The organism is Micromonospora sp. NPDC093244 (genome assembly GCF_040683695.1).
Lineage (GTDB): Bacteria > Actinomycetota > Actinomycetes > Mycobacteriales > Micromonosporaceae > Micromonospora.
This window is the reverse complement of sequence record NZ_JBFBEO010000009.1, coordinates 57,672-113,186: the sequence shown is the minus strand read 5'-3', so window position 1 is coordinate 113,186 and position 55,515 is coordinate 57,672. Positions and strand designations below refer to the sequence as shown.

The window sequence follows — 55,515 nt, the reverse complement described above, 5'->3', positions numbered from 1 at the left end:
CGCTCGAACTGCAGCGCGATCGCTACGACCGCGACAACATCGCCCTGATCCTGATCGGCATGCCCGGCCTGGAGAAGCAGTTCAACCGCTACCCCCAGTTCTACAGCCGGGTCGGCTTCGCCCACCAGTACCGGCCTCTGGGCCAGGAGGAACTGCTGTTCGTCCTGCAGCGTCACTGGCGCTCCCTCGGCAGGACCCTCGACCGAGAGATCGAGGTGCGTGAGCCGCCATTTCTCGGCGTCTCTGGCAGCCCCGTCGAGAACCAGATCCAGCCCTGGAACGGCGGGAGAGTGTCGATGTGGGCTGGCATCCTCGCTGCCGCGCCGCTGCCTCTACCTCCCGACTTCGACCCCGGCCCTGGCCTGAGCGCCTCGCTTGAGCAACGCTGGCCGCGCCGCAGCCGTCAGGCCGCCGGGAGGTCGCTGTTGGGCGACCGCTTGCCGTCGGACCTCGGCGCCTGAACACTTTCCCGCCTGATTGGCAATGTCAGGGTGAAGCGCGGACTTTGCTGAGGAGGGCCATGGCTTCGGATGCGGATTTGATAGGCCGGTCGCTGGATGGCGATGTCGACGCCTTCGTAGAGGTGGTCGAGCGTCATGAGGCCGCCGTCGGTTCGTACCTCGCTCGCCGGGCTGGGCGGGATGCCGCTGAGGACCTCCTGGGCGAGGTGTGGGTTGCGGCGTTCGAGTCGCGGCGATCGTACGACCGGGCCTACAACGATGCGCGGCCGTGGCTGTACGGGGTGGCACTGAATCGCTTGCGGCGCTACTGGCGGTCCCGGCCGGCCGAGGACCTGGTCGCGGACGTGCCGGACGTGGCTACTGGATGGGATCCGTGGTCGGCGGTGGACCTCGGCGTGGACGCCCGGGCGGTGCTCCGGTCGGCCCTGACGCGGCTCAAACCCGAAGAGCGGGAGGTCCTGAGGCTCGTCGCCTGGGAGGACCTGACCGCAGCCGACGCCGCGCGGGCACTCGGCATACCGGCCGGCACCGCGCGGCGGCTGCTGAGCCAGGCCAGGACGGCATTGCGCGACGCCCCGGGGGTGTCCGCGCTTCTGAAGGACCGCAACAGCGCGAAGGAGAGACACCGATGACCGACGAGCTCGATCTGGTCGGTGCCTTGGGCAGCGCGGAACCACTACGCCCGGAGGCGTATCAGCGGGCGCGGGCGGTGCTGCGAGCGGCTATGGCCGACCCCGGAACCGTGCGGCTGCTGGGCGCGATATCAGCGGAGGACACGACTATGAAGGCGACGTCAACCATGGAAACGACGACAACCACGCCGGACCACGAATCCAGCCCGGCGCTTCAGCGCCGCCGCGGGATCGGTATCGCGGGCCGATTGGGCATCGGCGCCGGGGTGGGGGTTGCCGCCGCGGCGGCAGTCGTCGCTGTGGTGCTCAACTCGTCGGCGACCGGGGGCATGGAGGCCAGCAAGGATGCGCCAGCCGCCACGTCGGGCTCGACCACCGTCGACGGGTCGGCCGAGCGCGCGCCGCTGATGACCCTGGCCGGGTCCATCAAGACGGTCACCCCGCCGGCGGGCGACGCGTGGCTGGTGAAGGCGACGCAGGTCCACGGCACCAAGACCATGCAGGTCGTCTACACGCTGTACACCGACGGTCACGCGATCTATTCGGGCAACAGTGTGAAGGACATCAAGCGTGCGATCGCCCGTCACCAGGACCAGATGACGGACGGCGGCTACGCTCCGCTCCTCAAGGCAGCCGTCGCCGCGGCGGACAGCAGCCCGGCCGACGGCCGGACCCAGATGCTCAAGGCAGCCAAGGACCCGCTGGTGGGCCTCGACGCCGCAGCGCAGAAGGCGGTGTGGGACAAGCAGCAGGCGGACGTCCAGGTGATCATCAAGCAGAAGGGCGGCAACGCCAAGCCGAAGCCGTACAGCGCCCAGGCCGTTCAGCGGCACTTCGACAACGCCCTGTGGACGTACAGCACCCAGGCGCTGTCCGCTGGCGACGGCAACACGCAGGTCCGGGCCGGTGTGCTGCGTCTGCTGTCCACCATCTCCGCGGTCAGCGTCGAGAACTCGACCACCCACGGCAAGGCCACGCTGACGATCACCGCCGGCCCCGAGGTGTTCGGCGGTCAGGGCAGCGAGGTGCTGACCATCGACGCCACGACCGGCATGCTGGTCAAGGACCTCTCCACCGTGCCGGGCCTCCCCCAGGCCTCCACGACGTACGAATCCTCCCGCGTGACGAAGGCCGACCTGTAGGCGGGAACTCCCACCCGCCAGCATTCCGGCAGACGGGCGTAACGCGCCCGGCGTTCGATGACGGTGCGGGCCGCCTCTGGGCGGCCCGCACCGTCGTTCTGTTGTTCGCACGGCCGCCCGCCCGCGGCACGACGCAGCAGCAGGCTGAGACAGCGGCCGACCCGAGCATGATCACCTCGATCATCAGGACGTCATCGCGGTGCGACGCCTGGGCGGGACCATTGCGCGGTGGGGCGGCCGTTGAGACGCCACGGGTGGCCGGTGACCCGTGGCCAGCCTTCAGGCGAGTTTTCCCAGTTCTCCTGCCGGCCGTACACCGTGAGGTCCAGGGCGTGGTAGGTCGTCATCAACGCCTCCACGCCCCGCCCGGTGGTCCAGTAGGTCTCGTAGACCTCGTCGCCGTCGCGCAGGTAGCACGAGATGAACCCGAAGTCACGACCGTCGGCCAGAGCCGGGTCGGAGTCTTTCGCCGAATACCAGGGGAACCGGTAGCCCATGAACTCCGCGAACGGGGCACTGTCGTCGTAGGGCCCCTGGCAGAACACGGCGTAGGTGACGTCCCGAGCGTGCAGGTAGTCCAGCATCTGCATGTGACAGGTCGAGAAGGTGCACCCCTCACACTGATGCTCGTGGGGCTTGCCGTCGTGCCACATGTGGAAGTAGGCGATGAGCATCCGGCGGCCCTCGAACACCTCCACCAGCGGGGTGTTCCCGCCAGGGCCCCGTACCGTCACCGTCGGCATCAAGGTCATCGGCAGCTGACGACGAGCGGCTGCGATCGCGTCTCCTTCGCGGGTATGGGCCTTCTCCCTGTCCAGCAGTTCGTCGCGCTCGCGCAGCCAGGTCTCCCGGTCGACGATCGGGGGCGCGGCGGCGCTGGACGCGGGGGTTGCCGTCATGGCTATCTCCTTCGTGGAGTGGGGATCGGTCACAGGTACAGACGACCGAGTCGGCGATCGTCATCGGCGACCGATGACGGATGGGTCCGCGGTCGTCAGTACGGTTGTGACAACCACTCAGCCCCGGGGAAATCACATGTCCGACTCGCCCGATGAGCAGGCGGTCTGGCTGCAGCGCGCCTTCGACGAGCACCGGCGTGAGCTACACGTCCACTGCTACCGCCTCGCCGGGAACGTCACCGACGCGGACGACCTGGTGCAGGAGACGTTCCTGCGTGCCTGGCGGGCTCGCGACCGCTTCGAGGGTCGGGCGTCGGTGCGCACCTGGTTCTACCGGATCGCCACGAACGTCTTCCTCGACAGCCGCAAGGCGGCCGGTCACCGGACCGTACCGTACGGTGATCCGCTGGAGTGGTCCACCGAGCTCGGTCCCTATCCCGACGCCCTGCTGGCCGACGATCCGCAGACCGGTCTCGCCGCGCGGGAGACCGTCGAGCTGGCCGTGATCGCAGCGCTCATGTACCTGCCGCCGCGGCAGCGGGCGGCCTTCGTGTTGCGCGACGTCTACGGCTGGACGCCGCAGGAGATCGCCGCCGCGCTCGACACCGCCGTAGCGGCCGTCAACAGCCTTCTCCAGCGGGCCCGCGACACCCTCCGGCGACGCGCTCCGTCGGACCCGAAGGACTGGCGCCGGCCGCAACTCACCAGTGAGGACGAAGAGATCCTGCGCCGCTACGCCAACGCGAAGGACCCGGAGACGATCCGGGCACTGCTCGCCGAGGACGTACGGATCACGATGCCGCCCGAGCCGCCGGTCGTCGGGATCGACGCGGCCGCGGAGTTCCTCGGCCGACCGCTCGACTGGCGTACGTTCCCCACCTCGGCCAACGGGCGCCCGGCACTGATCAACTATCTCCGCCGGCCCGGCAGCCCGCACTACGAGGCGCTGGTCGTCGACGTACTCCGGATCGAGAGCGGGAAGATCGTAGAGAGCAATGCCTTCATCGGTGCCCGCCACGTCGTCGCCTTCAGCATGCCCGCCACGCTCGAGCCCTAGACGTGCGTCGGCTCGTCTGGTCGGACGCCGATCCGTTCCACGACCCTCCGATTTCCCTGGCTCTCTACCTAGGTGCGCAACTGGTGCGGGCCTCCGAAGACCTGACCTGGGTGCCGGCGGGTGCGCTGCACAGACGCTTCCTCGGCTGGCTTCGGTGAGCATCCTGCGGCCCGGCGACGAGAAGTTCCACTACAGCGACGGCTCCCACACGTGGATCCCGCCGACCTCGCATCGAGCCTGATCCGACCGGCTCGTCGACAGTTCACAGCGAGGAGGTCGCTGGTTCGATACCAGCGTCGCCCACTCTGAGTTCGCACGTCAGAGGCCGCTTCCCGGGTTCGGGATGTGGCCTCTGACGTGCGTGCACCAACTGACACAGCAACCGTGGCCGTTGGGTCCGTGTGTGGCGCTGTCGGGAGGGTGCAGCGGGCGAGCTCAGACCCGGGTGATTCGCACCGCGTCGGCGACCACGAGTCCGGTGCCGCTGGTCCAGCGACTCACGCCGACCTTGTTGCCCGTGCCCGCTGCCAGGGTGAACACGCCGATCGAGACCCACCTACCGCCGTTGACCTGCTGATTGACGGAGACGGATTTGGTGCCTGTTGTGGTCTCCACAAGGTATGGCGTCTGGTTGTTGTAGCCCGCGTCGGCGGGGTACCAGACTGAGATCTCGTAGGCTCCGGTCGCCGGGATGGTCGACCGGTACCAGGCGACGTCGCTGGACGACACCGGGCTGGTGAACCGATAGTCGGTGCCGAACCGTTGGCTGGAGTAGGCCGACGTGCCCCATTCAGCGCTCGCGGTGAATCCGCCCGAGGTGCTGTTGTCGATGGTCGTGGTCCACTGCTGCGGTGGGGTCTGCGTGACCCTCACGTCGAGGTAGTTGCGGTCGATCTTCATCGTGACGCCACCCCACGTTTCGGTTACCTCCCCGGCGTACTGGTGTAGGCGCTGCTGGTTCGCGTAGTAGGCATCGGCGCAGTAACTTCCGGCGTCCGTGTCAGCCACCCCGTTCCACCAGGCGATCCAGATCTGGTCGAGTCGCGTGTAGCTCGGGTTGTCGTATGCGTCGCAGACGTCCTTGATGCCTGACGAACCGCTGGAGTACATGCCGGCGAGGTAGCCCCGTATGTGCAACTGCTCGGTCCAACCGGACAGGAACGACAGCACGGCGGCCCGGCACGACGCGTTCGACGGGTACTGCTCGATGTCGTTGTATATGGTGCTCGCAGTGCCGATGCCCAGTGCCTGGGCGGCATTCGCGGCGCTGTTGGCCGCGGAGACGCCCTGCGACCGGGCGGTGGTGGGATCGGCGGACATCTTCGGCGTACGCGTGCCGCACGGTGCCTGGTAACCCAGTTCGATGGGGATCAGCCGCCATCCGTTGCTGGTCTGGTTGGCCACCCAACTTGCCGTGAGGTTCGGCTGGGAACAGGAGCGGCTCGCCCCGCTGATGTAGATGCCGACCGCGCCGTAGGGGGAACTGGCCCGCCACGCGTTCATCGTGGCCTGTGACGGAGCGGCACAGGTGTCGAATCCCCGGCCGGTGAAGGTGCCGGGTTGCGGGCCGGTGGCCAGCGGCGTCACTGCGGTTGGTGCTTGTGGGGGTGTCGCGGCCACAGCAATCGACTCGGCGGGCGCCACGATCACCGCGGCAACGGTAAGACTCGCCAGCCACCCGGCAGTGACTCTCACGTCGCCTCCATCTGAAGAAATTCTTGCCTCGGAACGGGCAGTGCGAAAGATTTCTACCACGAATCGACGAGCAGCAATAGAGGGCTGCCGTCGACCCGGCGCCGAGGTCAGCTGAGGGCCAGGCCCACGCGGTCTCGGCCAGGCTGGTGGCGTACGCGCCGCCCCTGCTCGTCCCAGCCCGTCTCATCTCGGAGCGGGCTGGACCTGCCGGTCGCGCGTCAGTCCGCGTTGAACCGCCACCGCGTCGCGGTCTGTCCGTCGGCGCCGTAGCCGAAGGCCTGCGCGGGGAGGATCTCGTAGAAGGCGTACTCGGTCTGGGTGAGCCAACCTGCTGCTGCCTTGGTGGGTCCTCGCCGCCAAGGAAGCAGGCCTGCCGGTGCAGCAGCACGTTCCGATGCCGTCCGGCTGCGGCGCGATACGGACCTCACTCGGGCTGGGCGCGACAGGCCGACAGCTTTCATATACGTACGTCAATCTCTCGTATATGGTCCTCCAGGTATGTGTCAGCCTCTCAACCCCCTCTGGAGAGGACATGATGACTACTCGCCCCTGGCTCGGTACGGCCACGGCCGTCCTGCTCGTTGCCACCATGACCAGCACCGTGCCGAGCGGCGCCCACGCCGCGCCGGCCAACAACGTCACCACCGCCGTACAGCAGAAGCTGCTCGCGGAGGCCGCAGCCGCGGCGGACCAGGCGTTGCGGACCGCCGACGTGGCGGACACCCGGGTGACTGTCACCCGCAAGGACGGCCGGGCCTGGGCCTTCGGCACCGCCGTGCTCGTCGCCCCGCAGGGAGAGGATCTCCACCCGTCGGGTTGGCTCTTCGTCGCCCGGCAGCAGCGTGGCGGCTGGCAGGTCGCCTTCGAGGGCGAAGCGACCTTCACCGAACTGACTGCGGCCGCGCCCGCCTCCGTCGTCGCCGAGCAGGAGCGGGACACCTTCACCGCCCCGAAGACGATGGCCGCCAACGGGGACTTCCGCACCGGCATGCGCCTGCCGTTCACCGTTGGCCAGTCCTGGATCCTCCGGGGCGGCCCGCACGGCTGGTCCGGCTCCCCGCGACCATTCAGTTCCATCGACCTCTACGGCGGTGACGAGCGGGTGCTGGCCGTGCGCGCCGGCACCGCGTACACGATGTGCAAGGGCTGGATCCGGGTGGTCCACGACCGGGGGTACGCCACGGACTACTACCACCTCTGGAACAACATCAACGTCGACGGTGCCTCCGTCTCGGCGGGCACCTTCCTCGGTAACACCGGCACCGACATCACCTGCGGCGGGAGCGCCAGCAGCCGGCACGTGCACCTGGGGCTGCGGCAGAACAGCGCGTACGTCGCGGTCGCCACCCACAACCTCGGCAAGTGGGTGCCGCGAGAGGGCAGCGCGGCCTACGAGGGCTACGCGCTGCACGGCTCGAAGCGCGTGAACGTCAAGGGCACGCTCTACAACTACGGCGCGCTGGGCTTCACCGAGGGCATCGTCGACAGCAACGGCGGCACGTCGGTCAGCCGGCGCTCCGGGCCGGGCACCGGGTACAGCGTCGTCGGCTCGATCGCGGACGGCGCCACGGCGGCGGTGGCCTGCTCGGCGAACGGCACCACCCAGAGCGGCCGCTGGGGCACCACCACCCTGTGGAACCAGCTCACCGACGGCACCTGGATCCCCGACGCGTACCACTACACCGGAGCGGCCAGCCCGGTCAACGGCTGGTGCTGACGCCCTTCAAGGGGTACGTCCGCCAGATGACCTCGGACCTGGTCGACGGCGCGCTTCGGCAGGGCGGGCTGACGGCAGAAGGGACGGCACAGGTTCAGCGACGTCAGGCGGAAAGGATGCCCGACCCGGTGCCGTCAGCGTGCCGCGGTCAACTCCACGTGAAGCCGGCGAACTGTCGCTTGAACTGTTTCAGAGTCAAGCCGTGGCCCTCTGGTGGTTCGAGTGACAGGGAGTAAGTGGCCTGCCCGACCTCCCACCAGACCGTCCAAGAACCCGTTGTGCCGTAACTGGTGATGACCCCCTGGCCTGAACGGACCGGGACCGTGGCGATAGTGGCCGACCGCTGTGCGCTGGTTGTCGGCTGCGCGTTGAGGACCAGCATTGTGCCGCCAGGGCCGTTGTAGCGCTGGGACCAGCCTGCGTCACGCACCGTCAGGTGTCCGCCGGCAGGACTCCACCGCTTGTCCGCAAGGACGTCCGGCACATCTCGTTCGTAGTACGTCGGATGCGGCTGCGGGGTGGTGGCGTCGCGCAGAACTCTGTCACCCAGGGGTTCTTGCAACGACACGAAAGCCCGCGCGGCGTCACCGGTTACGGCGCATCCTCCTTCTTCGTCTGCTCGTTCGGTGCTCGTGGCCACCGAAATGACCACCTGGGTGCCATCCTGGTGGGTGATCGTCGCCTGCGGTCGAAGTTCGGGCTCCCCGTCGCAGATCACCCTTTCCATGCTGGTGGCCACGGTGATCGAGGTGTCATTGCGAGCGACGATCGCTGCGACCCATGGCAGCGCAACGGGTCCTCCCCGTGTCGAGCCTCGGGTTCCACTCTGTGGTGCCGACGCGGGGGATGTCGCCTCTTGCGGAGGCTCGGCTGCGGCGTCTCGGCGACCTGTTCCGCAGGCACCGCACAGCAGCGTGACGAGCACTGCTGCGGTGATACGCACAACCTTGCGCGAGCTGTTCAGCACGGCCGGAGCCTGCCACGATGTTCAAGCTCCCGCTGCCCCTCACCGCATCTTGAACGCGACATCCCCGATGCCTACCTACAGTCGTTTGAAGCCGCGATGGCGGGAGTCACCATCTTCCTATGGGGAGGGGGACGCCTCATTCAGAAGCTTCTCCGTGAGGTCCATCAACCGCTCGGCGTCGCGGGGGTCGAGGGTCGGAAAACTGGGCGGAAGTAGCTTCCCCCGGTCTATGGCGGTCACCGGCGCGGCCGGCGGCGCATCCAGGAACTGGTGAATGGGCGCCACTGCGTCTGCGACAGGTCGGGCCGTCACCGCTGCCACCGCCAGCAGCCCTCGAACCACCAGCGGGAGGGGGCTTCGGTCTCCACTCCTGGTGAATCCGGGATGGTAGAGCACGTACCGGGCGCGGCTGCCGGACCGCTGGCCGAAGCCCACGCCGAGCAGGTCGATTGCTCGGCCGGCCTGCAGCTGTGCGGCGATGGCCGAGTAGCCCGACGCCAGCTGCAGGTCGGCCCAGTGCAGCCGGCCTTTGGTGACCCCGACACCAGCGACGTTCACGATCACCGGCGCGGTAGCCCGATCCAGGGCCGGACGCAGGCCGAAGCTGAGCAGATATCGACTGAGGTAGTAGAGCGCGAACGTGCGCTCCAGACCCTCGGCCGTCACGATGCGCCGCGGTGCCACAGCATTGGCGAACAGCGCCAGCGCGTCCACGACCTCGTACTCGGTAAGGATGTGCTCGATGACCTGCCGCGTCTCGGCCATGCTGGACAGGTCGACGCGAAGGAAAGCGATCGAGCCCCCGGCCAGGGCCTCGCCGCGTTCACGGCTGCAGCCGAGCACCAGGACGCGATCGCCGCGCTCGGCCCGCCCCAGGGCCAACGCACGTCCCATCCCGTTCGTGCCGCCGCTGACAATCACGACGCCCATCTCGTCCCCCTTATCGTTGCTCATCGGCGTGCACATTCTGGGCAGCCCGCCGACGGAGGCGAAAGAAGGCATTTTCATGTCCACAAGTAACATTGGTGTGAGTGCATCACTGCACGACCATCGCCTGCCGGTGCCCGTTCCGGTCGGCGAGTACGAGCGTTGTCCGGTCACCGACGTGCTGCGCCGGGTGAGTGACAAATGGACCCTGTTGCTGGTCACGATGCTCGGCCGGCATCCGTACCGGTTCAACGAGTTGCATCGGGCCGTGGAGGGCATCAGCCCGCGCATGCTCACCCGAACCCTGCGGACGCTGGAGAGTGACGGCCTCGTCGAACGTGAAGTGTTTCCGACGCTGCCGCCGAGCGTCGAGTACCGGCTGACGCCGCTCGGCGTCAGCCTTCTAGAACCGCTCTCCGCGTTGGCCGACTGGGCGGTCGTCCACCACGCCGAGATCGCTGCGGTACGTCAGCGGGTGGAACGCTCGGTCGCGCGTACCTGATGGCGGCCACGCGGCCTGCGTCCGCGAGCAGTTCGCCGACCGGATGATTGATGGCTGGCGGGCGGTCTTCGGCGCTGTGGACGCTCCCGATCAGGCATCGGACGAGCGACGCGAGTTCGATCGGGTACGCGCGACCGGTCCGCCACCCGCGCGGAACTGCCGCCGGTTGAGTTCCGGGATCACCGCAGCGCGCTGAAGAAGGCGCGCAGGTCGGCAGCGAGCAGGTCGGGCTCCTCCTGGGCGAAGAAGTGGCCGCCGACCCTGGGCTCGTGCCAGTGGGTGAGGTTGGCGTAGGTGCGTTCGGCGAACGACCGGGGCAGGCCGGCGTCCTCCACGCTGACCGTGATGCCGGCGGGTACGGCGACCATCGGCAGATGTGGGGCCAGACGGTCGTCACGGTAGGGCCGGAAGGACGTGCCGATGCAGTTGGTGACCCAGTACAGCATCACGGTGGTCAGCAGTTCGTCGAAGCCGAACCGGCGGGAGATGTCGCCGCCACAGTCGCTCCAGCGCTGGTACTTCTCGATGATCCATGCGGCCAGTCCGGACGGCGAGTCGCTCAGCGCGGCCGCAAGGGTGTCGGGCCGTGTTTCCTGGAGGATTCCGTAGCCCCAGTCATCTTGGGCCTTCGCGTCCAGCATGGCGATGAACGCCTCCTCGGCTGGGCTGAGATCGCCCCTGCGGTCCGCTGGCGGGAACTTGATGTGCTGCGAGAAGACCCCGATGACCCGATCTGCGTGGCGGGCGCCGAGCCACGTCGACACGCCGGACCCGATATCGCCACCGTAGGCGCCGAAGCGGTCGTAGCCCAGACGGGTCATCAGCTCAGCCCACACGTCCGCGACAGCCGCCTCGGTCGTCGGGCCCTCGGCGAGGGGTCCGGAGAAGACAAAGCCGGGCAGGCTCGGTATGACGAGGTCGAAATCTGCGAGCCGGGACACCAGGGGCAGCATCTCCGTGTACGTGCTGGGCCAGCCATGGGTCAGGACCAGCGCCGTGGCGTCGGGCGATGCCGAGCGGACATGAACGAAGTGGACAGGCGTGCCTCGGATCGTGGTGACGAACTGAGGGTACCGATTGAGGGCACGCTCGACCGCACGCCAGTCGAATCCATCGAGCCAGTACCGCACCAGACCGGCCAGGTACCCAGGGTCGGTGCCGGCGGCCCACGGCTCTCCTGGGGCGGCTGGCGCGAGCCTTGTCCGCGAAAGCCGGGCCCGCAGGTCGTCCAGGACGGCTTCGGGCACATCGATGTGGAAGGGCGTCACCGGATCATGATTCCATCGCAGGGAGTCACTCGGCAGCCGCCCGAATGGGCAGAGGCCCGGACGACGCCACGGCCGCGCCCGGGATCGGGGGAGCAGCAGGGTGAGCCGCCATTGCCCGCGTCGGACCCACAGCCTTGAATGCGGGGACTCCGATTAGGTTCCCGCGCCGCGCCCGTCTGTACCTGTGAGATCGACCTACTGGAGGCTGGCATGACGCGGAAACTGACCTTTGGCATGAACGTGACCCTGGACGGCTACATCGCCGCGCCCGGCGGCCACCTTGACTGGAGTGGAGGTGAGGGGCCGGACTCGTCGTCGGGCGACGAGCTGTTCCAGTGGTGGTCCGACCGGGTGGGGGCGACAGACCTGGCGCTGTATGGGCGCAAGCTGTGGGAGGCGATGAGTTCCCACTGGCCGACCGCCGACGAGCAGCCCGGCGCCACGCCTGCGCAGATCGAGTTCGCCCGCCGCTGGCGGGACATGCCGAAGGTGGTGTTCTCCTCGACGATCAGCACGGTCGACTGGAACACCCGCCTGGTCACCGGCGACGCGGTCGCCGAGATCACTCGGCTCAAGGCCGAGGACGGCGGCCCGATGGACATCGTCGGCGCGACGCTCGCCGGGGCGGCCATGCGGGCCGGGCTGATCGACGAGTACGTGCTGGTCACCTACCCGGTTCTGGTGGGCGGTGGCACGCCGTTCTTCACCGCGCTGGACAGCTGGGTGCACCTGAACCTTCTGGAGACGCGGGCATTTCCCGGCGGTGTCGTGCTGACCCGATACGAGACGAGGTGATGAGCACGCGTCAGCTGCTCGATTCGTGAGACCAGATCGAAATCCTTCCTGACGAGGAACGACGGCGTAGTCGATGATGACGATGTTCTTCGGGCGTGACGGCGCCCCGCCGGCAAACGCCGGCGGGGCGGGGCGGTGGCCTTCGTCTTGCCGACGAGGGACCTGTGTGATCACAGTGTCGGGGGCAGATCCAGCCATGGTTTGTCGCTGGCGTCGAATCCGGTGAGCTCGGCGATCTTCCCGTTGACGATGCGCAGGACCGCGATGGCGAACAGCCGGTGCTCCGAGTCGTCGGGGGTGCGGAGGTACAGCACGGCGGCAGGCGTGCGGTTGACCGTCGTCGTGATACCGCGCCAGTCGTCGTAGCCGGGCTGGAAAAGCCCATTGGCGACCCAGCCGTCCACCGCGTCCTTGGCCGTGATGACCGAGGTGCCCGCCTCGGGAAGCATCGCGAAGCGCAGGTCGTCGCGGAGCAGGGACATCAGCCCGTCGAGATCGTTGCGCTCATGGGCCTCGATATACGACTTCACCACGGCGCGCTCGTCGTTCGACAGCTCGTGCGCGGCGGGGCTCCGCCAGTCGAGGCGGCGGTTCGGCAGCTGCTCGCGCATCGTCACGCGCGCACGCTGCAGGGCGCTGGTCACCGATGCGACGGTCAGATCGAGGGCTTCGGCGGCCTTCGACGCCGGCCAGCCCTGGACGTCGCGCAGGATGAACACCGCCCGCTGCCGCGGCGGCAGGTGCTGGACGGCGACGATGAACGCCAGCTCGACCGTCTCCCGCGCCACCGCCGATTCCTGCGGGTCCTCCGGGAGCATCCGGTCCGGGTAGGGCTGCAGGTACCGCACTTCCGAGCCCGTGCCCGGCCGCTCGGCAGTCACGGGTGTGCGGTCGTTGCGCTTCGCGAGGAAGTCCAGGCAGGCGTTCGTCGCGATCCGGTACAGCCAGGTCCGCAGGGCCGCGTGGCCCCTGAACGACTCCCGCTTGTTCCACGCCCGCAGGAACGTCTCCTGCGTCATGTCCTGGGCGTCCTCGTAGTTCGCGAGTATCCGGTAGCAGTGCACCTGCAGCTCACGCCGGTGCCGCTCCGTGATTCGTGCGAACCGCGCCGTGTCGCCCGAGCGGACCGCCGCGATGAACGTGGCCTCGTTGGCGCCCAGCGGTCTAACGTCGGTCATGGTCATCAATCCTTCCAGTGGTGCGAGAGAGCTACCAGAACCGACGACGTGGCGGACGATTTCTGATCGGTGCTACGAGACGCGGCAGAGCTAGACGGCGCTTCATCTCCCGGCTCCAGCATCTGTTCCGTTCGTTGCGATGACAGTGCGGTTTCGCAGCATGCGGGGGCGGCTCAGTCGAAGTCGATTCGCATCAGCCTGCTGGCGGCCCAGTCCTCCAATCGGGTCGGCCTGATGGTGCCAGGGTCGTGGGGCTGGTTGAGGTCGTCGACGATGGCCGCGATGACTGTGGCCCGTTCGGTGGGATCGGTGACCGTTGTCGCGTGCGCCGGCAGGTCTGCTCTGACGCCGTTCTTGAGGTGGAAGGTGAAAGCGGGGTTCGCTCGTAGGTTCGCGTACCAGCCGGTCGCGCCTCCGCCCGCTCCGCTGCACAGATAGGTCGCGCCGTTGGCGCGATAGAAGAAGATTTCGATACGGCGGGGTCGTCCGGTACGCCGGCCGGTGGTGGTGATGTCCACGATTCGTTCGCGGGTTCCGGCCGCGGGTGTGATCTCGATGGCGCGCCTGACCTCGTGCGGCAGGTGCGCAAGTGGATCGGGTGGGCCGCTCTCACCACGCTGGTCTGCGAAGTTCATGCGGTCTCCTTCTGTAGAGCGGGGCCGAGGAGCAGTCCGCCGTCGATGACATACTCGGCGCCGGTGACGAAGGCCGCGTGCGGTGAGATGAGGAACAACAGCAGCGCAGTGATGTCGGCGGGCTGCCCCAGTCGCGGGACGGCGAACGGTTCGGGCGAGTAGAAGTCGGCGATCGGGGCGGCGCTGCCGGCCGCCGGCTCGGTGATGAACGGGGTGGCGACAACGCCGGGGTGAATGGCGTTGACGCGGATGTTGTCGCGGCCCAACTCAAGGGCGGCGGTCTGCGTGAGCCCTCGGACCGCCCACTTGCTCGCCACATAGGGCGCGTAGAAGGCGGTACCGCCCATGCCCATGGTGGAGGCGATGTTGACGATTGCTCCTCCTCCCGCGCGACGAAGCGCCGGTGCGGCCGCCTTGATGCCGAGGAAGGTGCCGGTGAGATTGATGTCGAGGATGCGATCCCACGTACCCCGTCCGGTGGCCTCGATGAGGGCCGGCGGGTTCTGCACCCCGGCGTTGTTGACCAGGACAGTGAGCGCACCGAAGGCCTTTTCGGTCTCCGCGATGGCGGCGGCCCACGACTCCTCCTGGGAGACGTCGAGGCGGACGAAACGCGCCAGGTCTCCCAGTTCGGCGGCGAGGTCGGCGCCGCGCTCGGCATCGATGTCGCCGATGACGACGTTGGCGCCTTCGGCGTGCAGGGCGCGAACGTGGCTGGCTCCCTGCCCGCCGGTGCCGCCGGTCACGAGAACTGTCTGATTGGCGAAGCGGGACATCTGATCCTCCGAGTACGTACGAGGGGCGGCAACCCGTGTAACCGGGTGGTGAGTCGCGCGACTCACCACAGCGAAGTTACGCCGCGGGGAGTGGTGAGTCAACCCACTCACCTCGCTATGATGGGCGCATGACCCCAACGCCGTCGGCTTATCACCAGCGCGTGGCGGAGGAGAAGCGCGCGCTCATCGTGCAGGCCGCTACCGAGCTCTTCCTCGAGTTGGGCTACGACCGGGCATCACTGGCGCGTGTTGCCGACAGTGCTGGGGTGTCAAAGGCAACGCTGTTCAAGCAGTTTCCGACAAAGGCGGCGTTGTTCGACGCCATCGTCATCGACTCCTGGGCCGAGAACGACGTCGCCGACGTGCCGCCCGCCGGCGACCTGACGGCCGGCCTGACGGTTCTGGGGCGGCGGTACGCGACGCTGGTGGGCCAGCCGGAGATGAGGGACCTGTTCCGCATCGTCATCGCCGAACTGCCACGCTTTCCCGAACTGGCCAAAGCGCATTTCTCGCAGGGCAAACTGCCGTACTTCGAGTCCGTCCGGATCTACCTCCTGGCCGAGCGCGACGCGGGAGCGGCGGACATCGCCGACCCGGAGCTGGCCGCTACGCAGTTCCTCGGGATGATCTCCAACTATCTGTTCTGGCCGAGCCTTCTGCTCCCGGACTGGACGGTGACACCTGAGCGCACAACCACGGTTGTGGAAGAGGCCGTCCGAACCATGGTTGCCCGGTATGGCGTCGATGCTCACCACCGGGACCGCGAGGCGCAGGGCCGCTGAGAGGTCCTGGCCGCAGACCTCAGGCGTTTCCGCACGGTGCGGAGCTGGGGCGTGACGGCCGACGGTGACGCCGGGCCGGTGCGGGGTGGGCGGGGTGGACCCGCCGGAAAGGCCGCACTGGCGTGCTCGACGAGCGCCGGAGAGGGCGCGGTTCGCCCACGAGAACGCTGTCGCGTACGGACGCGGGCCGGTCGCCATGGCGATCATCGACGTCTCTCGCTACGATCCGATATCGGAACATCACTGAGCGTCAATGTGGGCTGCCTGCGAGCCCTGGACGCTGCCAATCCGGCCCCGCCACGCACATGGTGCCGTCATCGAGGATCACGCCGTCTCGACGAAGGGAACCCGGATGACGGAGAGCCCGCAGACCACCGAGAGTCGAACAGTTCCGCCCGCGCGGCCGTACCCGTTCAGTGTGCCCGACCGCCTCGTCGTCGATCCGACCTATGGCGACCTGCGCGAGAACGAGCCGATGACCCGGGTGAAGCTTCCCTACGGCGAGGAGGCGTGGCTCGCCACCCGGTACGACGACGTCCGTACGGTCCTCGGCGACGTGCGGTTCGGCCGCGCCCCGGCCGTCCAGCGCGACGAGCCCAGGCTCACCCCGCGCCAGCAGTACAGCGGCATGCTGACCATGGACCCGCCCGATCACACGCGGCTGCGCCGGCTGGTGGCGAAGGCGTTCACGGCACGTCGGGTAGAGGCGCTGCGCCCGCGCACCCAGGAGATCGCCGACTCGCTGGTCGACGACATGGTCCGGCTCGGTCCTCCGGCCGACCTGGTGGAGCACGTCGCCACGCCGCTGCCGATCCAGGTGATCTGCGAGCTGCTCGGGGTCCCGTACGCCGACCGCGACCGTTTCCACATCTGGTCCGAGGCGATCGTCTCGACCACCTCCCTGCCCCTGGAGACGATCCAGGAGTACCTGAACAATCTCTGGGGCTACATCGGTGATCTGGTCGCCGAGCGCCGCCGCGAACCGGGGATCGACGACCTGCTCGGGGCGTTGGTGCGGGCCCGCGACGAGAATCAGGATCGGCTCACCGAGACCGAGCTGGTGGAACTGGCCGGAGGGCTGCTCGCGGCCGGCCACGAGACCACGGTGACCCAGATCCCCAACTTCGTCTACGTCCTGCTGCACAACCCGGACCAGCTGGCTCGGCTGCGGGCCGAGCCGTCGCTGGTGCCGGCCGCGGTCGAGGAACTGCTGCGGTACGTGCCGCTCGGCGTCGGCTCCTCCTTCGCCAGGTACGCCAAGGAGGACGTCGAGGTCGGCGGGGTGCTGGTCCGGGCAGGTGAGCCGGTTCTCGGCTCACTGTCGTCGGCGAATCGGGACGGTACCGTCTTCGCCGACCCGGACCGGCTAGATTTCGACCGCGAGCAGAACCCGCACCTGGGCTTCGGGCACGGCGTCCACCACTGCGTCGGCGCGCAGCTGGCCCGCATGGAGTTGCAGGTCGCCGTCGCCACCATCGTGACCCGCCTGCCCGGACTGCGGCTCGCCGTACCGGAAGCCGAGCTGCGGTGGAAGCGCGGCATGTTGGTGCGGGGCCTTCTCGGCATGCCGGTGGCCTGGTGAGTGCCGCGTGGCGGATCGGGGTGGACACGCACCGCTGCATCGGCACGAGCATCTGCGCCGGTACCGCGCCCGAGCACTTCCGCCTGGTCGACGGCCTGTCCACGCCGCTGGCCGACCTCGTCGCCCCGGACGACGTCATCCTCGACGCCGCCGACTCGTGCCCGGTGGAGGCGATCACGGTCCACGACACCACCGATGACAGGCTGATCGCGCCGCAGGAGTGACCGGAGATCGAGCCCTGTCGTCTGACCGGAGGCCGATACCGTTCGCGGTGCCCGCCAGCGGCTCCGAAGGCACCATGAGGGTCAGCGGCGCACCCGGTAGCGCAGGTGGAGCACCCGGTTGCCCTGGATCACCACGTCCGGATCCTCCAGCAGGTGCTGCGCGTCGACCGACCCGAAGTAGCGCTTGCCGGACCCGAACACGACGGGTACGACGTCCATGCGTACCTCGTCGACCAGGCCCGCGGCGAGCACCTGGCCACCGACGTCGCCGGCGGCGACCTCGACCACGCGGTCACCCGCGAGGTCCTGCGCCGTGGCCACTGCCGCCTCGACGCCGTCGACGAAGTGGAACGGCGCCTCCGGGTCCCAGCCCTCGGGCGCCGGCCGGTGCGTCACGACGACCACGTGGTCGATTCCGCTCGGAGGCTTGCCGTCCCAGCCGTCCGTCAGGTCGAAGACCTGGCGGCCCACTACTGTCACCCCGATCTGGTCCCAGTACGGCCGGATGTAGTCGAAGGACCTCTGCGACACCTTCAGCGCGCCGCTGGGGTCCAACGGGACATCGCCGCTGGACAACCAGTCGAACAGCGGCCCGGGCTGGTCATGCTCGTCTGCCACGAAGCCGTCCACCGACACCGAGCTGTACAAGACCACCGTGCCCACAAGGCTCTCCTCTGCGTCGGGATGCCCACAAATTAGCGTCTCGTGAGCTGCCGCTCTTGTAGGAAATCAGTCCAACGGCAGTGGCCAGCCGTCCAGCGCGTTGCCGGGATGTTCGCGCAGGAACCGCCGCCGGACGTCGAGGTACCGGGTTGGCGTGAGCCCGGTGAACGCCCGGAACTCGTGGCCGAAGTGGGCCTGGTCGAAGTAGCCCGCGCCACAGGCGAGATCGCCCCAGTCGATCGGTCCGGCCGGGTCGATCGTCAACACGGTGGCGGCGAAGCGCCAGGTACGGGCCAGCCGCTTCGGCGTGACGCCGATGATCTCCTTGAACCGCTGTGCCAGATGGGTGTTGCTGACACCGGCTGCCATCCTCAGGTCGCCGATCGCCACCGCACCGCCTGTCGCTTCGATGAGGCTGCTCGTATGGCGGACCAGCCCCAGGCCGGCGGTCTCGCGCAGCCGCCGCATCAGCTCCTCCTCGAGCAGCGTCAGCATCTCGTGCGATCCGCCCGCCGTGGCCAGCCGGTCCCGCAGTTCGGCAACGGCGGCCCGGCCCCAGACCTGCTCCACCGTCACCGGCCGGTCACACAGCTCAGCCGCGGGCATCGGCAGGAACGGCGCGAGCCCCCACGGCTTGAAGTGCACGCCGACGGACCGGGTCCGGCGAGGGTAGCCGAACTCCAACGCGCGGGTGGGCGTGGTGACCACGCAGCCGTCGGCGTACTCGGTCGTCTCGATGTCGGTTCCGGCGCGGATGCGGAACGGCGCCCCGAGGTTGACGATGAGCAACGCCCCAGGCATCGGCGGCAGCATCAGCCGGGCATACGGCGGCGCGCCCTCCAGGTAGTAGATGTCGTCGATCAGCCCGTCCAGCGGCGGTCGCGACACTCTGGACACGTACTCCACGACCACAGCATCGCCGACGCCCCGCCTGCATCGCGCGCCGAGACGTCCAAACCTGACCGCGTTTCCACTGACGTCTGGTGGACAGGAAAATCGACTACCGAGTCACTGGTCCCACCCGCGAAGCGGCGACCGACTCATCCTCTGTGGTGTCCGATCTGTGCTCCCGGCACCCGATCTCCCTATTCTCGGGGGAGCGCCATGACCGCTCGGCTGCAGGAGGTAAGCGTGAAACTTCTTCTCACGTCCGCTGGCGTCATGAACCAGAGCATCCGCGATGCGCTTGTCGACCTGCTGGGCAAGCCGATCGCCGACTCCAGCGCCCTCTGCATCCCTACGGCTTCCCACCCGATGGGCGGGCCAGCCTCGGCCTGGCGCTTCATCACCGGGCAGACACCGCTGCCCATGTGCGACCTGGGCTGGAAGTCGCTTGGCGTCCTCGAGCTGACAGCGCTGCCCAGCATTGGCGAGGAGCGGTGGGTCCCCTGGGTCCGGGAGGCTGACGTCCTGCTCGTGGCCGGCGGCGATACGACGTACCTGTGCCACTGGATGCGGCAGTCCGGGCTGGCGGATCTCCTACCGTCTCTGCGGGACACCGTCTGGGTGGGGTTGAGTGCCGGGAGCATGGTGCTGACCCCCCGGATCGGTGCGGACTTCGTCGAGTGGCAGTCCGCGCCCGACGACCGCACGCTCGGCGTCGTCGACTTCTCGATCTTCCCGCACCTGGGTCTCGAGCCGGACAACACCATGGCTTGCGCCGAGAAGTGGGCGGCCGAGATCACCGGTCCGGCGTACGCCATCGACGACCAGACGGCCATCAAGGTGATCGACGGCACCGTCGAAGTCGTTTCCGAGGGGCACTGGAGACTGTTCCCCGCGTAGTCGCGACCAACAGTGATCGGCGTGGCGAAGCGCCCACTCCAGAAGCGACGAGGGGCTTGTCGGACGGTAGGCCGTCGGCCCTTCTGAAGGTCAGCGATGGCTGACCACGTTTACCACCTTGCCGTCCGGGTCGCGGACGAAGAAGCGCCGGACGCCCCACTGCTCGTCGGTAATGGGGTGCACGATCTCTGCGCCCGTCGCGCGTACCGCCTCGTAGGCGGCGTCGACGTCATCGACCTCCACGCTGAGGTCCGGGTTCACGGAGGCCGCCGCATCTTTGGTGATGAGGATGATCTGGGCGGTGGGGTCGGACGGTGAGACGAGGTTGACCACCCAGCCCAGGTTCATCTGCTCACGGAAGCCCAGAAGCTGGTAGAAGCCGCTGCTCGCGGCCGGGTCGGTGGTCGTGATGTCGGGTACGGCGCGGCGAATCGTCATTCCGGATTCTGGCATGTCGAGTACTGCTCAGTTGCGGAGCAGGTGCTTGTCGGGTGCCTCGGCGATCTGCCGGGCCACGCGTACGAAGGCCGCCACCGCGGGCGAGCGCGACTCGGAGGGCCAGGCCACCTTCAGCGTCACCGGTTCGAGCTCCGGCACCGGACGGAAGGCGGTACCCGGCCGGGCGTACCGCCGAGCCACCCACTCCGGCAGGAACCACACGGCGGTGCCCACCTCGACCAGATTGAAGATCTGCGCGAGGTCCAGCGGCCGCTGATTGCCTACCATGCGGGCCCGTTCGGCCGGTGACCCGTCGGGGAGCTGCCGGCCGGCCAGGTCGGCCAGCCGGATGGTTGTCCGCGCGGCAAGCGGGTCGGCAGCCGGTAGCGCCACCATGCTCGGCCCGGTCAGCAGTAGCTCGCTGTCCAGCCCGTCCTCGTCGCCGAGAGCCGGTATCAGCGCCACGTCGGCACGCCCGTCGCGCAGCGCCGGCACCTGCTCGCCGCGCGCGCCGAGCAGCAGCTCGACAGGCATGACGTCGTACGCCTCAAGGATCAACGGCAGCAGGCCGCCGTCGTAGTCGGCCTTGAGCGCCAGCCGCAGGGCCGGCGTCTCCTGCCCGGCCCGGCGGGCCCGGCGTTGGGCGGCGCCGATCGCATCCAGTGCCACCTTGGCGTCGGCCAGCAGGGTCTCGCCGGCCGGGGTCAGTGCCACCTGCCGTGTGGTACGGATCAGAAGCTGCACGCCGAGCTGCCGCTCCAGATCACGGATGGCGCGCGACAGCGGCGGCTGGGCCATGCCGAGCCGCTCGGCGGCCCGGCCGAAGTGCCGCTCCTCGGCGACCGCCACGAAGTAGCGGAGCTGCCGCGTCTCCAGATCACTCATACCGCCACGGTATCAATCCAGAGGGAGATGGTCTTTCCGCTCCGCCGCCGATCCGCGTTGACTGGAGTCGTCAGTTACCCCACCGAACAGGGATGAAAGCCATGATTGTGGTAACCGCTCCGACCGGCCACATCGGCGGCCAGCTGGTCCAGGATCTGCTCGAGGTGGGCGCGCCCGTGCGGGTGGTGGCACGTGACCCCGCGCGGCTGGCGCCGGGCGTCGCCGAGCGGGTCGAGATCGTTCGAGGTTCGCACGGCGATCCGACCGTCGTGGCCGAGGCGTTCGCCGGCGCCGCTGCCGTCTTCTGGCTGGTGCCGGCCGACCCGCTGTCGACAAGCCTGGACGAGGCCTACTCCGGCTTCACCCGCCCGGTGCTCGACGCGCTGGCCGCCGTGCCGCGCGTGGTCGGCATCTCGGCGCTGGGCCGTGGCACGCCGGTGGCCGGGCGGGCCGGGCACGTCACCGCGACGCTCGCCATGGACGACCTGATCGCGGCGACGGGCGTGCCGTACCGGGCGCTGACCATGCCGTCCTTCATGGACAACGTGCTGTGGCAGCTCACCCCGATCACCCAGCAGGGCGTCCTGTACGGGCCCGCCGTGCCGGACCTGTCCGCGCCCACCGTCGCCACCAGGGACATCGCCGCGGTGGCCGCCCGCCTGCTGCGCGACGACACATGGACCGGCTTCCAGGAGGTGCCAGTCCTGGGCCCCGAGGACCTCACCCACAACGAGATGGCCGCCGTCATCGCCGACGTGCTCGGCCGTCCCGTCCGCTACCAGCAGGTTCCCGGCGAGGCCTTCAAGGAGAACATGCTGCGGACCGGCGTCTCCGAGGGCATCGCACAGGGCAGGCTGGACATGGCCGTGGCCAAGAACGAGGGCCTGGACAACGGCGTCGCCCGCACCCCCGAGTGGAGCACAACCACCACCTTCCGCCAGTGGTGCCTCGACGTGCTCAAGCCCGCCGCCGACGCATGAGATGACGTCATCCGGCTGTCTGACATCAGGCAGCCGGATGGCTGCGTGAGGGGCTCGGACACCGGTCGCTAGCGGTTGCCCCGGCGCGCGGCGCCGCCATACAGACGCTCGACGGTTACCGTCGTGCCCTCAAGAGTGAGCCACAGGGTCAGGCCGTGGGCGATGCTCACGTCGCCGGTCAGTATCTCGCTGCGACGCGAGTAGTTGGCGGCCTCGTCGGCCAGGACGTCGTGGACGACGACATCGCCCGCTGGCAGCGGCGCCGGAAGTTCCACCGGGCGGCTGAGCCCCCGCCGGGCATTGGCCTGTGGGGCGCCGCGCGCCGCCGCGCTCCACCGCACACGTACCCGCTGGACGACGATCACGCTCACACCATGGCCCACGGCCACACGTCCCGCCAGCCCATATCTGTTCATGCCACGGCTACGGATGCGTCACGGCGGCGGGTGTGGACACGGCTGATCAGCGGCGGCGGCGGCGGGCCATCCACTGCCAGATGTGTGTGCCGTTGTGACTCGGGTCGTTGCGGGCCACGTAGATCCAGGACCAGTGACCGGGGAACTGGTAGCCGTTCCAGACGACATGGTCGTACAGGGTGATCAGTGATCCCGGGATGAGGTCGTGGGCGTGGATCGTGTTGGTCTCCGGTGGCACGGTGTCGTCGTCACGCGAGGTGACCAGCCACGTCGGGGTCTGGATGCTCGCCAGCTCCGCGTCGGTGATCAGCGGCGGGCCCTCGCCGTTGAGCGGCTCGACGACGCCGCAGATCGGCACCGACGCGGCGAACAGGTCGGGATAGGCGACTGTCATCTCCAGCGACATGTAGCCGCCGTTGCTGCAACCGACCACGTAGATCCGATCCGGGTCGACACGCTTGCGGCGTACGAGGTCCTGGACGATCTCGCGGATCAGCGGGGCGAACCGGGGGCCGTCCTCCATCCAGTAGGAGGTGCTCTGCGGAGCGACGACGTACGCGCCGGAGAAGATTCGTTGAGCCTCCGGGGTGGCGAAGCCCAGTGCCCCGCGGTTGGCGCGCAGCGTGGTCTCGTTGTCGTAGTAGTCGTCGGGCAGTGAGGCGCCCTCGCCGCCGCCGTGCAGCCAGAGGATCAACGGTCGCCGACCGTGCCGGGGCGATGGCTTGGGGGAGTACAACCGGTACTTCAGGCCCGAGCCCGAGACGTGGTGGCTGAAGACGTCCACCTCGGGGTTCGACAGCCGCCCCTGCACGAAGCGCGTGATGGTGAGCGGCTGGCCGTGTCGGCGGACGAGTGGGGTGTTCTGCGTGATGGTGTAGACGAGGTCCAGCCGGACGTTGCGGCCCCTGCTCACGATGTAGCCGAGGGTGCCACCGCCGAGTTGACCTTCGGCGGAGCTGAGCTCCAGCACGATGTTTCCGTGCCGGTCGAGCCGGGCCGCGGTCACCGTGCGGTCCAGGTCGTACTCGCTGAAGATCAGGTCGCCGGGAGCGATCGGGATCGGGCTGGTGGCCTTGGCATGCACGGTAAACGTGCCGGGGGTGAGCCCGGCGGGGTCGATCGGGCCGAGTCGGCTGGTGTCGAGGGTGACCGAGGTGACCTGTTCACCGCCGTCGAGCGTTCTCGCGTCGAGAGTGAAGCTCACGCTGGTGCTGTGGTGGCCACCGGCCTGGGCGGCGGTGCCGGGCAGCGCCAGGCCCATGGCGGCACCGGCGCCACCGGCCAGGACGGCGCGGCGAGTGACAGACGCGGACATGCGGGCCCCCGATGTTTGCGATGTAGACGCTCGTCGATCAGTTCCAAGCTAGTGCCGCAGAGATCCGCTGGCAACCGGTGGCTGCAGCCGTCGCGGTGGAGACTCGACAGTCCCTCCCTCGGCTGCTGCTGACCCTGCGGCAGGTCGAGATCGAGCAGGTACCAGCGGAGGTCGTCTTCCGCCCGGGGCGATCACCTGTCGATCGCCCCGGGTTCCGTTCGGCGGTCGGCCCGCCCGTGCCTACATCGCCGTGGCGGGACTGAGCTCGACGACGCTGCCCGTGGCGCGGGACTGCTCGGCCGCCCAGACGATCCGGTGTGAGGAGATGCTCTCCTCGGGCCCGGAGGTGACAAGTGAGCGGTCCCCGGTGGAGACCGCCGCGATGAACGCCTCGATGAGTGCCCCGTCGGCGCCGCCGTGTCCGTCGGCGGCCGAGGCGTCGCCGTCGGGATCCAGGTCGATGGTTTCGACGGTGTCGGTGAGGAAGTCGTGGACGCGCAGGGTGCGGCCGTCGCCCTCGATGCTGCCGAGCGTGCCGAAGATCCGGGTCTTGCGGAAGTCGAGCGCCGTGAAGGCCGTCATGGTGAACGCGACGGTGGTGCCGCCCTCATATTCGAGGTTGACCACCTGGTGGTCGACGACGTCGTTGCGGCCCGCGTAGACGCAGACGCCGTACGGGCCGTCCTCAAGGGCTTTTCGGACGCCGTCCGCGCTCACGTCGTCGGTGAGTACGCCCAGCGGCCACGCCTCGTGGACGGGGTCACCGAGGAAACGTTCGTAGATCCGGACCGCGGAGTAGGCACACGATCGTTCGACCGGGCAGTCGACGCAGCGCGTGGTCGCCCCGGCCGGGCGGTTCTCCGGCCGGAAGTGGGCGAGGCCGCCGAAGGAGGAGACCCGCCGGACCGGTCGGTCGATGAGATGGCCGAGCCAGTCGATGTCGTGACACGACTTGGCCAGCAGCATCGAGGAGGACTCGGCCTCCACCGCCCAGTTGCCACGTACGTAGCTGTGGGCGTGGTGCCACCAGCCGACGGGCTCCAGGTGGTCGATGCTGACGATGGTGCCGATCCGTCCGGCGTCGAGCAGCCCCTTGAGGATCCGCGAGTAGGGCGTGTAGCGGAGCACGTGGCAGACGGCGAGGAGAACGTCGTTGTCGACTGCCGCATTGACGATCCGCTCCGCCTCGTCGGGCAGCGGCGCCATCGGCTTCTCCAGCAGGATCGCGTAGCCGAGTCCGGCGAAGGCCACCACCGGCTCGACATGCGCGCGATCGGGGGTCGCGACGATCACCGCGTCGGCGAGCCGGGGGTGTGCGGCGAGGTCTTCCCACGAGGCGAACCGGTGCTCCGCGGGTACGTCGAACTCGTCGGCCAGCGTGGTGCGGCGGGCGGGGTCGGGATCGGCGACAGCTGCGATCGTGGCTTCTGTGGTGCCGGCGGCGAGCCGCGCGTACGCAGCGCCTCGCGCTCCGGCACCGACGATCGCCAGAGTGATGGACATCAGGTGTCTCCTATTTGATGGCGCCGGAAAGGATGCCTTTGACGAAGTGGCGCTGGAAGAAGAGGTAGAGGATGACCACGGGCACAATGACGATGATCGTTCCGGCACTGAGCAGCGGGATGTTGCGGCCGTAGGCCTGGATGAACTTGCCGAGCCCGGACGGTGCCGTGCGCATGGCCGGGTCCTGGATGAGGATCAGCGCGAGCAGGAACTGGTTCCACGCCCACATGAAGTAGAGAAGGCCGAGAGTGGTGAGCGCCGGCCGTGCGGTGGGCAGCAGGATCCGGCGCAGGATCTGCCCGTCGGACGCGCCGTCCATCTCGGCGGCCTCGGTGAGTTCCGGTGGCAGCGACTCGAAGTGGCTGCGCATCCAGAACACCCCGAACGGCATGAACGCCCCGATGAGCGGCAGGATGACCGCCCAGTAGGTGTTGAGCAGACCTATCGACTTCAGGTCGTAGTAGAGCGGGATGACTATCGACTCGTACGGCAGGGCCAAACCCAGCATGAGCAGCGCGAAGATCGGGCCGCGGACGGCGAGCCGCATCGTCGCCAGCCCGTATCCGGCGAGTGTCGCGAGCACCACCGCGAGGGGTACGACGCCGAGCGCGATGATCAGACTGGACCGCATGAGGTCGGCGAATCCGCCGGTCGACCAGGCGTCGACGTAGTTGTGCCACTGCGGATCCGACGGCCACGCGAGCCCTGGGCTCAGATTGTCCTGTGGTTGCAGTGATGCGGCCAGGATCGCGTAGAAGGGGACGAGCACCGAGGCCGCGGCGGCCAGCAGCGACAACCGGGTCAGCGACCGGATCATGGCTTCTCCCGGGTGAGGCGGTTCAGGGCGAACATGATCGCGCAGGTCAACAGGGACAGGACGACGGCGAGCGCGCAGGCGGTGCCGACCTGCCCGGCGGTGAAGGTCAGCCGATAGATGGCGACGCCGGGCACCATCGTCGACTCGCCGGGGCCGCCGGCGGTCATCACGTAGACGACGTCGAAGCTGGCCAGGGCGGCGATCACGGTGACGGTCGCCGCCACCGACAGCTCCCGGCGCAGCCCTGGGACGGTGACGTGCCAGAACTCGTGGATCGCGCCGGCGCCGTCGAGCCGGGCGGCTTCGTACAGGGACGGGTCGATCTTGCCGATGCCGGAGTACAGCAGCAGGAAACAGAGCCCCGTCGAGACCCAGGTGCCGACGACCCCGACCGCCGGATAGGCCCAGGTGAAGTCACCCAGCCAGGCCCGGGTCAGGTCGGACAGGCCGACCGCGCTCAGCAGCGCGTTGAACGGTCCCTCGTCGTCGAAGAACAGCTTCCACACGCTGCCGACCGCGACGAGCGGAAGGATCTGCGGCAGGAAGATCACGGTCCGGATGAAGGGCATGCCCTTCCAGGGAACGTTCGCGACGAGCGACGCCAGCACCAGGCCGAGACCGATAGGGATGACCGAGTAGAAGATGATCAGCCCGAAGGCGTGGATCAGGGAGAGCCGCAGCGCCGGGTCGGCGAGGATCTCCCGGTAGTTGTCGAGCCCAGCCCAGGTGGCGACGCCGATTCCGTTCCAGTCCCAGAACGAGATCCACAGGCTACGCGCCCAGGGTGCGATCACGAAGGCCGCGTAGAAGAGCAGCGCCGGCGCGGTGTAGAGCAGCGGTACGAGTCGTGCCCGCGACCGCCGGGCCCGCACCGGCGTCGCGGGTGCGACGACGGTACGGTCCCGGACGGTCACGCGGTTCGCGAGGCTGTCAGCCATGCGTCTTGGCCCAGTCCGCCTGGACGGCCCGGACGAACGCGGCAGGGTCGCTCTTGCCGGCGATCAGCTTCTGGGTCTCGGCGACCAGGGTGTCGTTCATGGTCGCGGTGGCGTTGTTGTTGAACCCGATGAGCCCGTCATCGGCGTTGACCTTGTTCCACGCGGCGACCAGTTCGGCGGAGATCGTGCCCGGCTCGGCGGTCACGGTCGAGGCGTCCGAGGGCAGGAAGCCCTGGGCGAAGGAGGCCTTGGCGGCCTCCGGGCCCCGCAGGAAGTCCAGGAAGGCGGCAGCGGCCTGCGCGTTCCTCGACTTGCGCGAGATCCCGTACGCGACCGAGGTGCCGATCGCGGTGGCCTTCGGGCCGGGGAAGGGCACGAAGCCGGCGTCGCCCTTCAGTGCGTCGCCGATCTTCTTGGAGTCCCAGGATCCGTCGACGAAGAAGACGCCGTCGCCCTTGGTGAACTTGTCCACCGCGCCCTGGAGGTCGATGCCGTTGGCGTCCTTGGAGTAGTAGCCCTTCGTACCCCAGTCGGTGATGCTCTGGGCGCCCTTGGCGTTCCCGGTGGTGTCGAAGGTGGCTCCGCCCTCGCCGAAGACCCACTTGGCGTACGCCGCCGGGCCGTCCGTGGACTGCCCGATGAGCTGGATCGGGAAGGCGGCGTGGCCCTCCTTGTTGCCGAGCTGGAGCGGGGTCTCACCGCCGGCCTTGGCCTTGGCCAGGGCGGCCTCCAGATCCTCGAGCGTGGCCGGAGCCGCGGCGATGCCGAGCTTCTTCAACTTGGCCTTGTTGTAGTAGAGCCCGACCTGGGAGAAGGACGCCGGTGCCGCGTACAGGTCGCCGGAGCCGAGGGTGGTGCCGTCCTTGGCGACCCGCCACTGGTTGAGTTGTCCGGCCGGGTACGCCGACTCCCAGCCGTACGCCTTGGCATAGGGCTGGAGGTTGAGGATCAGCTGGTCCTTGACCGTGGTGCCCACCGCGTTGAGCAGCACGATGTCGGGCGAGGTGTCGCTGGACAGCGCGAGGTTGAGCGACTTGTTGTAGTCGTCGTACGTGGTGTCGACGTAATTGATCTTGACGTTGGGGTGCTTCGTCTGGAACGCCGGGATGATGTCCTTCATGGCGGCCCCCGACTCGGGGGTGGCGATCAGGTTGAGTTCCACGGGTCCGCTCGGAACGCCGGTCTGGACGGGCGCGTTCGCGTCGGCGGCCGGTTCGTCGCCGGAGGAACTGCCGGGTGCGCACGCGCCGAGCGCGAGGAGCACGGCTGCCGCACTGAGCGCACTCTTCACGGATGTCATGGATTTCATAAGGTCTCCCAGGGCAGGAGTAGTTTCGAAGGAAACTTGCGTTCGCTATAGTGGGCCGTCTACGAACGCACGTCAAGGGGCAGCGAATGACCGTAGGTGATGCTCTTCCGGGCGGGGACCAGAGCGCCCTACGGCACCTGAACACGCGTCGTGTGCTGCGGCTCCTCTACGAGGGACCCTCGCTGACCATCAGCGGTGTCGTCCGGGAGACCGGGCTGTCCCGCCCCACCGTGCAGGGCATCCTGACCTCACTTGTCGAGTCTCGACTCCTGGCCCTGGACGGATTCGACAACGCCCCGACCGGAGGGCGGCCCGCGCAGCGGTACCGCTTCGCCGCGAACGCGGGCATCCTGGCCGGCCTCGACATCGGGGCGCACGCGGTATCGGTGCGCATAACCGACCTTGCCGGCGCGCAAGTGGCGGCCGCTCGGGCCGCCATCGACCCGGATCTGGACCCGGCCGGTCGCATCGATGCCGCGGTCAACCTGCTGCGACGCACGATGCCGGCCGACTCGCCGCGGTTGTGGGCGGCCTGTGCCGGTTCCCCGGGCATCATCGCCGACGGCGTCGTGCGACTGAGCGTTGCCATCCCGGGCTGGACCGGCACGGCACTGGCCAAGGAGCTCACGGCCCGTTTGGACTGCCCGGTGAGCGCGGTCAAGGACGCCAACCTCGCGGTCCTCGCCGAGCACCGGGTCGGTGCCGCGCAGGGCGTCGACCACGTCCTGTACGTGCATGCCGGGCACCGTCTCGGTGTCGGTGTCCTGGTGGACGGCAGGCCGTTCGGCGGTGGCCGAGGAGCTGCCGGCGAGATCGGTCGGCACCCGGGTCTGGGTTGGGAGGCGGCACCCCGAAAGCTGCTCTCCGACGCCGGGGTTGCTCCCGGCATGAATTCCCGCGAGTGGGTTTTCGCGCAGGCCAGGCGGGGGGACAGGCGCGCGGTCGAGGCCGTCGACGACTATGCCCGGGCGCTCGCCGAAGGAGTCGGTGCCATGGTTCTCGCCATGGATCCGCGGTTGGTCGTGGTGGGAGGTGGCATCGCCCGTGCCGGCGAGACGGTCATGGAGCCGGTGCGGCGCCACCTCGCCGAGATCCTGTACGAGTTGCCAGGCCTGGCGATCTCCGCGCTCGGCGACGACGCGGTGGCGATCGGGGCGGTCGAGACCGCCCGGGACGCGGTCCGCGCGGAGCTCTTCACGGACGGCTCTTGACGGCGGCGAGGCTCACCCGCATATTCGAAAGAACCTTTCTTTCGATATCGAGGAGTGCCGCGTGGCGCATCGCCTTCGAAGAGTTCTTGCCGCAGTCAGCTCGATGATCCTCGGTGTCACCCTCGCCGGCGTCGTCACCGCCCCGTCGGCCCAGGCAGCAGACACCCCGCCCAGCCCGCTCGCCAAGCCGGGCTACACGCTCGACTTCGCCGAAGAGTTCGACGTCAGCACCCTCGACACGAACCGCTGGCTGCCCTACTACCTGCCGCACTGGACCTCCCCGGCCAACCGGGAGTTGGGTGCCAAGGCGCGCTACACCATCGCCGACGGCGTGCTCACCCAACGGCTCGACGCCGACACCCCGGCGTGGAATCCGCAGTACGACGGCACGGTCAAGATCTCCTCGATCCAGACCTACAACAAGGACTACTGGCACAAGTTCAACGGCTCGATGCCGTTGAACCACCACGAGCCCGACTTCAACGGCTACACGTTCCAGTACGGCTACGTCGAGCTGCGCGCCAAGAAGTCGAACGTCGGCGGCGGTGGCCACCAGGCACTCTGGCTGGTCGGCACGGGGGACACGTCAAGCGCCTCGCGCAACCCCGAGGTCGACATGGTCGAGACGTTCTTCTCCGAGCCGAACAACTGGCGGATCGCCGCCCACGGCTGGGGCGACCCGAACTTCCTGTCCAGCTCGTACGCGTCAATCGCACCCGTTCCCAGCGGGTCGCCGACCACCGAGTTCCACACGTACGGCATGGAGTGGTCTCCCACCGACATCAAGTTCTACTACGACGGTCAGCTCTACCGGACCATCAACGACGCCCCCAACATGCCGATGGGGCTGATCATGGGCATCTACACCGACGCCGGCTCCGGTCAGCACAACAACGTCTGGCCCAAGACGTGGAGCGTCGACTACCTGCGCGTCTACAAGAAGGACGGCGGCTACCCGTTGTCCTATCAGCGGCTGAAGAACCGGCAGACCGGCCAGTACGCCAAGGACGACGGCAGCGGCACCGCGAGGTACGTCGCCGCTTCCGGCACCGACCAGTCCGCCCAGTGGGCAGTCGAGAACGTCGACGGTTACGTCCGGTTCAAGAACCGTGCCACAGGCAACTACCTGCACGTGGAGAACCAGACAGGCAACGTGCAGACCGGTGCGGTGCCCGGCACCTACTGGTCGGCGCAGTGGGCCCAGGAGTCCGTCGACGGTCGCCTCCGCCTGAAGAACCGCTGGAAGGGCACCTACGCCCATACCGAGAACATGACAGGCAACATCCAGTACGGCGCTGCTCCCGCCAACTGGTGGACCAGCCAGTGGGTTCTCGAACCCGTCTCCTGACGAACCGCGACCAGCCTGTTTCGTGAGCGGAGCGACGCGGTTCCCGCCGCTGTTGTCGAAGGGCGGGTGCCGCGTCGCTCCGGCACGCCTGGCGACCGAGTACTGGGACACGTTGGCGATCATCGATGTCTAGCCGCATTGTCGTACGTATGACAGGTGTCTCCTCGTCCCCGCTGTTCCGCCTCATGGTGGCCGCCGTCGCCCTGTCGACGGTGGCGCTCGGCACTGCTCTGAGCGCCGCACCGGCGGCCGACGCCGGCACCGCGACGCCCGCCGCGTACCCCGGGGTCGCCCCGGCGGCCGGGGTGGCCGCGGAGCCGGCCACGGCCGCGCGGGCGATGCCGATCACTGCGGCCAGCACGCCGAACACCTCGCCGTTCCCGCCGGGCGCGCCCACGAACCTGACCGCCGCCGAGGTGCGGACCACGTCGGTAACCCTCACCTGGACGGCCGCCACGCCGGGCTGCTGCGCCATCGCCGGCTACGACATCTCGTACTCCCAGGATTTCGGCGACCTGGGCTTCAGCACCAGCGTCGGGGACGTCACCACCACCACGATCACCAACTACATCGGGCCGGGCCAGCAGTACATGTTCCGGGTGTCCGCCCGGGACAGCCTCGGACACCGCTCGAACGTCAGCAACGCGTTGACAGTAGTCACCCCGGTGACGGACACCGGCCCGGACACCACCCCGCCGAGCGCGCCGCAGAACCTGACCCTCGGCGAGGTGACCGCCTCGACCGCCACGCTGTCCTGGTCCCCGTCGACCGACGACGTCGGCGTGCTGGGGTACAACATCTACGAGTTCGACGGCTGGTTCACGTCGAGGCTTGCCGCCACCGTGCCGGAGACGACGTACACGGTGTCGCTACCCCTGTCGAATCCGCTGCGGAACCGGTTCTACGTCCGCGCCAAGGACGCGGCAGGCAACGTGTCCATCGCGTCCAACACGGTCACCCTGACCACGACGCCCACCCCGCCGCCGTCGACCTGCCTGGTGACCTACCGCAACCAGTCCGAGTGGCCCGGCGGTTTCGTGGCCGCCGTGACCGTTCAGAACACCGGAACGGCACCTGTCGACGGCTGGACCGTCACCTTCGGCTTTCCCGGAGACCAGCAGGTCACCTCGGGGTGGAACGCCACGGTCGGCCAGACCGGCGCCGCCGTGACCGCCCGCAACGTCGACTGGAACAGGGTTCTCGCACCGGACGGCTCCGCGACCTTCGGCATCCAGGGCCGGTGGAGCGCCAGCGACACGCCGCCCACCGGCTTCTCGCTCAACGGCGCCGCATGCACCGTGGGCTGAACGTGGCCCGTCAGCCGTGAAAGGAGGACCCGTGAGCGCCAGGGCACTGATCGGGGCTGTCGCGGCAGGCGTGCTCGCCGTCTCCACCACACTCGTGGGCACGCCGGCGCCCGCGTCGGCTGCGAACACTCTCACCATGCGGGGCGCGGACGTCTCCTCGTTGCAGCGGAGCCTGGACCTGGGCGCGAGGTACTACGACTCCGGCGGTGTCGCCCGCGACCCTCTGGACATCCTGAAATCCGTAGGTGTCAACTACGTCCGCCTGCGCGTCTTCAACAACCCGGCCAGCGGCTACAACAACAAGGACAGAGTGTTGACCCAGGCCACGGCGGCCAGGGCCAAGGGCCTCAAGGTGCTCGTCGACTTCCACTACTCCGACACATGGGCGGACCCGGGCAAGCAGTACAAGCCCGCCGCGTGGGCCGGCCACAGCCTCAGCCAGCTGCGCACCGACGTGTACGCCTTCACCTACGACGTTTGCTCCAGCCTCAGCAGGCAGGGCACCCCGCCGGACAGTGTGCAGATCGGCAACGAGATCAACGTCGGGATGCTGTGGAACGAGGGCAGGGTCGTCAACAGCGACTTCGCCCCGCTGGCCGGCCTGCTGAAGCAGGGCTACAACGCCACAAAGGCATGCGGCAGCGGCATCCCCGTGATGATCCACACCGCGAACGCCGACAGCAACGCCAACGCCCGCTGGTTCTACGACGGCATCCGCGCCCAGGGCGTGCAGTGGGACATGACAGCACTGTCCTACTACTGCGTGTGGCACGGCAGCCTGGCGAACCTCTACGACAACATCGTCGACCTGCGCGGCCGCTACGGAAAGCCGGTGGTGATCGTGGAGACCGCGTACCCCTTCACCCGGAACAACGCGGACAGCGAGCCGAATGCCATCGGCGACGCGACCTGCGACGGCATCAGCGCGACCTGGTCCGGGCAGGCCCAGGAGTTCGACTGGGTCCAGAACACCGCCCGCAACGCGGGTGCCGTCGGTGTCTTCTACTGGGAACCGACCTGGTACGCCGTCCGAGGCAACGGCTGGGACCCGGCCAACATCAACGGCACCGGAAACCAGTGGGACAACATGGCCGTCTTCGACTGGTCCGGGCGGGTGAACCCGGGCGTGCGCTGGACGCCCTGACCCTCTGCTGTCCCTTTCGAGAGTCAGATCAGGGCTGCGGCGAGAGCGCGGAACGCGTCGGCCGGGAACGTCGTTGCGTCGCCACCGTTGAGTACCTGGATCGCCACCTCGTCCGCGCCGGCCTGGTAGTGCTTCTCCAGCCCGGCCGCGACCTGCTCCACTGTGCCCCACGGGATCAGGGCGTCGACGAGGCGGTCGCTGCCGCCGTCGGCGAAGTCGTCGTCGGTCCAGCCGAATCGACGCAGGTTGTTCGTGTAGTTCGGCAGTGCGAGGTAACCGCTCGTGTACTGCCGCGCGGTGGCACGGGCGGTGGTGGCGTCCGCGTCGAGGACCACCGCGACCTCGGGGGCGAGCAGCCGGTCCGGCCCGATCGCCGTCCGGGCCTCGGCGGTGTGCTCGGCGGGGACGAAGTACGGGTGTGCCCCTGCCGAACGGTCGCGGGAGAGCCCGAGCATTCGGGGGCCGAGGGCGGCCAGGACGCGCCGCTCGGCAGGGAGCCCGGCGGCGTCCAGGCCGTCGAGGTACTCCACCATTCTCGAGTACGGCTTGCGGTAGTCGGTGCCGCTGCCCTCCACCACCACCGCGTGGCTGGCGCCGAGACCGAGCAGGAACCGGCCGGGATGTGCCCGCTCCGCGTCCTGGGCGAACGCCGCCACCTCAGGGGGCGACGAGTGCCAGATACTCACGATCCCCGACGCGACACCGATGCGCGTGGTCCCGTCGAGGAGTTCCCGGAAGCGTGGGGCGACGTTCTCTCCGAAACCGCCGGCCGCCCCCACATACCCTCCGTTCGACGGTCGGCGGGGATCACGACGCGGTGTACCGTCGCCGCATGACGGTGCTGCAGGAGTTTGTCGCCGCTCTTTCCAGCGGCCGGATCCAGGTCGTCGACCTCACCGCTCCGCTGTCGGACCAGACCCCGATCCTGGGTCTGCCCGAGCAGTTCGGCCAGACGTGGCCGTTCCAGCTCAGCGAGATCAGCAGGTACGACGACCGTGGTCCCGCCTGGTACTGGAACAACTTCTCCACGGGCGAGCACACCGGCACCCACTTCGATGCCCCGGTGCACTGGGTCAGCGGCCAGCAGGGCGCGGACGTGTCGCAGGTCCCGGTGAGCCAGTTGATCGCCCCGGCGGTGGTGATCGACCACACCGCGGACGCCGCCGACAACCCCGACTTCCTCCTCGAGGTCGAGCACGTCAAGGCGTGGGAGGCGGAAAACGGCGTCCTGCCCGCCGGCGGCTGGCTGCTCTACCGCACCGGCTGGGACGCGTACGGCGACGACCCGGAGCGGTACGCCAACGCCGGTCGTACCCCGGGCATCTCCGTGGAGTGCGCCCGCTGGCTGGCCGAGGAGTCCCCGATCCAGGGTGTCGGGGTGGAGACGGTCGGCACCGACGCGGGTGCCGCGCATTCGTTCGACCCGCCGTTCCCGTGCCACTCGTTCCTGCTCGGCCAGGAGAAGTACGGCCTGACCCAGCTCCGTAACCTGGCGCAGTTGCCGCCGACCGGCGCGGTGGTGATCGCCGGGCCGCTGCCGATCGTCTCCGGGTCCGGCAGCCCGTGCCGCGTTCTCGCGCTTGTCGAACGGTAGGTCCTGAGCGCAGATGCTGGTAGCCGAGGTGGTCGGACGGGTGCTGCACGGACACGGCGTACGGCACGTCTTCGGTGTGGTCGGCAGCGGCAACTTCCACGTCACGAACGCTCTCGTGACGGCCGGCGCCCGGTTCGTGGCGGCGGCCCACGAGGGTGGCGCGGCGAGCATGGCCGACGGTTACGCCCGTACCTCCGGGAGGGTGGGCGTGCTGTCGGTGCACCAGGGTCCGGGTGTCACCAACGCGCTGACCGGCCTCACCGAGGCCGCGAAGAGCCGTACCCCGATGGTGGTCCTGGCTCCGGAGGCGACAGCGCCGCGCTCGAACTTCTTCATCGACCTGCCGGCACTCGCCGCCGCGGTCGGGGCCCACTTCCATCGGGTCCGCGCGACGCACGCGGCCGAGGACGCGGCGGCGGCCTACCGGGCGGCGGCCCGGGGCGCGACCGTGGTGCTGGGCCTGCCGTTGGAGGTGCAGCACAGCGTGACCGAGCCGTGGTCCGGCCCGGTGCCCGCGATCGCGCCGACCTCGGCCACCGTCCCGCCTGTCGAGCCGTTGCTGGCCGCGCTCCGCGCCGCACGGCGACCTGTCTTCATCGCGGGGCGGGGCGCCCGGGGCTCACGGGAACCGCTGACCCGCCTCGCGGACGCGTGCGGCGCGCTGCTCGCGGTCTCGGCCGCGGCGAAGGGGCTGTTCGCCGGGGATCCGTGGAACCTCGACGTGGCAGGCGGTTTCGCCACCCCGCTCGCCGCCGAGCTGATCGGCACGGCGGACCTGGTCGTCGCGTGGGGGAGCACGCTGAACATGTGGACCACCCGGCACGGCGAACTGATCCCGCCCTCGGCCGTCGTCGTGCAGGTGGACCACGACCCGACCGCGTTCGGGGTGAACCGCCAGGTCGACCTGACAGTGGCCGGCGGGGTGACGGCGGTCGCCGAGGCGGTGCTCGGTCGGCTGGGCTCCACCGGGCCGGTGGACGGCGGCTGGCGTACGCCGGAGCTGGCCCGACGGATCCGCGACCACGGCCGGTGGCGGACGGTCCCGTACCAGGACGAGGGCGGTGGCGCACCGGCGACCATCGACCCGCGGACACTCTCGGCGGCCCTGGACGACCTGCTGCCTCCCGAGCGGACGGTGGTCGTGGACTCCGGCAACTTCATGGGCTACCCGTCGATGTGGCTCGACGTGCCGGACGTGGCCGGCTTCTGTTTCACCCAGGCGTTCCAGTCGATCGGGCTCGGACTGGCCAGCGCGCTCGGCGCGGCGGTCGCCCGACCGGACCGGCTCACCGTCGCGACGGTCGGCGACGGTGGCTTCGTCATGTCCGCGACCGAACTGGTCACCGCCGTCCGGCTGGCGCTGCCCCTCCTCGTGGTGATCTACGACGATTCGGCGTACGGCGCCGAGGTGCACCACTTCGGCCCGGACGGGCACCCGCTGGACACGGTCACCTTCCCCGAGACGGACCTGGCCGCGATCGCCAGTGGCTACGGCTGCGGCGGAGTGACCGTCCGGACCGTCGACGATCTCGGGTCGGTACGCCGATGGCTCGCCGGTCCCCGTACCCGGCCGTTGGTGGTCGACGCCAAGGTCAGCGCGGCGCGCGGATCCTGGTGGCTGGAGGAGGCGTTCCGTGGCCACTGAGCCACCGCCGCCCGTCTGTCACCTCAGGAGCGTGGTGGGCACCGCGAGGTCCGCCGAGGCGTAGAGGTCCGCGACGGGGCCGGCTTCGTCGGTGGCGCAGGTGGCGGCGATCGCGTCGATGAGGTCGTCGTAGTCGGGGCCGGTCCTGCCCTGGTAGGAGGCCTCCATGCGGCCCCACTCGTCCCACGGCAGCGTCTCGACCCGGTTCAGCGCGGCGAGATCCCTGATGGCGTTTCCCCGGATCTCCGCGGGCCCCCAGTTGTCGGTGCCGTGCACGCCGAAGCGCGCGGCATCGATCCGGCCGGTACGGAAGGCCGTCCACGCCTCCCCACCGGTGAGGAACTCGCCAGCGGCGAGGTTCTCGGGCGTCGCCACGACGGAGAGACCCAGGATCTCGGAGTCGATCCGCACCCACCGACCGTCGTGCCGGTACTCGGTGATCCAGTGGTCCACGCCGTACCCGGGTTGGAAGTACGTGGCGAAGCCGCAGCGGGCTCGGGCCGCGATTCCGCGGTGGCGCAGCAGGGCGCAGCTGAGCACGGCGAAGTGACGGCAGGTGCCGATGAGTCGCCGGTCGGGGTCGCGTGGCACGGTCAGCGGGGCCGGGTCGAGGGCGAGGAGGGCGTCGATCATGCCGTCGACCGGACGGAGCTGGTTCTCGGCGAACCGCTCGTCGGCGATGCCGAGGCCGGTGGCGTCTCGGGGCTGGATGACGAGGCCGCGCACGAGGCGGCAGATCTCGACGGGCCCGCTCGGGAGGTCCGCCAGCGCCGGCTCATGGGCTGGGTCGATCCTCGTCAGCGGACCCGCCGTGGCGTAGTCGATCGTCCCCGTCATGCCGCGCAGAGTAGGCGTCGCGACCCGGAGCCGCTGCCCCCGGGCCCTGCGGGACACACGTTGTCCAATGACCATGGTCGATCTCTTGACACTCCTGATGCGGTCGCTAACACTTGTCCGCAACACGAATGTAACGAGATGGTTCGATGTCCCTGAGCCGTGCGAGGCTTCCACGCTGTTAGCGCTAACGCCGACGTGCGTGCGCGCGAGAAGGAGGCAGGCCAGTGCGGAAATCTCTCGCCCGGATCTGCGCGGTGGCGGTCGCCGCGTGCCTGCTGTTCACCACCTGGTCGGCGGCGACGCCGAAGCAGGCGTCCGCACTCGACCCGACGGTCGGCTACCTGATGGCGCACTTCACCGGCGAGTCGTCGACCGACCAGCAGATCTACCTCGCGCACAGCGCCGACGGCCTCCGCTGGACGGACCTGAACAACGGCGGGCTCGTCCTGCGGTCCACGGTCGGCACCCGCGGCGTCCGCGACCCCGCCCTGGTCCGCTCGCCCGGTGGCGACAGGTACTGGATCATCGCCACCGACCTGTGCATCGGCTGCGGCCAGGACTGGTCGGCCGCGATCAACAACGGCAGCCGCAACCTCGTCGTGTGGGAGTCCACCGACCTGGTCACCTGGTCGGCGCCGTGGCTGCTGAACGTCGCCGGCGCGATCCCGGACGGCCGCAACGCCTGGGCGCCGGAGGCGATCTGGAACCCGGCGACAGGTGACTACGTCCTGTACTGGGCGACGAACGTCCCGCTCAACGGGGCCACCAAGCACCGCGTCTACTACGCGCGCACGGCGGACTTCCGCAGCATCACCACACCCCAGGTGTACCTCGACAGGCCCGGCAGCCAGGAGATCATCGACACGCAGATCGTCGAGGTGCCCGCCGGCGTCGGTGCCTACCGCTATGTCCGGGCCTCGCGCGACGGCCAGATCACCCTCGAGGGCAGCAACTCCCTCCTGGGCACCTGGACCACGATCGGGAACCTCTCCGGCATCGGGCTGACCGGCTCGCAGGTCGAAGGCCCGATGTGGATGCGGTTCAACGCCCGCAACGAATGGGTGCTCTACCTCGACCAGTACGCGAGCGGGCGCGGATACCTGCCCGTCCTGACCGCCGACCCGTCGAACCCGGGCAGCTACCGGCTGCCGTCGTCCGGCTCGTACGCCATGGGTGGCACCAGGAAGCGGCACGGCTCGATCCTCAACCTGACCGCCGTCGAGCAGAGCCGGGTCCTCGCCCGCTGGCCCGCCACCGCCGTCAACCGGATCCAGTCGTACAACTTCCCGGACCGGTACGTGCGGCACTACGACTACGACGTCCGCATCGACCCGAACGTGAGCCCGGCCCAGGACGGCCAGTGGCGGCTGGTGCCCGGGCTGGCCGGCTCCGGCACGGTGTCCATCCAGTCGGTCAACTTCCCGGGTCGCTACCTGCGCCACTACGGGTTCGACTTCCGGCTGGAAGCCAACGACGGCACCGCCACGTTCGCCGCCGACGCCACCTTCCGGCAGGTCGCCGGCCTCGCCAGCTCCTCGTGGACGTCGTTCCAGTCCTACAGCCATCCGGACCGCTACATCAGGCACTACAGCTACCTGCTGCGGCTCGACCCGGTCACCGACGCGCAGAGCCGTGCCGACGCCACCTTCCGCGTGACCAGCTGACGCTGGCCCCTGTTCAAGGAGTTCCGACTGTGGCACCACATCGACGGACGTTGTCCGCCCTGGTGGCCGTGCTGACCGTGCTGGTTGGCGTCGTCGTCGCCGTGGCGTCGCCGGCCGCGGCAGCGACCAGCGGGTTCCGGGGCATGAACTGGGCGGTGCTCGGTGACAATTTCAGCACCGGCCCGCTCGTCGTGCAGGGCCTGAGCGCCTCCGACAGCAACGCGACGGTGCGCGCCAAGGCGAACGCCCTCTACGACGACATGGCCGCCACCATGGGCGTCAACACCGTCCGGCTGCCCATCAACACCCACACGGTGGGGACTGCCTGGTGGGACGCCTACCGGGGCGCCATCGACGCCGCCACCGCCCGCGGCTTCAAGGTCATCCTGGCGTACTGGGAGGACGGCGCGGCCTCCGGCGGCAGGATCACGAACCTCGCCGCGTGGAACGCGATGTGGTCCACGGTGACCAACACGTACGGGGCGAACCCCAACGTCTACTTCGAGCCGATGAACGAACCGCACGGCTACAGCTCGGCCGAGTGGCGCGACGTCGCGGCGAACTGGCTCAGCTACCACTACTCGGCGGTGCCGGCCCGGGTGCTCATCGGCGGCACCGGTTTCAGCCAGGACCTGCGGGACGTCTGCAACGACAGCCGCTTCGCCTCGACGCTGCTGTCCTTCCACCACTACGCCTTCTTCTACGGGGCGATGACCTACGACGCCTTCCGCAGCCACATCCAGACCCGCCTCGGCACCTGCGCGTCCCGGGCGGTAGCCACCGAGTTCGGCGCTCCCATGAACGACGGCCGCAACTACGCCGACGCGGGCAGCACCGACAACTTCGTACGCCACATCCGCGCCATGGCCCAGGTCATGCGCGACAACCAGATGGGCGGCACCTACTGGCCCGCCCTCGGTGGCAAGCCCGGCACCATCGGGTACGACTGGTACTCGATGTTCTCCCTCAGCGGCAGCGGCACCGACCTGAACCTGACCGTCCGCAACACCTCCGGGGCCGACCAGATCCGGTACGCGTGGGGCGACACGATCGGGGGAGGCCCCACGACGCCCCCACCGTCGACGGGGTCGTTCTACCGGATCATCGTGCGGCACAGCGGCAAGGCCATGGACGTCCAGCAGCCGAACACCGACAACGGCGCGCGCGTCGGTCAGTACACGTACGGCGGCAACGCCTGGCAGCAGTGGCAGTTCCAGGACGCGGGCAGCGGCTACTGGCGCATCGTCAGCCGGCACAGCGGAAAGTGCCTCGACGTGGTGGGCGCCTCGACCGCCGACGGCGGGGACCTCATCCAGTACACCTGTGGCACCGGCGGCAACCAGCAGTTCCAGATGGTCGCCAACGGCAGCTACTTCCAGCTCCGGGCACGGCACAGCGGCAAGTGCGTGGACGTGCCGGCCTCGTCGACCGCTGACGGCGTGGTCCTCAAGCAGTACACGTGCAACACGGGCGCCAACCAGCAGTGGTCGCGGACGGCGGTCTGACGGCGCGCGGGCCGGCCGGGAGCGTCCTGCGCCGGCTGGCGTACGGGCGTCGGACCTAGGACGGCGTGACCGTCCGGGCGGGTGGGCTCTGGCCCGCGGAACTCGTGGGGCCGGTGGCCGCCGGCGGACGTCCGGTGGCCCTGGTCCGCCGGGCGTCCACGGCGAGCAGCAGGAGGGCGACAAGCGTCAGCAGCCCGCCCACAAGTGCCAGTGGGCGTGCCCCCCAGCTGGGCAGGAGGGCGCCGCCGAGCAGCGATCCGCCGGCGATACCCACGTTGAAGGCGGTGCTGACCCCTGCCGACGCGATGTCCGTGCTGCCCGGCGCCAGTTGCAGCATGCGACTCTGCACGGCCGAGCCGAACGCCGCGTAGGCGAGGCCGAACCCGGCGAGCAGCGCCACCACGCCGGGCCGCAGCGCGCCGAGCGCGTACAGGCCGAACAGCGAGGCCGTACCGATGGCCAGCGGCGTCACCAGGGACGTGACCGGCCGGGAGTCCAGCGTCCGGGCAGCGGCCAGGGTGCCGACGACACCGGCGGCACCGGAGACGAACAGCAGCGGCGCCAGCACCGCGTCGGCGAAGCCGCTGACGTCGAGCAGGAACGGTGTGACGTACGTCTGCAGAGTCATGAAGCCGCCGATGCCGAAGGCGGTCGCGATCAGCAGCAGGGCGAACCGGCGCCCGTCCGGCGCGGTGCCCCGGGCGGCGCCACCGGCGGCCGGGGGATAGGAGGGAAGAAGGACGAGCACCGCGGCGGCGATCACCAGACCGACCCCGGCCAGCACCGCGAACGCCGACCGCCAGCCGGCCTGCTGCCCGAGCCAGGTCCCGAGGGGTACGCCGAGCACCGGGGCGAGCGTCGCCCCGGTCGCGAACAGCGCCACCACCCGGCCGCGCACCGCGACCGGGAAGTGCCCGGTCACTGTCGCCGTGGCGATGGACCAGAACAGCGCCTGGGCGAGGGCTGTCACGAGGCGGGAGCCGGCGAGCACGGCGTACGTCGACGCGAACGCGGCGACGGCGTTCGCGGCGGCGAACAGGACCATCGTGACGCCGAGCAGCTGACGCCTGGGGATCCGCTGGGTCAGCCGGGTCAGCGGCACGGACGCCAGCACGACCACGATGGCGTACCCACTGACCAGCAGGCCCACCTGCGAGCGGGACCGGTCGAGATCGGGTGCGATCCGGGTCAGCAGGCCGACGGGCAGCAGCTCGGTCGTGATGAACGCGAACGCGGCGAGGGAGAGCGCGACGAGCACCGCCCATGCCCTTCGCGGCGACAGCTCCGGCGCCATGTCCCACCCCCTCGTTTTGATCACCGTAGCGAAGGGTCCTCCAGCCCTTGCCGCTGACGCCAACAGGAGTGACAACCCCCATTCGCCACGTCGGCGCTGCCAGGCCGGCCGGCGGCGTCGAGCTGCTGATCATCCTGGCGCTCGCGCTCCTGCTGTCGCCGTGGGCGTTCCCCCGCTCGGTGTCCGTGGTCGACGCGCAGCGGGCCAGCGCGGCGGACGGCCGGCCCGTCGTGTACTGGCGCCCCGGCTGTCGCTACTGCCTTCAGCTCCGCTTCTCCCTCGGCCGGCTCGCCCGGCGGGCGCACTGGGTCGACATCTGGCACGACCCTGCAGGCGCCGCCGCCGTGCGGGCGGTGGCGGGCGGCAACGAGACGGTGCCCACAGTCGTGCTCGGTGGTCAGGCCTTCGTGAATCCCGACAGGTCCTGGCTCCGCGAGCAGCTCCGCTCGTCCTGAGCCGGTCGGCGCCGCATGCGCCGGGTCGGCCGGGCGGCCGGCCAGCAGCGGCGCCGCGCTTGATTCGATCGGAATTCGTCAATAGATTGGGTGTGGGCGCCGCCGAGGTCCCGGGGACCGGGCCGTCGGCGGCTGACAGGTCCACCCCGAGCCGGGCACGTCGGTCGTACGCACCGACCAGTCGCTGTCGCGCACCGCCGCACCGCATCCAGGGCGGGTTGTCGCGCCGCGTCCGTCCGGGACGCGCGCCGCCATCCCGCCTCCGTCCCGCTCGTTCTTGGCAGAAGGACCTTTCATGACCATTCTCCGTGCCCGCCCCGCCCTGACCCTGGCGGTCGTCGCCGGGCTGGCCGCAGCCGTGACCGCGACCGGAACGGCCCTGCTCACCGGCCCGGCGACGGCCGCACAGGGCTGCCGTGTCGACTACACACCCAACCAGTGGCCCGGCGGGTTCACCGCCACCGTCAAGATTTCCCCCGGTGACACGGCAGTGTCCGGTTGGACCGTCACCTGGACGTACGCCGGGGACGAGCGCGTCACGAACGGCTGGAACGCCACGGTCAGCCAGTCCGGCTCGGCGGTGACCGCCCGAAGCCTGTCGTACAACGGCAGCATCCCGGCCGGCGGCTCCGCCGAGTTCGGTGTGCAGGGCACGTTCGGTTCCGGCGGTGGCGCGCCGACCGGGTTCAGCCTGAACGGCGTACCGTGCAACGGCGCCGGTCCCACTCCGACCACGCCTCCGCCGACCACCCCGCCCCCCACGACGCCTCCGCCCACCACCCCGCCGCCCACGACACCCCCGCCGACCACGCCGCCGCCCACGACGCCTCCGCCGACGACGCCTCCGCCGGCTGGCTGCGCCGGGGCGCTGCTCTGCGACGGCTTCGAGAGCCAGACCGGCTCGACGCCGTCAGGTGACTGGGCAGTGGTGAGCCCGGACTGTTCCGGCGCCGGCACGGCCACCGTCGACACGACCACCACGCACAGCGGGAGCCGGGCGATCCGGATCAACGGTGCGGCGGGCTACTGCAACCACGTCTTCATCCGGTCCACGACGAACCTCGGCAGTGTGGGCGGTGTCCGCTACGCCCGGATCTGGGTACGACACACGACCGCCCAGCCCACCGATCACACCACGATGGTGACGATGGCCGACGCCGCCGACGGCAACAAGGACCTGCGGCTGGGCGGCCAGAACGGCGCCCTGCAGTGGAACCGCGCCTCCGACGACGCGACCCTGCCCGAGCAGAGCCCGGCCGGGGTGGCGCAGAGCCTGCCGCTACCCACGAACCGGTGGGCCTGCGTGGAGTTCATGGTGGACGGTCCGGCCGGTCAGCTCCGTACCTGGCTGGACGGCACCGCCGTCACCGGACTGACAGCGGACGGCGCACCGACGCACGACATCGACGGCCAGTGGTACAACCGGACCTGGCGTCCGCAGCTCACCGACCTGAAGCTGGGCTGGGAGAGCTACGGAGGCGGCGCCGACACCCTCTGGTACGACGACGTCGCGGTGGGGTCCAGCCGGATCGGTTGCTGAACCCTTCGGCGTGGGATGGCTACGGTGCCAGCATGGACAATCGAACGATCGTGTCCGTGGGTGCGGCGTTTCTCGCCGACCGTCCTGCCGACGGCGTCGACCTCAGCCTGTTCGGGCAGTTCGTCGGGTCGTGGGTCCTGGACTGCACGGAGTACGAGCCGGACGGCTCGTCGACAGTCAGGCGGGGCGAATGGCACTTCGGGTACGCGTTGGGCGGGCGGGCGACCACCGACGTCTGGATCCTGCCCGGGGTCGAACACGGCGTCAGCGTCCGGTTTCCCGATCCCTCGGCGGGTGCCGGCGTCTGGCGTTCGACGTGGGTGGGGCCCGGTCGCCTTCGCGTGCACACGTTCCTGGCCTCCCGCGTCGGCGCGGACATCGTGCTCGACGGTGACGACAGGCGCTGGACCTTCTTCGACATCGAGCCGGACGCCTTCCGCTGGCGCAACGAGGCGCGTCAGCCCGACGGGGCGTGGGGTCTGGTGCAGTCGTTCCAGGTGTGGCGCCAGAGGTGACCTCGCGCCGCCGACCCGGTAGGTGACCGAGAGATCGTCGCCGGGTGGCGGAGTCCTCGGCGGGCCGGTGTGCAGGCACCGGCCCGCCGAGGGGCGGTGAAGTGATCGGAGGCCGGCGGGATCGCGATGAGCCGACCGCTGCACCCCGGTGGCACTATCGTTCTGACGTGCACATCCGTTTTGGCGTACCGGCAGATCCCGCCTACCCCGGTCGGGTGGCCGCCGCGCTCGGCGGTGTCCGGCTGCGCAGGTACGGCTATGTCGGCGCGGTGCTCGCCGTGGTCGGGGCGATCGGTCTGGTCGTCTCGCGGAGGTTCGACTGGAGCGAGCAGGCCTCGCCGCTGTGGTTGGCGATGCTCGTCGGTGGCGTGCTGTCGATGCTGTATCGGCCGTGGGTGGTGTTGCGCGCCCGGCGCCGCTCCGGTCGGTACGCGGTAGAGGGCGCCTACGACATCACCGACGACAACATCATGATGCGCAGCGGCTCGGAGTCCGGTGGCATCGCCTGGGACGGCGTCAGCCAGGTGGAGGACACCGGTGAGTTCTGGATCGTGTATGTGGGGCGGATGCCGGCGACGGTGATTCCCCGCCGGTTGATGTCCGCCGAGGACGCCGAGACGTTGCGGGCCTTCATGGCCGCGCGGGGGCTGCTCGACCCTCGGTGACGTGTTCCCGAAGATCGACGCTCCGCCTCGATGATTTTCGAAAAGATCTGGGCGTGCGTGTCGATCGGGGCCGGCTCCGTTCGTAGCCCTGGTGAGAGCCCGGCACGAGACGGGCCACACACCCGCTGGAGGGCACGATGACCACCACCGCGAACACGACAGACGGCACCACCTCGACCCTCGGTGCGATGATCCGGGCCGGTGTCGTCGCCACCGTCGCGGCGAGCGCCGCCACCATGGCCGTCGCCGCCGCCGGCCACGCGGCAGGGGTCAGCCTGGATGTCGGCGGCGCCCCGATCCCCGTGACCGGGTTCGGCGTGCTGACCGCCGCCTTCTCGCTGATCGGCGTGGTCGTCGCCGCGCTGATGTCCCGCTTCGCCAGGCGTCCGCGGCGCACCTTCGTCCGTACGACGCTCGTGCTGACGGCCCTGTCGCTGGTGCCGGACGTGATCGCCGACGCCGGCGTGGGCACCAGGGCGCTGCTGATGCTCACCCACCTGGTCGCTGCCGCGATCGTGATCCCCGCCGTGGCGCGCCGCCTGGCCGCCTGACCTGTCGTCATCCCACAATCGAGTCACCGGAGGATCGTCATGAACCAGTACCTGCTGTCCGTGCACTTCGTCGAGGGTCAGCCGGACCCGTCCGACGAGGAGATGGAGATCATGTTCAGGGAGACCGGCCGGATCAACGACGAGATGCAGGCCGCTGGCGCCTGGGTCTTCGGTGGAGGGCTCCGGTCGCCGGACAGCGCCACAGTCGTCCGGATCGAGAACGGCGCGACGACCATGAGCGACGGGCCGTTCGCCGAGACGAAGGAGCACATCGCCGGGTTCTGGGTCATCAAGTGCGCGGACCTGGACGAGGCGCTGGCCTGGGCCGAGAAGTGCGCGGCGGCCTGCGGTCCGGTCGAGGTACGCCCCTTCGACGACCTGTCCCAGGCCTGAGCGGGAGCCGTCAACCGGACATGGACCTGGCGAGCATCTACCGCGCGGAGTACGGCCGCTGCGTCGCCACCCTGGCCCGCCTCCTCGGTGACATCAACCTCGCCGAGGAGGCGGTCCAGGACGCCTTCACCACGGCTTTGCAGAAGTGGCAGACCCCGCCGCCGAACCCGGGCGCCTGGATCGTGACCACCGCACGGAACCGGGCCGTCGACCGGCTCCGCCGGGAGTCGACCCGCGAGGCCCGGCACGCCCAGGCGCTGCTGCTGCACCAACCTGACGAACCCCAGGAGGTGGGACCGGTGAAGGACGACCAGCTGCGACTCATCTTCACCTGCTGCCACCCGGCGCTCGCCCCCGACGCGCGCACAGCCCTCACCCTCCGCCTGCTCGGCGGCCTCGAGGTGCCGGAGATCGCCCGGGCGTACCTGATCCAGGAGGCGACAGTCGCCCAGCGGATCGTGCGGGCCAAGAAGAAGATCCGGGACGCCGCCATCCCCTACCGGGTACCCGCCGAACACGAGCTGCCGGACCGGCTGCCGCCCGTGCTCACCGTGCTGTACCTGATGTTCAACGAGGGCTACGCCACCACCTCCGGACCACTGATCAGGACGGACCTGTGCGCCGAGGCGATCCGGCTGGCCCGCGAGCTCGCCGCGTTGATGCCCGACGAACCCGAGGTGCTGGGCCTGCTCGCCCTGCTGCTGCTGACCGAGGCACGCCGCTCGGCCCGGCTCGACCCGAACGGCGACCTGGTGCCGCTTGCCGACCAGGACCGGTCCCTGTGGAACCGCACGCTCATCGCCGAGGGCCACGACCTGGTCCGTCGCTGCCTGCGGCGGGACCGGCCCGGCCCGTACCAGATCCAGGCCGCGATCAACGCGGTGCACACCGACGGCGCCGCCACCGACTGGCGGCAGGTCCTGGCACTGTACGACCAGCTCCTGGCACTCGCGCCAACCCCCGTCGTCGCGCTGAACCGCGCGGTCGCCGTCGCCGAGGTGCACGGCCCGGCGGCCGCCCTCGCCGCGTTGGAGGGCGTCGATCTCCCCGGCTACCACCGGCTGCCCGCCACCCGGGCCGCACTGCTTGCCCGGCTCGGACGCGACGACGAGGCCCGAGCCGCCTACGACCAGGCGATCGCGCTGACCGGTAACGAGACCGAGCGGGCCTTCCTGCTCGCCCGTTGTACCGACCTCACCCAGACGAGGGGATCCTCATGACCGTCACCTACACCTTCGACGTCTTCTCCAGCCTCGACGGCTTCGGCGCCGCCAGCGGCAACTGGAGCGGCTACTGGGGCAAGCAGGGCCCCGAGTTGCTGGAGCGCCGCCTGGCCTCGTACGGCGAGGAACAGCGCATGGTCTTCGGCGCCGGCACGTACCGGGTGTTCACGCGGCTGTTGGCCGCCAGCACCGAGGAGTCCGGGGTCCGCGACGCCTGGGTCGACCGGATGAGGAGCCTCCCGGCGACAGTCGTGTCGAACACGCTCGAAGAACCCCTCGACTGGCCGGACGCGACGGTCGTACGCGGTGACGCCGTGGATGTCGTCGCCCGGCTCAAGGAGGAGTCCGACGTTCCCCTGCGCTCGCACGGCAGCCTGTCGGTGAACCGGGCGCTGATGGCCGCCGGGCTGGTGGACTTCGTCCAGGTGACGCTCTTCCCGGTGATCACCGGTCAGACCGGGACGGAGCCGATCTTCCAGGGGGCGGCCGACTTCGACATGGAGTTGATCGAGAGTCGAACGCTCGACGGACGCACCCAGGAGCTCATCTACCGGCCCACCGTGCACGTCTGAGTCGCCGGCGCCGGCCCCGAACCGGCGCCCGGTCGACCGATCGGTCGCCTCGAAAGCGGGCGTTGGCATTGGTGCGGACGCCGCCTATGGTGGATACATGCCTCCGGTCACGTTCCGCTCTCCTGCCGTCACTGATGTGGCGGCATTCGGGGCTGTGCGCCCGGCGGCTGCGGCGCGGCTGATGGCAGGCATGCGGGTGCCTGTGGTCCGCGCACTGCCCATCGCGTCCATCTCCCGGCTGTCGGGCACGACGCGAACCGGCCGAGGCCCTCCCGCGGAATCGTTGCACCACGAAACGACCGCCAGGGCGAAGCTATCCAGCTTCGGCCCTTTTCTTTTTACCCGGACTTTCCTCGAAAGGTAGATCATGAGCGTCGATCATCGAACTGTCGACCAGGGTTGGCTTGCTGACCTGCGAGCGTCCCTGGCGGACGACTTCGCCACGCAGACGGCTCGGCTGCGGGAACTGACCGAGCTCAACGCGGACACCGGCGACCCGAGCGAGGCCCACAACCGGGCCGCGCTGCTGGTGGCCACCCGCCGCAACATCGAGCAGATCACCGGTGCGCTGACCCGGATCAGCGACGGCACGTACGGTGCCTGCGAGAAGTGCCGCGAGAACATCCCGTCCGAGCGGCTCGAAATTCTGCCGCACGCGCGTTTCTGCGTGTCGTGCCAGGCGAAGCACAACGGGTGACCCCCGGTGTGGCCGCCGTGCCGCGCTCGTGGCACGGCACGGCGGCCGCACGCCGCTACACCTCCGCGACGGTGACGACGTCCAGGACGTCGAGGATTCCCAGGAGTCCGGCGAGGGCCAGTGCCTCCGAGCGGGTCAGGATGAGCGAGCAGGTGGCGTCGGGATCATCGGGGGACTCGTGGACGAGGTCGCGTCGGCCACCCGGATGGTGGTGTACCACCCCCACCCGGCGACCTTCGGCGGTGGTGAACATGCGGCGCACCCCGATACCTGGCAGCGGGGTCAGTTCGACATTCATGAGGACTCCAGGAGCATGGCGTACGGCGCGGCAGCTCAGCGGCGGGGCGGCGAGCGCGTCCGCGGGCACGGCGACCGCGCCGCGGTCAGCGGGGCGGCGCCACGGGAGCCGGCGCGAGCCGGGCGAGGGGGTCAGACGAGGGCGTGCGCGTGGCGCGGCGGAGCACGATCCGCCGACCAGGCAGGCACACAGCCGGGGATCGCCCGCCGTGCCGTCCGGAACACGATGCACAGCCCGATCGACCGGGCGGCGGAGAGCACCAGCACGACCACGGCGAGCACCAGCATCGTCGGCAGCGGAACCCGCTCGCCGACGCGCCGAGGGCCGCGTCGATCGTTCATGCCCAAACCATAGCCGTCGCCCAGAGTGTCGACCACGTCCGCGTCAGGTGACCGCCAGTGCCCCGCCTCGCCGGTGACCGACCCCGCGCGCCGGGGCCGGTCATCGGCGGGCATCATGTCGGCGTGAATTCGACAGTCGCCGCTCTGCTCGGCTCCACGATCACCGCCTGCGCGTCCCTGTTCGTGGTCATGGTGCAGAGTCGACTGAGGCGCCGGCACCGGGAGCGGACCGACCTGCAACGCGCGTACATCCTCATGCTGTCCGGCGCCCTACGCCTGTCGCACAAGGCCGAGGCGCTGCGGCAGACCAGGTACTGGCGCTCGGGTCTGCGGGAGGTGGGCGACCAGCTGTTCGGAGGGCAGAAGCCGCTGGATCCGATGGTGCTGCACGACTGGCTGGCCCGGGACATGGCCACCGTGGAGGCCGCCTGGTCGCAGGTTTGGACCAGCGGCGACCAGGACGGCATCGCCCTGGCCAACGGGCTCATGACCGCGTTCAACGGGGTGATGGACGCCGCCATGAGGGCCAGCGGGACGGAGTCGTTCGAGGCGACCGACGACATGGTGGTCGCCACCCGCCGCCTCGGCGAAGCACGCGGGCAGCTCGCCCTGCACGCCCGCCGGGTGGCGAAGCTGGGACCCCGCGACGTGGACCTGTTCACCGAACGCGAATACGCGGCGATGCCCGTCTGAGGTCAGCTCGCCGGGCGGCGGTGGGGGCGGCGGTCCGCCGGCCCCACCGCGTACCGGTCAGCCCAGGTACTTCTCCCACGGGCCGGTGATGGCCAGCGTGAGGCCGGGGTCCTGCATGTTGACGAAGAGCACCTTGCCGTCGGCGGTGAAGGTCGGTCCGCAGAACTCCGAGTCGTTGAGCTGGTTGCGGGCGATCGCGTACGTCGGGCCGCCCGGGATCGCGCTGAGCACGTGGGACGCGCCCGAGCCGTCCTCGGCGAGCACGAGGCTTCCCCACGGGGTGACAGTCACGTTGTCCGGGCCGTCGAAGGTGAGGTCGGTGTACCTGACCGGAGTCCCCTCCTCGGAGCCCTTCTGGTGCGGGAAGTACGTCACCAGCTCGATGGTCTGGGCCTTGTAGTTGTAGAACCAGACCATGCCGTCGTGCGGGGCGGCGTCCGCCGGCAGGTCGCCGTCGTCCCAGGCGTAGGAGTTGACCACGTACACGCCCTCGTCGGTGCCCCACACGCCCTCGAACTTGCGGCCCCGGGTGACCTGGCCGTCGGCGAACTGCTCGCGGACGGACGTGGTCCGCGCGTCGCGGTCCGGCACCTCGATCCAGCGCACGGCAAAGGGCCGACCGAGCTGGGCGGAGGTCAGGTAGGCGACGTCCGGCAGCACCGAGCCGTCGTCCATGATGATCTGCATGGCGGCGAGGACACCGGCGTCCGGCGCGAGGCCGGTGAGCACGCCGGGGCCCAGCTTGACGCCGCGCGGCGCGGTCCAGCGGTAGAAGAGACCGTTGGGCCCGTCGGCGTCCTCGGAGAGGTAGATCCGGGTGCGGTCCCTGTCGACGGCCAGGGCCTCGTGGGAGTAGCGGCCCAGGCACCTGACCGGCCTCGGGTCGGCGCTGCCGTCGGCCCAGACCTCGAAGACGTAGCCGTGGTCCTTCTGGTAGACGCCGGACCGGCCGCCCTCTTCCCAGGCGTCGCCGGCCCGGTCCTCGGTCTCCTCACAGGTGAGCCAGGTCCCCCACGGGGTCGGCCCACCGGCGCAATTGGAGATCGTGCCGGAGAGGGCCACGAACTCGCCCAGGTTCCGGCCCGTACGGTCGGTCCTGATCACGGTGCAACCACCGGCGTCGACGGCGCCCGCGTCGTACACCGTCCCCTTGACGTGCGGTACGCCGAACTCGGCGCCCGGGTCGATCTCGTGGTTCTGGATCAGGGTGTACCGGCCGTTGCCGGCGTCGTAGACGGCCATCCCGTCGTGGTCCGACGGGGTCGTGCCCTGGCCGCGGTCGAGCCGGGTGACGCCGGTCCGCGTGACGATCGTGTAGCGGAAGCCCTCGGGCAGGGCCAGGATGCCGTCGGGGTCGTCCACGAGCGGCGGGAAGGGCGCGTGTCCGCCCTTGACCGGCGGCTGCGGCCGGCCCGGGCTGGCCTGGGCCAGGGACGGCAGGCCGCCGGCGACGGCGAGGCCCACTCCGGCGGCGGCGCCGCCGGCGAGGAAGGTACGGCGGGAGGAAGGCACGGGGATCAGCTCCTGGTCGGGATCAAGTGCGACGACCGACAGCCAACCCCCGCGGGCGGACACCGACACGTCACCCGGGGGGTCTGGTGGTGACATCGGAGTGAAGAATCGGGGTCTCGTGAACGACGATCACCGCACCCAGGGCCTGCCCGCCGGTGCGGGACCAGTGGCGAGGCGCGAACTATCGTGAGGCCGTGAGTACTCGCGACACGCCCGCGCACACCGGTGACCTGCCGCCGATCGGGCGACCCGCCACCAGGGCCCTGCTCGAAGCCGGCATCACCACGCTCGCGCAGGTGGCCACCCACAGCCGCCGAGATCTCCTGGCCCTGCACGGAGTCGGGCCCAGGGCGGTCGGCATGCTGGCCACCGCGCTCGCCGAGCGCGGTCTTGCCTTCGACGATCTGTAGGCGGGGCCGCGACACGACGCCGACCTGATCGGGTCTGGTCGGGTCGGGTCGGCGGCGATTCGCGGACGAGCCGAGGAGAGCGCGGGCACTGGAATAACCACATCCTCCGCTGACGCGGAGGTTTCCGAGTTGAACGGAAATAGAAGGAAGCGCCCGCATGGCCTCGGCTGTCGCCGCTTACCCAGGGATCAGCTCGCTGAGTCGATCAAGTGTATAGGTCTCCGATCCGTCGGGCAGACCCTCGGGCGCCTCGATGCCCACGAAGGTGACCGGCTCGTCGGGCAGCCGTCCGTCCCATGTCGACACGTCGGCCCGTGCCCGCCACCTGTCGACCAGGTAGGCGACGGTGAGGTACCGCCGCTCCACGAGTGCCCGTACCCGGTGGGCCGTGCTGAACGTGCTCTCCTCCACCCGGTTGAACGACGGCCAACCGCGCAGGTAGAGGTGCAGCCACACGGCCTGCCAGCCGGCCTCGCCGCGGGCGAACACGATCGGCAGCGCGACCCGACCCTGGCCACGCATATGCGACCGCGCCCGGACCGTCCGCGGCTCGAACGGGGCGCCGAGCTGGTCCCGGGAGCGGACCTGGTACCCGAACATCGACTCGGCGACCTCGTCGAACGACTCTCCGGCGTAGATGTTCACCTGCGGCACCACATACTGCGCGCCGACGGTCAGGGGCACGTCGATGAACTCGGTCGCGCCGTTCCTCGCGTCGGTGACGTCGCCGGAGTGCACGACGCCGTCGTGGTGGTAGTTGGTCCAGGACACCTGGCCCGCGCTGTGGAACTCGTCATCGAGCAGCAGCACCGACAGGTCGTAGTCGGTGCGACGACCCGTCTGACGCCAGTACGTGAAGAAGCGCAGCAGCTCACCCGACACCGACCCCCGTGAGCCACGCGGCAGCACCGCGAAACCGCCCTCGGCCGCCTTGCCGGACAGCGGCAGCGCGACGTCGAGCACCTCCGGGTCCACGAGCAACGGCCGCTCCGGTTCCGGCAGGCGGGCGTCGATCTCGGCGTCGAGCAGCGACGACAGTTCGGCCACCAGTTCGGCGGGCAGCGGCGGCCGTCCGTCGGGACCGATCCACGCGGTACGGGAGTGGCTCGCGTACAGCCGGGCCGACGCGGGAGTCAACCGGTTGTCGACGTGCTCGCGCAGCGAGAGAAGCACCCGCCCGGACGCGGAACCGAGCGCACCGGTGACCGCCTCGACGACAGTGGACCGCTCAGACGGGGACGCCAGCCGCAGCAGCCGGTCGGCGGATCGCAGCAGCATTCCCGGTGCGGCCGACAGCACCGACGCCGCCGGACCTATCGCTCCGGCGCTGATCGCCGCCTCCGCCCGACCGGCGAGGTTGGGTACGCGCCGCTCGCCACGCGCGACAGCGAACACCGCCTGGGCGTGCGGCCACCTGTCGTACTCGTGGGGGTGCAGCCGTTCTGCGAGCCGCTTCCACCGCTCGGCGTAGCGCGCGACGTCACCGAGCTTGTGCGCGTTCGCGCCCACGACCGTGTCCAGCGCGGCAAGCAGAACGCGCCGCTCCGGTCGCCGGAAGGCACGGAACCGCGTGGATGTCGTGAGCGAGGTGTCCCCGCCGGAGACCTGGCAGGCGAGGCGCAGCACGTCCGTCGTCGTGTCCACACCGATCAGCGGCCGGCCGAGGACCAGCCGGATTCCGTTGAGGACGGCCCGGTTCTCCCGGACCGGGATCTCGGCCGGCTGGGGGCCGTCGGCGCAGGCGACCGCGAGTTCGCCCAGGAGCGCGAGGTCCGTCTCGCCCAGGGGGGTCGTGCTGCCGGCGAGGGCCAGATAGAGCCGTTCGGCCTCCACCTCGGCGGTGTCACCGAGGCGCAGCACTGTCACCCGGTCGCCGGCCGCGCCGATCAGGTCGTCGTGCGCGGCCAACAGCTCGGCGTAGGTGTGCTGGTAGGTGCCGTATCCCGGCAGGTCGAGCAGGTTCACCCCGCCCTCTGCGACGGCGTCCCGCAGGTGCTCGTCGGTGGCGCCGCCGGTGAAAACGGCCGCACGCAGCCGGTCCGTCCAGAACTCGATGGTGTCCGGCACGTCGTCGGGGAAGCCGATGAAGTAGGAGTTGTGCCGGACGTGGTCGCCGACGAGTTCGCGTACCGCCGAGACGACAGTGGCGGCGAGGTCCATCGCCGGAGCGGGGGCCAGCGTGCCGATGTGGTCCAGCAGGGCTCGCGACGCCGAGAACCCGACGTCGAGCAGCGCCGCGTCCAGTTGCCGGGCCACGGGCGTGCCGTCGCCGGCCGCGCCGGTGCTGGACGGGACGCGCAGCGTCTTCTGGATGAGCAGCTTCTCGAGCACGAGGCCCTCCGTTCCGGTCGACTCCGACAGGTGCCGGTCGTCACCTACGGCACACGTGGGTCGCCGGGGACTCGAACCCCGAACCCTTCGATCCAACAAGGAGAAGGAAGCGCACCCATCGCCGCGCGGGGCGGAGGGCGGACACGCTACTCAGTCGATTGCTCTGCCAGTTGAGCTAGCGACCCAGATGTCGATCATCGCACCGGTCGTGGCGGCGTGGCTATCGAGATTGCCGCCGGGCGTCAGCTCGTCGCTGTCGACTGACCGCTGCGGTCGCCGGGCCTCGTGTCGTGCCGGGGACGGCGGGTCAGCACCTGTGGCCCGTCGGTGGTGACCGCGACTGTGTGCTCCGAGTGGGCCGTACGCGAGCCGTCCGCCGACCGGATCGTCCACCCGTCCTCGTCGTACCTGATCCGGTCGGTGCTCTGGCAGAGCCACGGCTCGATGGCGAGCGTCAGGCCGGGCTTGAGCTTCATGCCCCGGCCGGGGCGGCCGTCGTTGGGCACGTGCGGGGCCTCGTGCATGGTGCGCCCGATGCCGTGCCCGCCGAACTCGTTGTTGACCCGGTAGCCGTAGCGGCGGGCGACCTCGCCGATGGCGGCGGAGATGTCGCCGAGCTGGTTGCCCGCTCGGGCGGCGGCGATCCCGGCCTCCAGCGCGACCTCGGTGGCCTCGATGAGCTTCAGGTCGTCCGGGCTGGGGGTGCCGACGATGACGGACAGCGCGGAGTCGGCGGTCCAGCCGTCGATCCCGACGGCCATGTCGATGCTGAGGAGGTCACCGTCGCGCAGGGCGTACCTGTGCGGCAGGCCGTGCAGCACGGCATCGTTTACCGACAGGCACAGGACGTTACGGAACGGGCCGCGACCGAACGACGGCGTGTAGTCCCAGTAGCAGGATTCGGCGCCGCGCTCCTTGATCCGGCGGCGGGCGTGGTGTTCGAGGTCCATCAGGTCGACCCCGACGGCGGCGACCTCGCGCAGCTCCGCCAGCAGTTCGCCGACGAACTGGCCGGTCACGGCCATCCGGTCGATCTCCTGGGCGGACTTGAGTTCGATCACGATCAACACTCCCTCTCCGTGGCGGTATATTTATACCACGCTGATCGTGGTGTCCCGCGGGTCGGCGTTGCCGGTCCGCGAGGGCGGATCTATCCTGCTCACATGGTCCGCCCACCGCTCACACCGGCACAGATCGCAGCGGGGCAGCGCCTCGGCGCAGCGCTCAGGGTCGCGCGGGGTGGCCGCAGTCTGGTCGAGGTGGCCCTGGCGGCCGGTATCTCACCGGAGACGCTGCGCAAGATCGAGGTGGGTCGGCTTCCGGCGCCGGCGTTCGGCACGGTGGTCTGCCTCAGCGAGGTCCTCGGCGTCGCGCTCAGCGACCTGGCCGAGGTGTGGCTGGCCGACCTGCGCGTCCGTGAGGCGTCCTGAGGGCTCGCCGGGGCCCGAACCCAGCATCCGCATCGACCGGACGACCCACCAC

At 69.7% G+C, this 55,515-nt stretch carries 58 protein-coding genes and 1 tRNA gene (1 of these 59 cut by a window edge); 32 read left to right on the top strand and 27 right to left on the bottom strand.

What is annotated here, in order from left to right; genetic code table 11:
• The 3 genes in view from AB0N27_RS28600 to AB0N27_RS28590 are tightly spaced (at most 59 nt apart) and all read left to right on the top strand, a layout consistent with a single transcriptional unit that may run on beyond the window.
• A protein-coding gene (locus AB0N27_RS28600) for an AAA family ATPase (RefSeq protein WP_364376387.1) crosses the window boundary here: on the top strand, positions 1-461 show its 3' portion. It extends 124 nt beyond the left edge of the window; 461 of the gene's 585 nt are visible here — the last part of the coding sequence; the start codon falls outside the window, past its left edge; its stop codon occupies positions 459-461.
• A gap of 59 nt (positions 462-520) precedes the next feature.
• Positions 521-1,093 (top strand): sigma-70 family RNA polymerase sigma factor, encoded by a 573-nt coding sequence (locus AB0N27_RS28595; RefSeq protein WP_364376384.1) that lies wholly within the window; start codon positions 521-523, stop codon positions 1,091-1,093.
• Positions 1,090-2,235, top strand: coding sequence for a hypothetical protein (locus AB0N27_RS28590; RefSeq protein ID WP_364376381.1), 1,146 nt, complete (start codon positions 1,090-1,092; stop codon positions 2,233-2,235). Before AB0N27_RS28595 ends, AB0N27_RS28590 begins: the two co-directional genes overlap by 4 nt.
• Positions 2,236-2,426: 191 nt before the next feature.
• Here AB0N27_RS28590 and AB0N27_RS28585 read toward each other — a convergent pair whose 3' ends face one another.
• Positions 2,427-3,134, bottom strand: coding sequence for a DUF899 family protein (locus AB0N27_RS28585; RefSeq protein ID WP_364376378.1), 708 nt, complete (start codon positions 3,132-3,134; stop codon positions 2,427-2,429).
• A gap of 136 nt (positions 3,135-3,270) precedes the next feature.
• On the opposite strand from AB0N27_RS28585, the gene AB0N27_RS28580 reads away from it, so the two are divergent.
• Positions 3,271-4,191, top strand: coding sequence for an RNA polymerase subunit sigma-70 (locus tag AB0N27_RS28580; protein WP_364376375.1), 921 nt, complete (start codon positions 3,271-3,273; stop codon positions 4,189-4,191).
• A 435-nt stretch (positions 4,192-4,626) separates the two neighbouring features.
• On the opposite strand, the gene AB0N27_RS28575 is transcribed toward AB0N27_RS28580, so the two are convergent.
• The gene (locus AB0N27_RS28575) at positions 4,627-5,886 is read right to left on the bottom strand and encodes a glycoside hydrolase domain-containing protein (RefSeq protein ID WP_364376372.1); all 1,260 of its coding nucleotides are present in this window, start codon (positions 5,884-5,886) and stop codon (positions 4,627-4,629) included.
• A 532-nt stretch (positions 5,887-6,418) separates the two neighbouring features.
• Here AB0N27_RS28575 and AB0N27_RS28570 point away from each other — a divergent pair.
• Positions 6,419-7,603, top strand: coding sequence for a peptidase M23 (locus AB0N27_RS28570; RefSeq protein ID WP_364376369.1), 1,185 nt, complete (start codon positions 6,419-6,421; stop codon positions 7,601-7,603).
• A gap of 148 nt (positions 7,604-7,751) precedes the next feature.
• Here the strand turns inward: AB0N27_RS28570 and AB0N27_RS28565 are convergent, their stop codons facing one another.
• A complete protein-coding gene (locus AB0N27_RS28565) occupies positions 7,752-8,570 on the bottom strand; it encodes a hypothetical protein (RefSeq protein ID WP_364376366.1) in 819 nt (272 codons plus the stop codon).
• Between the two features lie 117 nt (positions 8,571-8,687).
• Positions 8,688-9,524: an SDR family NAD(P)-dependent oxidoreductase gene (locus AB0N27_RS28560; protein WP_364376363.1), complete on the bottom strand. Its 837-nt coding sequence runs from the start codon at positions 9,522-9,524 to the stop codon at positions 8,688-8,690.
• Between the two features lie 4 nt (positions 9,525-9,528).
• Here AB0N27_RS28560 and AB0N27_RS28555 point away from each other — a divergent pair, with 4 nt between their 5' ends.
• Positions 9,529-9,999, top strand: coding sequence for a helix-turn-helix domain-containing protein (locus tag AB0N27_RS28555; RefSeq protein WP_364376360.1), 471 nt, complete (start codon positions 9,529-9,531; stop codon positions 9,997-9,999).
• Between the two features lie 179 nt (positions 10,000-10,178).
• Here the strand turns inward: AB0N27_RS28555 and AB0N27_RS28550 are convergent, their stop codons facing one another.
• Positions 10,179-11,267, bottom strand: coding sequence for an epoxide hydrolase family protein (locus AB0N27_RS28550; RefSeq protein WP_364376357.1), 1,089 nt, complete (start codon positions 11,265-11,267; stop codon positions 10,179-10,181).
• A 210-nt stretch (positions 11,268-11,477) separates the two neighbouring features.
• Here AB0N27_RS28550 and AB0N27_RS28545 point away from each other — a divergent pair, with 210 nt between their 5' ends.
• On the top strand, positions 11,478-12,062 hold the full coding sequence (locus tag AB0N27_RS28545) for a dihydrofolate reductase family protein (protein WP_364376354.1): 585 nt from the start codon (positions 11,478-11,480) through the stop codon (positions 12,060-12,062).
• Between the two features lie 170 nt (positions 12,063-12,232).
• On the opposite strand, the gene AB0N27_RS28540 is transcribed toward AB0N27_RS28545, so the two are convergent.
• The 3 genes from AB0N27_RS28540 to AB0N27_RS28530 form a co-directional block, all read right to left on the bottom strand.
• The gene (locus AB0N27_RS28540; RefSeq protein WP_364376351.1) at positions 12,233-13,246 is read right to left on the bottom strand and encodes an RNA polymerase subunit sigma-70; all 1,014 of its coding nucleotides are present in this window, start codon (positions 13,244-13,246) and stop codon (positions 12,233-12,235) included.
• 167 nt (positions 13,247-13,413) lie between these two features.
• Positions 13,414-13,875, bottom strand: coding sequence for a nitroreductase/quinone reductase family protein (locus tag AB0N27_RS28535; protein WP_364376348.1), 462 nt, complete (start codon positions 13,873-13,875; stop codon positions 13,414-13,416).
• A complete protein-coding gene (locus AB0N27_RS28530; RefSeq protein ID WP_364376345.1) occupies positions 13,872-14,651 on the bottom strand; it encodes an SDR family oxidoreductase in 780 nt (259 codons plus the stop codon). Before AB0N27_RS28530 ends, AB0N27_RS28535 begins: the two co-directional genes overlap by 4 nt.
• Positions 14,652-14,779: 128 nt before the next feature.
• Between AB0N27_RS28530 and AB0N27_RS28525 the strand changes: the two genes are divergently transcribed.
• From AB0N27_RS28525 to AB0N27_RS28515, 3 genes are all read left to right on the top strand, one after another.
• Positions 14,780-15,433: a TetR/AcrR family transcriptional regulator gene (locus AB0N27_RS28525; RefSeq protein ID WP_364376342.1), complete on the top strand. Its 654-nt coding sequence runs from the start codon at positions 14,780-14,782 to the stop codon at positions 15,431-15,433.
• Between the two features lie 352 nt (positions 15,434-15,785).
• Complete coding sequence (locus AB0N27_RS28520) at positions 15,786-17,015, top strand: cytochrome P450 (RefSeq protein WP_364376339.1); 1,230 nt, start codon at positions 15,786-15,788, stop codon at positions 17,013-17,015.
• Positions 17,012-17,239: a ferredoxin gene (locus AB0N27_RS28515; protein ID WP_364376336.1), complete on the top strand. Its 228-nt coding sequence runs from the start codon at positions 17,012-17,014 to the stop codon at positions 17,237-17,239. Before AB0N27_RS28520 ends, AB0N27_RS28515 begins: the two co-directional genes overlap by 4 nt.
• A gap of 81 nt (positions 17,240-17,320) precedes the next feature.
• Here AB0N27_RS28515 and AB0N27_RS28510 read toward each other — a convergent pair whose 3' ends face one another.
• The gene (locus AB0N27_RS28510; protein ID WP_364376333.1) at positions 17,321-17,902 is read right to left on the bottom strand and encodes a dihydrofolate reductase family protein; all 582 of its coding nucleotides are present in this window, start codon (positions 17,900-17,902) and stop codon (positions 17,321-17,323) included.
• Positions 17,903-17,968: 66 nt separating this feature from the next.
• Positions 17,969-18,808, bottom strand: coding sequence for a helix-turn-helix domain-containing protein (locus AB0N27_RS28505; protein ID WP_364376330.1), 840 nt, complete (start codon positions 18,806-18,808; stop codon positions 17,969-17,971).
• Positions 18,809-19,033: 225 nt separating this feature from the next.
• Here AB0N27_RS28505 and AB0N27_RS28500 point away from each other — a divergent pair, with 225 nt between their 5' ends.
• Positions 19,034-19,687 carry a Type 1 glutamine amidotransferase-like domain-containing protein gene (locus AB0N27_RS28500; protein WP_364376435.1) on the top strand — a complete coding sequence of 218 codons (654 nt, stop codon included), beginning with the start codon at positions 19,034-19,036 and terminating at the stop codon, positions 19,685-19,687.
• 90 nt (positions 19,688-19,777) lie between these two features.
• Here AB0N27_RS28500 and AB0N27_RS28495 read toward each other — a convergent pair whose 3' ends face one another.
• The gene (locus AB0N27_RS28495; protein WP_364376327.1) at positions 19,778-20,125 is read right to left on the bottom strand and encodes a VOC family protein; all 348 of its coding nucleotides are present in this window, start codon (positions 20,123-20,125) and stop codon (positions 19,778-19,780) included.
• Positions 20,126-20,152: 27 nt separating this feature from the next.
• The gene (locus AB0N27_RS28490) at positions 20,153-21,010 is read right to left on the bottom strand and encodes a LysR family transcriptional regulator (protein ID WP_364376324.1); all 858 of its coding nucleotides are present in this window, start codon (positions 21,008-21,010) and stop codon (positions 20,153-20,155) included.
• A 101-nt stretch (positions 21,011-21,111) separates the two neighbouring features.
• Here AB0N27_RS28490 and AB0N27_RS28485 point away from each other — a divergent pair, with 101 nt between their 5' ends.
• Positions 21,112-21,990, top strand: coding sequence for an NAD(P)H-binding protein (locus AB0N27_RS28485; protein ID WP_364376321.1), 879 nt, complete (start codon positions 21,112-21,114; stop codon positions 21,988-21,990).
• Between the two features lie 68 nt (positions 21,991-22,058).
• Here the strand turns inward: AB0N27_RS28485 and AB0N27_RS28480 are convergent, their stop codons facing one another.
• The 6 genes from AB0N27_RS28480 to AB0N27_RS28455 all read right to left on the bottom strand — a co-directional run bounded on the left by AB0N27_RS28480 (position 22,059) and on the right by AB0N27_RS28455 (position 28,279).
• The gene (locus AB0N27_RS28480; protein ID WP_364376318.1) at positions 22,059-22,355 is read right to left on the bottom strand and encodes a hypothetical protein; all 297 of its coding nucleotides are present in this window, start codon (positions 22,353-22,355) and stop codon (positions 22,059-22,061) included.
• A 97-nt stretch (positions 22,356-22,452) separates the two neighbouring features.
• Positions 22,453-23,721, bottom strand: a complete 1,269-nt coding sequence (locus tag AB0N27_RS28475) for a PHB depolymerase family esterase (RefSeq protein ID WP_364376315.1) — start codon at positions 23,719-23,721, stop codon at positions 22,453-22,455.
• Between the two features lie 240 nt (positions 23,722-23,961).
• Positions 23,962-25,224, bottom strand: a complete 1,263-nt coding sequence (locus AB0N27_RS28470) for a Gfo/Idh/MocA family oxidoreductase (protein ID WP_364376312.1) — start codon at positions 25,222-25,224, stop codon at positions 23,962-23,964.
• Between the two features lie 10 nt (positions 25,225-25,234).
• Positions 25,235-26,041 carry a carbohydrate ABC transporter permease gene (locus AB0N27_RS28465; RefSeq protein ID WP_364376309.1) on the bottom strand — a complete coding sequence of 269 codons (807 nt, stop codon included), beginning with the start codon at positions 26,039-26,041 and terminating at the stop codon, positions 25,235-25,237.
• Positions 26,038-26,955, bottom strand: a complete 918-nt coding sequence (locus tag AB0N27_RS28460) for a sugar ABC transporter permease (protein WP_364376306.1) — start codon at positions 26,953-26,955, stop codon at positions 26,038-26,040. Before AB0N27_RS28460 ends, AB0N27_RS28465 begins: the two co-directional genes overlap by 4 nt.
• 16 nt (positions 26,956-26,971) lie before the next feature.
• A complete protein-coding gene (locus AB0N27_RS28455; protein ID WP_364376303.1) occupies positions 26,972-28,279 on the bottom strand; it encodes an extracellular solute-binding protein in 1,308 nt (435 codons plus the stop codon).
• 95 nt (positions 28,280-28,374) lie between these two features.
• Between AB0N27_RS28455 and AB0N27_RS28450 the strand changes: the two genes are divergently transcribed.
• The 4 genes from AB0N27_RS28450 to AB0N27_RS28435 all read left to right on the top strand — a co-directional run bounded on the left by AB0N27_RS28450 (position 28,375) and on the right by AB0N27_RS28435 (position 33,298).
• Positions 28,375-29,499 carry an ROK family transcriptional regulator gene (locus AB0N27_RS28450; protein ID WP_364376301.1) on the top strand — a complete coding sequence of 375 codons (1,125 nt, stop codon included), beginning with the start codon at positions 28,375-28,377 and terminating at the stop codon, positions 29,497-29,499.
• Positions 29,500-29,560: 61 nt separating this feature from the next.
• Positions 29,561-30,847 (top strand): family 16 glycosylhydrolase, encoded by a 1,287-nt coding sequence (locus AB0N27_RS28445; RefSeq protein ID WP_364376298.1) that lies wholly within the window; start codon positions 29,561-29,563, stop codon positions 30,845-30,847.
• A 149-nt stretch (positions 30,848-30,996) separates the two neighbouring features.
• Positions 30,997-32,154, top strand: a complete 1,158-nt coding sequence (locus tag AB0N27_RS28440; RefSeq protein ID WP_364376296.1) for a cellulose binding domain-containing protein — start codon at positions 30,997-30,999, stop codon at positions 32,152-32,154.
• A 46-nt stretch (positions 32,155-32,200) separates the two neighbouring features.
• The gene (locus AB0N27_RS28435; protein WP_364376432.1) at positions 32,201-33,298 is read left to right on the top strand and encodes a glycosyl hydrolase 53 family protein; all 1,098 of its coding nucleotides are present in this window, start codon (positions 32,201-32,203) and stop codon (positions 33,296-33,298) included.
• Positions 33,299-33,321: 23 nt separating this feature from the next.
• Here the strand turns inward: AB0N27_RS28435 and AB0N27_RS28430 are convergent, their stop codons facing one another.
• Positions 33,322-34,077 carry a TIGR03620 family F420-dependent LLM class oxidoreductase gene (locus AB0N27_RS28430; protein ID WP_364376293.1) on the bottom strand — a complete coding sequence of 252 codons (756 nt, stop codon included), beginning with the start codon at positions 34,075-34,077 and terminating at the stop codon, positions 33,322-33,324.
• Between the two features lie 53 nt (positions 34,078-34,130).
• On the opposite strand from AB0N27_RS28430, the gene AB0N27_RS28425 reads away from it, so the two are divergent.
• Positions 34,131-34,892: a cyclase family protein gene (locus AB0N27_RS28425; RefSeq protein ID WP_364376290.1), complete on the top strand. Its 762-nt coding sequence runs from the start codon at positions 34,131-34,133 to the stop codon at positions 34,890-34,892.
• A 13-nt stretch (positions 34,893-34,905) separates the two neighbouring features.
• Positions 34,906-36,537, top strand: coding sequence for a thiamine pyrophosphate-binding protein (locus AB0N27_RS28420; RefSeq protein ID WP_364376287.1), 1,632 nt, complete (start codon positions 34,906-34,908; stop codon positions 36,535-36,537).
• A gap of 18 nt (positions 36,538-36,555) precedes the next feature.
• Here the strand turns inward: AB0N27_RS28420 and AB0N27_RS28415 are convergent, their stop codons facing one another.
• Positions 36,556-37,374 (bottom strand): transglutaminase-like domain-containing protein, encoded by an 819-nt coding sequence (locus AB0N27_RS28415; RefSeq protein ID WP_364376284.1) that lies wholly within the window; start codon positions 37,372-37,374, stop codon positions 36,556-36,558.
• A 224-nt stretch (positions 37,375-37,598) separates the two neighbouring features.
• On the opposite strand from AB0N27_RS28415, the gene AB0N27_RS28410 reads away from it, so the two are divergent.
• Both AB0N27_RS28410 and AB0N27_RS28405 read left to right on the top strand, forming a co-directional pair.
• A complete protein-coding gene (locus AB0N27_RS28410; RefSeq protein ID WP_364376281.1) occupies positions 37,599-39,038 on the top strand; it encodes a glycoside hydrolase family 43 protein in 1,440 nt (479 codons plus the stop codon).
• A 29-nt stretch (positions 39,039-39,067) separates the two neighbouring features.
• Positions 39,068-40,543 carry an RICIN domain-containing protein gene (locus AB0N27_RS28405; RefSeq protein WP_364376278.1) on the top strand — a complete coding sequence of 492 codons (1,476 nt, stop codon included), beginning with the start codon at positions 39,068-39,070 and terminating at the stop codon, positions 40,541-40,543.
• A gap of 55 nt (positions 40,544-40,598) precedes the next feature.
• On the opposite strand, the gene AB0N27_RS28400 is transcribed toward AB0N27_RS28405, so the two are convergent.
• Positions 40,599-41,837 (bottom strand): MFS transporter, encoded by a 1,239-nt coding sequence (locus AB0N27_RS28400; RefSeq protein WP_364376275.1) that lies wholly within the window; start codon positions 41,835-41,837, stop codon positions 40,599-40,601.
• A 68-nt stretch (positions 41,838-41,905) separates the two neighbouring features.
• Between AB0N27_RS28400 and AB0N27_RS28395 the strand changes: the two genes are divergently transcribed.
• From AB0N27_RS28395 to AB0N27_RS28355, 9 genes are all read left to right on the top strand, one after another.
• Entirely contained in the window at positions 41,906-42,292 is a 387-nt protein-coding gene (locus tag AB0N27_RS28395) for a glutaredoxin domain-containing protein (protein ID WP_364376272.1), read from the top strand.
• 295 nt (positions 42,293-42,587) lie between these two features.
• Positions 42,588-43,832: a cellulose-binding domain-containing protein gene (locus AB0N27_RS28390; protein ID WP_364376269.1), complete on the top strand. Its 1,245-nt coding sequence runs from the start codon at positions 42,588-42,590 to the stop codon at positions 43,830-43,832.
• 32 nt (positions 43,833-43,864) lie between these two features.
• Positions 43,865-44,347 carry a hypothetical protein gene (locus AB0N27_RS28385; RefSeq protein ID WP_364376266.1) on the top strand — a complete coding sequence of 161 codons (483 nt, stop codon included), beginning with the start codon at positions 43,865-43,867 and terminating at the stop codon, positions 44,345-44,347.
• Between the two features lie 167 nt (positions 44,348-44,514).
• Positions 44,515-45,012 (top strand): YcxB family protein, encoded by a 498-nt coding sequence (locus tag AB0N27_RS28380; protein ID WP_364376263.1) that lies wholly within the window; start codon positions 44,515-44,517, stop codon positions 45,010-45,012.
• A 137-nt stretch (positions 45,013-45,149) separates the two neighbouring features.
• The gene (locus tag AB0N27_RS28375; protein ID WP_364376261.1) at positions 45,150-45,563 is read left to right on the top strand and encodes a DUF6069 family protein; all 414 of its coding nucleotides are present in this window, start codon (positions 45,150-45,152) and stop codon (positions 45,561-45,563) included.
• A gap of 39 nt (positions 45,564-45,602) precedes the next feature.
• The gene (locus AB0N27_RS28370) at positions 45,603-45,956 is read left to right on the top strand and encodes a YciI family protein (protein WP_364376259.1); all 354 of its coding nucleotides are present in this window, start codon (positions 45,603-45,605) and stop codon (positions 45,954-45,956) included.
• Between the two features lie 20 nt (positions 45,957-45,976).
• The gene (locus AB0N27_RS28365; RefSeq protein ID WP_364376256.1) at positions 45,977-47,176 is read left to right on the top strand and encodes an RNA polymerase sigma factor; all 1,200 of its coding nucleotides are present in this window, start codon (positions 45,977-45,979) and stop codon (positions 47,174-47,176) included.
• Positions 47,173-47,751, top strand: coding sequence for a dihydrofolate reductase family protein (locus AB0N27_RS28360; RefSeq protein ID WP_364376253.1), 579 nt, complete (start codon positions 47,173-47,175; stop codon positions 47,749-47,751). Before AB0N27_RS28365 ends, AB0N27_RS28360 begins: the two co-directional genes overlap by 4 nt.
• A gap of 367 nt (positions 47,752-48,118) precedes the next feature.
• Positions 48,119-48,448, top strand: coding sequence for a TraR/DksA C4-type zinc finger protein (locus AB0N27_RS28355; protein WP_364376250.1), 330 nt, complete (start codon positions 48,119-48,121; stop codon positions 48,446-48,448).
• Positions 48,449-48,503: 55 nt separating this feature from the next.
• Here the strand turns inward: AB0N27_RS28355 and AB0N27_RS28350 are convergent, their stop codons facing one another.
• Both AB0N27_RS28350 and AB0N27_RS28345 read right to left on the bottom strand, forming a co-directional pair.
• Positions 48,504-48,746, bottom strand: a complete 243-nt coding sequence (locus AB0N27_RS28350) for a potassium transporter TrkA (RefSeq protein WP_364376247.1) — start codon at positions 48,744-48,746, stop codon at positions 48,504-48,506.
• A 131-nt stretch (positions 48,747-48,877) separates the two neighbouring features.
• Positions 48,878-49,087, bottom strand: coding sequence for a hypothetical protein (locus AB0N27_RS28345; RefSeq protein WP_364376244.1), 210 nt, complete (start codon positions 49,085-49,087; stop codon positions 48,878-48,880).
• Between the two features lie 123 nt (positions 49,088-49,210).
• Between AB0N27_RS28345 and AB0N27_RS28340 the strand changes: the two genes are divergently transcribed.
• Positions 49,211-49,780 carry a hypothetical protein gene (locus AB0N27_RS28340; protein WP_364376241.1) on the top strand — a complete coding sequence of 190 codons (570 nt, stop codon included), beginning with the start codon at positions 49,211-49,213 and terminating at the stop codon, positions 49,778-49,780.
• A gap of 57 nt (positions 49,781-49,837) precedes the next feature.
• Here the strand turns inward: AB0N27_RS28340 and AB0N27_RS28335 are convergent, their stop codons facing one another.
• Entirely contained in the window at positions 49,838-51,292 is a 1,455-nt protein-coding gene (locus tag AB0N27_RS28335; RefSeq protein WP_364376238.1) for an alkaline phosphatase PhoX, read from the bottom strand.
• 194 nt (positions 51,293-51,486) lie between these two features.
• Between AB0N27_RS28335 and AB0N27_RS28330 the strand changes: the two genes are divergently transcribed.
• Positions 51,487-51,702, top strand: a complete 216-nt coding sequence (locus tag AB0N27_RS28330; protein ID WP_364376235.1) for a DNA-binding protein — start codon at positions 51,487-51,489, stop codon at positions 51,700-51,702.
• Positions 51,703-51,879: 177 nt separating this feature from the next.
• On the opposite strand, the gene AB0N27_RS28325 is transcribed toward AB0N27_RS28330, so the two are convergent.
• The 3 genes from AB0N27_RS28325 to map all read right to left on the bottom strand — a co-directional run bounded on the left by AB0N27_RS28325 (position 51,880) and on the right by map (position 55,094).
• Positions 51,880-54,033 (bottom strand): hypothetical protein, encoded by a 2,154-nt coding sequence (locus tag AB0N27_RS28325; RefSeq protein WP_364376232.1) that lies wholly within the window; start codon positions 54,031-54,033, stop codon positions 51,880-51,882.
• 56 nt (positions 54,034-54,089) lie between these two features.
• Positions 54,090-54,218: transfer RNA gene (locus AB0N27_RS28320), tRNA-OTHER, on the bottom strand.
• Positions 54,219-54,275: 57 nt separating this feature from the next.
• Complete coding sequence (gene map, locus AB0N27_RS28315; protein ID WP_364376429.1) at positions 54,276-55,094, bottom strand: type I methionyl aminopeptidase; 819 nt, start codon at positions 55,092-55,094, stop codon at positions 54,276-54,278.
• A 102-nt stretch (positions 55,095-55,196) separates the two neighbouring features.
• Between map and AB0N27_RS28310 the strand changes: the two genes are divergently transcribed.
• Entirely contained in the window at positions 55,197-55,463 is a 267-nt protein-coding gene (locus tag AB0N27_RS28310; protein ID WP_074318219.1) for a helix-turn-helix transcriptional regulator, read from the top strand.
• Positions 55,464-55,515 lie beyond the last annotated feature (52 nt).

Coding starts and splice junctions, on each gene's coding strand:
- AB0N27_RS28580 (WP_364376375.1), top strand. CDS start 3,271: ATGTCCGACTCGCCCGATGAGCAGGCGGTCTGGCTGCAGCGCGCCTTC.
- AB0N27_RS28370 (WP_364376259.1), top strand. CDS start 45,603: ATGAACCAGTACCTGCTGTCCGTGCACTTCGTCGAGGGTCAGCCGGAC.
- AB0N27_RS28540 (WP_364376351.1), bottom strand. CDS start 13,246: ATGACCATGACCGACGTTAGACCGCTGGGCGCCAACGAGGCCACGTTC.
- AB0N27_RS28560 (WP_364376363.1), bottom strand. CDS start 9,524: ATGAGCAACGATAAGGGGGACGAGATGGGCGTCGTGATTGTCAGCGGC.
- AB0N27_RS28535 (WP_364376348.1), bottom strand. CDS start 13,875: ATGAACTTCGCAGACCAGCGTGGTGAGAGCGGCCCACCCGATCCACTT.
- AB0N27_RS28485 (WP_364376321.1), top strand. CDS start 21,112: ATGATTGTGGTAACCGCTCCGACCGGCCACATCGGCGGCCAGCTGGTC.
- AB0N27_RS28425 (WP_364376290.1), top strand. CDS start 34,131: ATGACGGTGCTGCAGGAGTTTGTCGCCGCTCTTTCCAGCGGCCGGATC.
- AB0N27_RS28475 (WP_364376315.1), bottom strand. CDS start 23,721: ATGTCCGCGTCTGTCACTCGCCGCGCCGTCCTGGCCGGTGGCGCCGGT.
- AB0N27_RS28385 (WP_364376266.1), top strand. CDS start 43,865: ATGGACAATCGAACGATCGTGTCCGTGGGTGCGGCGTTTCTCGCCGAC.
- AB0N27_RS28420 (WP_364376287.1), top strand. CDS start 34,906: ATGCTGGTAGCCGAGGTGGTCGGACGGGTGCTGCACGGACACGGCGTA.
- AB0N27_RS28400 (WP_364376275.1), bottom strand. CDS start 41,837: ATGGCGCCGGAGCTGTCGCCGCGAAGGGCATGGGCGGTGCTCGTCGCG.
- AB0N27_RS28495 (WP_364376327.1), bottom strand. CDS start 20,125: ATGACGATTCGCCGCGCCGTACCCGACATCACGACCACCGACCCGGCC.
- AB0N27_RS28570 (WP_364376369.1), top strand. CDS start 6,419: ATGATGACTACTCGCCCCTGGCTCGGTACGGCCACGGCCGTCCTGCTC.
- AB0N27_RS28595 (WP_364376384.1), top strand. CDS start 521: ATGGCTTCGGATGCGGATTTGATAGGCCGGTCGCTGGATGGCGATGTC.
- AB0N27_RS28450 (WP_364376301.1), top strand. CDS start 28,375: ATGACCGTAGGTGATGCTCTTCCGGGCGGGGACCAGAGCGCCCTACGG.
- AB0N27_RS28490 (WP_364376324.1), bottom strand. CDS start 21,010: ATGAGTGATCTGGAGACGCGGCAGCTCCGCTACTTCGTGGCGGTCGCC.
- AB0N27_RS28350 (WP_364376247.1), bottom strand. CDS start 48,746: ATGAATGTCGAACTGACCCCGCTGCCAGGTATCGGGGTGCGCCGCATG.
- AB0N27_RS28355 (WP_364376250.1), top strand. CDS start 48,119: ATGAGCGTCGATCATCGAACTGTCGACCAGGGTTGGCTTGCTGACCTG.
- AB0N27_RS28525 (WP_364376342.1), top strand. CDS start 14,780: ATGACCCCAACGCCGTCGGCTTATCACCAGCGCGTGGCGGAGGAGAAG.
- AB0N27_RS28390 (WP_364376269.1), top strand. CDS start 42,588: ATGACCATTCTCCGTGCCCGCCCCGCCCTGACCCTGGCGGTCGTCGCC.
- AB0N27_RS28465 (WP_364376309.1), bottom strand. CDS start 26,041: ATGATCCGGTCGCTGACCCGGTTGTCGCTGCTGGCCGCCGCGGCCTCG.
- AB0N27_RS28455 (WP_364376303.1), bottom strand. CDS start 28,279: ATGACATCCGTGAAGAGTGCGCTCAGTGCGGCAGCCGTGCTCCTCGCG.
- AB0N27_RS28345 (WP_364376244.1), bottom strand. CDS start 49,087: ATGAACGATCGACGCGGCCCTCGGCGCGTCGGCGAGCGGGTTCCGCTG.
- AB0N27_RS28530 (WP_364376345.1), bottom strand. CDS start 14,651: ATGTCCCGCTTCGCCAATCAGACAGTTCTCGTGACCGGCGGCACCGGC.
- AB0N27_RS28585 (WP_364376378.1), bottom strand. CDS start 3,134: ATGACGGCAACCCCCGCGTCCAGCGCCGCCGCGCCCCCGATCGTCGAC.
- AB0N27_RS28440 (WP_364376296.1), top strand. CDS start 30,997: ATGACAGGTGTCTCCTCGTCCCCGCTGTTCCGCCTCATGGTGGCCGCC.
- AB0N27_RS28520 (WP_364376339.1), top strand. CDS start 15,786: ATGACGGAGAGCCCGCAGACCACCGAGAGTCGAACAGTTCCGCCCGCG.
- AB0N27_RS28415 (WP_364376284.1), bottom strand. CDS start 37,374: ATGACGGGGACGATCGACTACGCCACGGCGGGTCCGCTGACGAGGATC.
- AB0N27_RS28470 (WP_364376312.1), bottom strand. CDS start 25,224: ATGTCCATCACTCTGGCGATCGTCGGTGCCGGAGCGCGAGGCGCTGCG.
- AB0N27_RS28590 (WP_364376381.1), top strand. CDS start 1,090: ATGACCGACGAGCTCGATCTGGTCGGTGCCTTGGGCAGCGCGGAACCA.
- AB0N27_RS28360 (WP_364376253.1), top strand. CDS start 47,173: ATGACCGTCACCTACACCTTCGACGTCTTCTCCAGCCTCGACGGCTTC.
- AB0N27_RS28545 (WP_364376354.1), top strand. CDS start 11,478: ATGACGCGGAAACTGACCTTTGGCATGAACGTGACCCTGGACGGCTAC.
- AB0N27_RS28365 (WP_364376256.1), top strand. CDS start 45,977: ATGGACCTGGCGAGCATCTACCGCGCGGAGTACGGCCGCTGCGTCGCC.
- AB0N27_RS28375 (WP_364376261.1), top strand. CDS start 45,150: ATGACCACCACCGCGAACACGACAGACGGCACCACCTCGACCCTCGGT.
- AB0N27_RS28310 (WP_074318219.1), top strand. CDS start 55,197: ATGGTCCGCCCACCGCTCACACCGGCACAGATCGCAGCGGGGCAGCGC.